Annotated in this window: 29 protein-coding genes and 2 pseudogenes; 19 read left to right on the top strand and 12 right to left on the bottom strand. The window is 38.4% G+C overall.

Features of this window, described 5'->3' with window-relative positions; all coding sequences use genetic code 11:
* Window positions 1-290 precede the first annotated feature (290 nt).
* Window positions 291-689: an HU family DNA-binding protein gene (locus tag IH598_12840; protein MBE0639397.1), complete on the top strand. Its 399-nt coding sequence runs from the start codon at window positions 291-293 to the stop codon at window positions 687-689.
* An 811-nt stretch (window positions 690-1,500) separates the two neighbouring features.
* Here IH598_12840 and IH598_12845 read toward each other — a convergent pair.
* The 10 genes from IH598_12845 to IH598_12890 form a co-directional block, all read right to left on the bottom strand.
* Window positions 1,501-5,772, bottom strand: coding sequence for a M4 family metallopeptidase (locus IH598_12845; GenBank protein ID MBE0639398.1), 4,272 nt, complete (start codon window positions 5,770-5,772; stop codon window positions 1,501-1,503).
* 138 nt (window positions 5,773-5,910) lie between these two features.
* On the bottom strand, window positions 5,911-7,944 hold the full coding sequence (locus tag IH598_12850) for a hypothetical protein (GenBank protein ID MBE0639399.1): 2,034 nt from the start codon (window positions 7,942-7,944) through the stop codon (window positions 5,911-5,913).
* Window positions 7,945-7,989: 45 nt separating this feature from the next.
* A complete protein-coding gene (locus IH598_12855; GenBank protein ID MBE0639400.1) occupies window positions 7,990-8,220 on the bottom strand; it encodes a hypothetical protein in 231 nt (76 codons plus the stop codon).
* Window positions 8,210-10,249: a hypothetical protein gene (locus IH598_12860; GenBank protein MBE0639401.1), complete on the bottom strand. Its 2,040-nt coding sequence runs from the start codon at window positions 10,247-10,249 to the stop codon at window positions 8,210-8,212. The genes IH598_12855 and IH598_12860 overlap by 11 nt, the downstream gene beginning before the upstream one ends.
* A gap of 42 nt (window positions 10,250-10,291) precedes the next feature.
* Window positions 10,292-12,484: a hypothetical protein gene (locus IH598_12865; protein MBE0639402.1), complete on the bottom strand. Its 2,193-nt coding sequence runs from the start codon at window positions 12,482-12,484 to the stop codon at window positions 10,292-10,294.
* Window positions 12,485-13,155: 671 nt separating this feature from the next.
* Window positions 13,156-14,361 carry a tyrosine--tRNA ligase gene (locus IH598_12870; protein MBE0639403.1) on the bottom strand — a complete coding sequence of 402 codons (1,206 nt, stop codon included), beginning with the start codon at window positions 14,359-14,361 and terminating at the stop codon, window positions 13,156-13,158.
* Window positions 14,362-14,422: 61 nt separating this feature from the next.
* The gene (locus tag IH598_12875) at window positions 14,423-15,139 is read right to left on the bottom strand and encodes a hypothetical protein (protein MBE0639404.1); all 717 of its coding nucleotides are present in this window, start codon (window positions 15,137-15,139) and stop codon (window positions 14,423-14,425) included.
* An 11-nt stretch (window positions 15,140-15,150) separates the two neighbouring features.
* Complete coding sequence (locus tag IH598_12880; protein MBE0639405.1) at window positions 15,151-19,380, bottom strand: hypothetical protein; 4,230 nt, start codon at window positions 19,378-19,380, stop codon at window positions 15,151-15,153.
* Window positions 19,381-19,891: 511 nt separating this feature from the next.
* A complete protein-coding gene (locus IH598_12885; GenBank protein MBE0639406.1) occupies window positions 19,892-20,749 on the bottom strand; it encodes a hypothetical protein in 858 nt (285 codons plus the stop codon).
* Window positions 20,750-20,768: 19 nt separating this feature from the next.
* Entirely contained in the window at window positions 20,769-21,785 is a 1,017-nt protein-coding gene (locus tag IH598_12890) for a hypothetical protein (GenBank protein ID MBE0639407.1), read from the bottom strand.
* A 1,687-nt stretch (window positions 21,786-23,472) separates the two neighbouring features.
* Between IH598_12890 and IH598_12895 the strand changes: the two genes are divergently transcribed.
* From IH598_12895 to IH598_12975, 17 genes and pseudogenes are all read left to right on the top strand, one after another.
* Window positions 23,473-23,988, top strand: a complete 516-nt coding sequence (locus IH598_12895; protein ID MBE0639408.1) for a tyrosine-type recombinase/integrase — start codon at window positions 23,473-23,475, stop codon at window positions 23,986-23,988.
* A 111-nt stretch (window positions 23,989-24,099) separates the two neighbouring features.
* Window positions 24,100-25,185, top strand: coding sequence for a restriction endonuclease (locus IH598_12900; protein MBE0639409.1), 1,086 nt, complete (start codon window positions 24,100-24,102; stop codon window positions 25,183-25,185).
* Between the two features lie 278 nt (window positions 25,186-25,463).
* Window positions 25,464-25,652, top strand: a complete 189-nt coding sequence (locus tag IH598_12905) for a hypothetical protein (GenBank protein MBE0639410.1) — start codon at window positions 25,464-25,466, stop codon at window positions 25,650-25,652.
* An 18-nt stretch (window positions 25,653-25,670) separates the two neighbouring features.
* Window positions 25,671-26,210 carry a hypothetical protein gene (locus tag IH598_12910; GenBank protein MBE0639411.1) on the top strand — a complete coding sequence of 180 codons (540 nt, stop codon included), beginning with the start codon at window positions 25,671-25,673 and terminating at the stop codon, window positions 26,208-26,210.
* 204 nt (window positions 26,211-26,414) lie between these two features.
* Window positions 26,415-30,080 carry an ATP-dependent DNA helicase RecQ gene (locus IH598_12915; protein MBE0639412.1) on the top strand — a complete coding sequence of 1,222 codons (3,666 nt, stop codon included), beginning with the start codon at window positions 26,415-26,417 and terminating at the stop codon, window positions 30,078-30,080.
* Window positions 30,081-30,234: 154 nt separating this feature from the next.
* On the top strand, window positions 30,235-32,616 hold the full coding sequence (locus tag IH598_12920; protein MBE0639413.1) for an SAM-dependent DNA methyltransferase: 2,382 nt from the start codon (window positions 30,235-30,237) through the stop codon (window positions 32,614-32,616).
* A gap of 1 nt (window position 32,617) precedes the next feature.
* Window positions 32,618-33,796, top strand: coding sequence for a DUF1016 family protein (locus IH598_12925; protein MBE0639414.1), 1,179 nt, complete (start codon window positions 32,618-32,620; stop codon window positions 33,794-33,796).
* Window positions 33,786-35,165: a restriction endonuclease subunit S gene (locus IH598_12930; GenBank protein MBE0639415.1), complete on the top strand. Its 1,380-nt coding sequence runs from the start codon at window positions 33,786-33,788 to the stop codon at window positions 35,163-35,165. Before IH598_12925 ends, IH598_12930 begins: the two co-directional genes overlap by 11 nt.
* Window positions 35,155-38,259: a type I restriction endonuclease subunit R gene (locus IH598_12935; protein MBE0639416.1), complete on the top strand. Its 3,105-nt coding sequence runs from the start codon at window positions 35,155-35,157 to the stop codon at window positions 38,257-38,259. The genes IH598_12930 and IH598_12935 overlap by 11 nt, the downstream gene beginning before the upstream one ends.
* Before the next feature lie 243 nt (window positions 38,260-38,502).
* Window positions 38,503-38,667, top strand: a complete 165-nt coding sequence (locus tag IH598_12940; protein ID MBE0639417.1) for a hypothetical protein — start codon at window positions 38,503-38,505, stop codon at window positions 38,665-38,667.
* A gap of 35 nt (window positions 38,668-38,702) precedes the next feature.
* A pseudogene (locus IH598_12945) lies at window positions 38,703-39,195 on the top strand (hypothetical protein).
* A gap of 69 nt (window positions 39,196-39,264) precedes the next feature.
* Window positions 39,265-39,534, top strand: a pseudogene (locus tag IH598_12950) (GIY-YIG nuclease family protein).
* A gap of 189 nt (window positions 39,535-39,723) precedes the next feature.
* Window positions 39,724-40,179, top strand: coding sequence for a DNA-binding protein (locus IH598_12955; GenBank protein ID MBE0639418.1), 456 nt, complete (start codon window positions 39,724-39,726; stop codon window positions 40,177-40,179).
* 315 nt (window positions 40,180-40,494) lie between these two features.
* Window positions 40,495-40,935, top strand: coding sequence for a hypothetical protein (locus IH598_12960; protein MBE0639419.1), 441 nt, complete (start codon window positions 40,495-40,497; stop codon window positions 40,933-40,935).
* A 338-nt stretch (window positions 40,936-41,273) separates the two neighbouring features.
* A complete protein-coding gene (locus IH598_12965) occupies window positions 41,274-42,515 on the top strand; it encodes a tetratricopeptide repeat protein (protein ID MBE0639420.1) in 1,242 nt (413 codons plus the stop codon).
* 117 nt (window positions 42,516-42,632) lie between these two features.
* Window positions 42,633-45,251: an EVE domain-containing protein gene (locus tag IH598_12970; GenBank protein ID MBE0639421.1), complete on the top strand. Its 2,619-nt coding sequence runs from the start codon at window positions 42,633-42,635 to the stop codon at window positions 45,249-45,251.
* An 11-nt stretch (window positions 45,252-45,262) separates the two neighbouring features.
* The gene (locus IH598_12975; GenBank protein MBE0639422.1) at window positions 45,263-46,546 is read left to right on the top strand and encodes a restriction endonuclease; all 1,284 of its coding nucleotides are present in this window, start codon (window positions 45,263-45,265) and stop codon (window positions 46,544-46,546) included.
* A gap of 396 nt (window positions 46,547-46,942) precedes the next feature.
* On the opposite strand, the gene IH598_12980 is transcribed toward IH598_12975, so the two are convergent.
* A complete protein-coding gene (locus tag IH598_12980) occupies window positions 46,943-47,956 on the bottom strand; it encodes a T9SS type A sorting domain-containing protein (GenBank protein ID MBE0639423.1) in 1,014 nt (337 codons plus the stop codon).
* 60 nt (window positions 47,957-48,016) lie between these two features.
* On the bottom strand, window positions 48,017-48,235 hold the full coding sequence (locus IH598_12985; GenBank protein MBE0639424.1) for a hypothetical protein: 219 nt from the start codon (window positions 48,233-48,235) through the stop codon (window positions 48,017-48,019).
* Between the two features lie 166 nt (window positions 48,236-48,401).
* Between IH598_12985 and IH598_12990 the strand changes: the two genes are divergently transcribed.
* Window positions 48,402-49,011: FAD:protein FMN transferase (locus IH598_12990; GenBank protein ID MBE0639425.1), on the top strand; the 610-nt coding region annotated here is incomplete at its 3' end.

Consider the following 49,011-nt stretch of genomic DNA (forward strand, 5'->3'; position numbering starts at 1 on the left):
CATTCCCTTAGATGGGTAATTTCTCTTTTGAATTCCAAACCTCTCATACACAGTCCGGTAATAATCCACTGTGCCAAAATCAAAATCCGAATATTAATTTTTCTTGACTTTTTCATTATCATGCTTTAAATCAGTCAAATAATGTTATTAACAAACGTTTTGTGGAAAAAAAATGGATCAGCTATTACTACAATTTCTGCATTCTCATACTATCTTTGCCGCAACCCTTTGGACTTAACATCCTCAGGGCCGATAATTCAATTTTTTATTATCTAAAAACTTATCAGATGATGGTAAAGTTTAAATTAATCGAACGGAAGAACCCGCGCCAACCTGGCGATCCGTCGCGTTATTACGCAATAGGGGTTAATCAGGGTAAAGTGGATATCCGTGAGCTGGCAGACCAGATCTCAGAAAAATCCACCGTGACATCTATCGACACCATTGCAGTGATTGAAGCGCTGCTGAAGGTGATTCCCCGCGAGCTTGCCAATGGCAGGATCGTTACACTGGGCGACCTCGGTACGCTCAGGTTGACTTTAAAAAGCGAAGGCTCTGATCAGCCGGAGAAGTTTAGCGCAACGATGATCAAGGGTACCAAACTCCATTTCCGTCCCGGGAAAGAGGTGAGAAAGGTGCTCAACAACATCAGTTACGCTAAAACAAAAGCAGAACAGAGCCTTCCGTAATTGCATTTAAATGCAATTAAAAATGCCGTACAAAATACGGCATTTTTTTTTACCCCTCCAAATCTGTAATTACCATCAGATGACTTGTAATTACACCTAAGCCTTTAAGAATCTTTAAGATAAAGCAATATTTAAATTTTGTTAAAATTTTATCCCGGCTGCCTTCACCACTAAATTGACCATTGGATAGCCACCTGAATTTTTTACCAATCTTCAGCTCAAATGAGTCCAAAAGCTGCTTGTGATTTGCTGCGGTTAATAACCTTGTATAGTTTTATACACCATGATGCAGCAAGCATGATGGCAGGCAGAAATGTTTAGTTCGGTAGAATGAGGCGAAAATTGTATCTATTACATCATTTCAATTTGTATTTATAGGCGAAAGTCCGGAATATGATCCAGAATTCAATGCACGTTGATGATCAGTTACCGTCCATTTACTTCGAAAATAGTTCGCTTTTGCCTCATCGTAAAATTTATCAAGTCATTTTAATCAAAACTAAAGACTTTTATTTCATTTTCTCAAACCATTTGAACTAAATGATAACAAAGGCTTTTTGAAAAAGTAAACATGCGTTTTGATCTGCAGTATTTATCTACCTTACCAATTATGTAAGATGTCAATTTTTAACACAATCGTGAAATTCAGCCCATTTAATCTCAATTATTACAGTTTCATTTCAAGAAAAATTTCTATTTATGTAGTACTGGTTTTCAATAGCAATTACTTAAACGCCCTGACTGAATTATCAGTCAAGGCGTTTTGAGGGTAGTGTAAACATTGGATTACAATGTTTTAATTTTCAGATTCCTATTGTTTAATTATCTTGAAAGTTTGGACGAAATTTGAGGATTTAATCGAAAAGAGGTAAACACCCAATGGTAGGTCCGAAACGTCAAACGTCATTTCCCTTCTATTATCTGATACGGTGAAGTACGTTTGCTTTATTAAATCTCCCATGACATTTAATATTGAAATATTATAAAATTCCTCTGTTAAGTCCTTAGCTTTAATCGTAATGAAATTGGTTGTTGGATTTGGAAATATTTCAAAAATTCTTTTTGTACCAACTTTTTCATCGGTATCATTAGGACATGTAACAGTAATGTAATCCTGAACCGACTTAATGTTTGATCCACATTCGTCTGTAACCTCAAGGCTGACCAAAAAACTTCCAGAATTTTCGAATAAGATTCCCGATGGATTTGTTTGAGTTGAAATGATAGGGGTTTCATCGCCAGTATAAATAGTCCAAAGCCACGATGCAGAGCCAGAGGTTTCTGAAAAATCAATGAAATCCACAACCAATGGACAAGTACCAGAAGTCTTTGATGCTGTAAAATTTGAAATTGGGTTCATGCATTCTGGACATAAACTAGAATCAGATAGAATTATGTTATCAATGCCGATTAAATAATCAGATGCTGTGCAATTCCAGGAAGATGATGATGATGCTGTTAAAGGATTTGAAGAAAATGAAGAACCACTAATATTAACGTTAAGAAGATCAGCATCAGCACAAGAAAAGTCATTGAAACTAACCTTATAAATACTTAACATATTCTCTGAGGCACCTTCTAAATCCAAAGAATTAAAACCAACAAGAACGAAACGATTATCAAAAGTCTGCTTAATCGAATAAGCGAAGATATCTTTAAAGGTTTTTTGCTCAGTGATATTAAATTCTGAGTCCATTGAAACAATATTAAAAAACTCTCCATCTTGCAAATAGGCATAAAACTCATTTACTTCTTGCCCAAAAATAATTGGTTCAAAACTTATTGGTAATTGCTTACAATCCGTCACAATTCCTAATGAATTAAGCTTCAAAATGTACCCATTTGAGAAATGACCAAGATTGTCATTGGTTGCTATACCCACAATAATGTCATCGTTATCGGTTATGACTAAACTTGTGATGTTATCAGAATTGTTGAGATTTCCTGAATATTTCCTACTCCAGTTTAAGTCTCCATTAGGACCTACCTTTATTATGAATCCATCAATACTATTATTTCCTGAATTGCCATCAAGAATATAACCATAAACAATCAAATTTCCTGAATTATCTACAATTAAATCTTTAATACCCAACAGAGTATTAGCATATGTAGAATAAGTGTAATATTTTTGCCAAACAGGGTTCCCGGAGAAATTAATTTTTAATAGCCCAATTCCATTACTTGTTTGACAAATACCAACATATCCTGTTGATGTTGTGCAAAATTTATTAAAAGTTAGGTTTAATCGCTTTGAAAACAATCTTTGTCCATTCTCATCAATTTCCATTATCATGGAGTAATTATCGTAATAGAAGCATAATAAATAGCCGTTTTGGGATCTTAAAATCTTTAACCAATTACTTGTCTCAAGATTTTCTATTGTTTTAGTCCAAACGACAGTTCCATTTTTGCTAATTTTAGAGTAAATAATTCCACCTGTATTTTGTGATGAGAAATTATAATTACCCAGGGTTACAAAACTACTATCGAAACTGGACTGGACAATATCATAGTAAATTCCTTGAAAATCAGCGTTATCATTTATAAAAAATGAAGTTGCAAATGTAGTAATTGTTGCTTCATTATAAATATTAATGAAGTTGTTCTTTACTTCTGAACTTGTCCCATATTGATTGGTAACGATCAGTCTAACAGTGAAATATCCTGGAGACAAATAGTTATGCTGTGGATTCTGAAGGGTACTTGATGAACCATCACCAAAATTCCACAACCATGACGTTGGACTCCCTGTGGATTGATTTGTAAAAATAACAGTCAATGGAGAATTTCCATTTGTTGGTGTACCTGTGAAGTCTGCTACCGGAGGTTGTCCTGCAGGAGACACATAGATATAGTTAGTCTTGGTTTCAGTATCACTACCGTACTGATTTGTTGCTATCATTGTAACAGTTTTGTACCCGGTGGTGGTATATGTGTGCTGTGGATTCTGAAGGGTACTTGATGAACCATCACCAAAATTCCACAACCATGACGTTGGACTCCCTGTGGATTGATTGGTAAAAGTAACTATTAATGGAGAATTTCCACTTGTTGGATTACCTGAAAAGTTTGCTACTGGTGGCAGCCCTGCTTCTGTAACGTGGATATAGTTATATTTAATTTCAGAATCAGTACCATACTGGTTTGTGACGGTTAATGTCACCGTGAAATACCCGGCAGATGCATAATTATGTGAAGGGTTTTGAAGAGTACTCGTTGAACCATCACCAAAATTCCAGTTACATGAAGTTGGACTATTGGTTGAAAGATTTGTAAAAGAAACGTTCAATGGAGAATTCCCTGAGGTCGGAGTACCTGAGAAATTTGCTACTGGTGGCTGGCCTCCTCCAGAACAACTATTTCCAACACCCACAGCACACCATGCATCTTCTACTGATTGATAATATGAAGAATTCCCTGGAAAAGCTTCGGATACAGCATCTAACCATGAAATTCGTGCATCAGCAAAATCTGAATAGGATGAAATGTAATCAACCAGAACCAAATATGCAATTTCACTTGCGTTTGAAATTCCTATTCCATTGACGGAATATGAATCTCCACAATCATTTTCACCATTGCCACCTTCGCACAAAAGATAGAACATAAAATTTTGCACACTGCTATTGTGATGCACACCACCAAAATCACTTGAGCCTGAATACCAATTTGGTCCTTGGTAGCAATTTGGCATTGGACCTCCATAATCTGATATTGAGCCTGGATCTGACAAGCTTCTTAAAGGTCCCATACCACTTAAATCATCTCCACACAACCAATCCGTATTACCTAAAACATATTCTTCACATATTTCGCCGAAAATGTCAGAGAAAGATTCATTTAATGCCCCTGATTCAGATTGATATTGAAGATTTGCTTCAGAGCTGTTTATGCCATGAGTAAATTCATGAGCTACTATATCCAAAGTAACAAAATCATCGGTAGGTGAAGATGTACTTGCTCCAAATCCAAAAGCTGCAAATCCATTTGAATTAAAAACTGCATTTTGGGAACTTCCATTTATTGAACAATTTGCAAATCCCAGCCAATCAGCATTTGAATCATCCCAACTATCGCGTGAATGCTCATTTCTTAAATATTGCTCATATTGATCCATGCACCAATGTAGGGTACCTCCAACGATTTCATTTGGCGACAGATTCCAATTATTGTCACTACTGCTGTAAATCTCTTGACCGGCACTCAAATAGTTTTGCTGTTGACAATCATAGGTATAATTGTCATAATTTTGCGTTGTTGAGCAATCATCAATTAAGTGGTACAACCCACCCGAATAATAGGTCCAAATTGTTTTTGTTCCATACCAGGCTGTTGATACAGATCCTGTATTACAATCAATATCTAAAAGCACCTTTTTAATTATTAACCCTGAGTTAGCATCAATGAAAATCTTATAATTGTCTGCTGCTGTAAAGTGCAAGCTAACTTCCCAAGAGAGAATAAATCCATTGGATTCCCCATCCCAGTAATACATTAGTTCTGGTTTTGGAATAAACTTTTCAACATTCATTTTATGCTCGTTTAAAAATTTATGGTCCTTATAAAAGAGCATTGAAGTATCAATTCCACTAAATGCAATTGACAGTACATCTGATTCTTTCAGATCAGTTTGGGTTGGTAAATCCAATGATTCAAACCATATTCCATTTAAGGATTTCAATCTGTTACTTTTATCAAAATGCAGAATAATTTCTGACCGGTCTATTTTGATCCCTTTATGCAACTGATGCAAACGAATGGTTTTGGTTTGATATTTATCATCAAATCGAATTCTTTTGGTATTAAATGAATCGAATTCTGAAAGATTCAATATGCCATTCAAATTGTTAAAGACAAAGGCAGAATCAAATTCAGCAGCACTAAATTTTGCAGAATTTGCTTTTCCGGAAAGGTTTTTTCTGATGTCTGAGATTGATAATGATGCTGAGGTTTGTCCAAATGACATTACGCAAATCATCATCAAGAGAATTAGAATTGTTAATTGCTTTTTCAAAAGTTGTCCATTAAGCAATGTTTTAAATTCAGAAGCAGTGAGGATTGCAAAGATGACCGTTTTCATAGCGATTTATTTTTATGTTTATGTTCGCTGCGAAAATAGTATCGGTAAAAATATCAAAAAATATCAAATTTTTCGGACTTACCTCCAACAGATAATACCGAAAATCTCAATTAGAAAAAAACACACCATAAAACTTTGCTATTTTAATAAGTTGAGAAATTCCACTTTTAAACCATCGGAAAGCAACTCAACATAATCCTTATAGAAATATTTTGTTTCTTCTCTATATTGTTTATTGAATTCAGGATTCATTTTCATCATAGCACCAATTTGCTTCAGACATTTTTTAATTTCGACTATGGTGAAGGTGAATTCATTATTGTTTTCTAATTTGTAATATAAGTTCTTGAATAAAGGAAAATCTATGATGTCTTCAATTTCGTCAAAAAACACCCTAATTATTGAAATGTCAGTATCCAAAATTTTTAGTCTGGATATAGTATCTTCATTTCTTTTCTTATTGGACATTAAAAACTCCTTTTCTTCATCAAGCATGCCATATTGAAAATAATAAAAAGGAATTTTACTTAATTCACGCTTCCTTAATGAAATTCCAAGAGAAGTAGTAAATATTGAACGTTTCATTTTGTGAGTGCGCTTAAAAATTGTAATCAAATCATCATAACTCATCTCTTCTAGAATAGAAAGTATCCAAAATATCCTTCGTGGCAATAGTATGTTTGTTCTAAATTTTTTAAGCAAATCATCAAGAGTTGAATGTTTTGACGAATATTTTAATGATATCTGATAATCAAAATCATCTAACAATTCACCATTTTTTAATGCATAATCAATGTTTTCAGTTGCTTTTAAATTAATGTTACGCTCAGCATTCTCAAAGTCCTGATATTCAATGTGATGTTTGTAATAAAAACACAATCCTGGTTCAATCCTGTTTTCTATCCCTGTTTTCCATACTTCAGTATCAGGCAATGAATGTTTTTTTAAAAATGCCTCTGATCCAACCTCATCTATTCGCTGGCAAAAAACATCAAATGAATGGTTTCCTCCAGAAGTAACATCAGTTTTGTTAAACCATAGAATTGGAAACTTTGATTGTTTTTTGATATGATGTTGAATTGTTCCCTTTTTACTCGTCAGCATAAAATAGGCATAATGAGATTTGAATTCCTGATGGGAATGAATTTGTTTTAATATCGTGTAGCCTTGCAAATCCTGCCATTTTCCAGTTTCGCTGTTGCCATCAACATAAAATCGGAAATCAGTAATAATTACTGAAATTTTTTTTACTCCATTTTCATCTTCCCTCAGTATTTCAAATGCTTTTTCAGCAGATTGGGCTGTATGGCATTGTATGCCGTTACGCTCAAAATGAACTTTGATGATGTTGCAATAATACTCCTGATCGTCAATGAACAAAACTTGCCAGCGTTTTGGAACCACACTCTTTTCAACATCTTCAACCAAGTGGGTGGGTAAAAAGCTGTAAAACAAATCCTTGTATGTTATCAACGGACTTCTTAGTTTTTCGGGTGTGAAATCAGGTTCATCAATTGTACTATCAATATTTGTTTGCAGCTCATTTCCAAGAAAATCAAACTCCTTAGTCTTTTCGGGAAGTATATAGGTTTTGAAAATCTTTAACTGGGTATCCAAATATGTATTTACCTCTGTTTTAATGCGATTTCTATCATATTCCCTTTCATCTCTTTCAATGTTATATACCAATCCAGGTAAACGATTCTCAACATTGTGCATTAGGGTATGAACTTTTTGATCCGGATCAAAAAGACTGAAATTGATGTCTTCAAGGGTGTCTTCATCAATCCCGGCATATTCTTGTAATAGAATTGGTTTGACCGGTAGCTGGTGCAGGTAATGACCCGGCATATCAAGAATTTCAGAATCAGGATACAAGGATTTATCGAAACATGGCATAAATGTACAAAATACAATTGGGCAGAGCACCGTTTTATCCTTGCGCAAATCTTTTGCAAGCTGAAAGCCATGAAATTTCGTTCGTAAGACATCTTGCCATTTCAACTCGACTAAAATATAAATGAGATCATATTTTGCGAAATTAGTTTTCTCAAATATTTTCTGATAAAAAATTGGATCTTGGCTTTTTCCAAAAATTGATTGAGGATAATTCTCATTATCCCAAATAATGCAGGAATTGTTTTTTGCAATTGTGTTTGTTTCTTTTTTCATTAATCCTTTATTTTTTAGCATTTTCAGCATAATAGTTTAACAAATTTACCCCGTAATTTTTAAAGTAAACCTTATCGAATCACCAACCATAAGATTTGACTTTTCAAATTGAGGATTATTATAATCAGGCTTTTTGTCTAAAATAATGTGAGTTCTTCCATCCAATAAATTTAAATTAGGATTTTTTAAGAAAAATCGATTTGAGTTATTGTTATCAAGTTTTCCTATTTCAGAAACATATTCTCCCTGAGTAAATGGATTACAACTATTTGCCATTGTTTAAAATAAGATGATAATCCACCAAGTATTCAAATAGCTGTGATGTAAATTCAGACATTTCCTTGAATGTACAATACTGGCCATGTGCAGCCTTATTCCGCATGTCCAGCAAAAATATCCTACGATTCAAAGCATAACCAAATTGATCTTTAATTTTTTCTGATAATGGTAACATATATGTCTTTCCATCTTTAATTTGATAAGGATTATCTGTCTGATGTATTTTTTCCAAAACAGATGCAAAACGGATAATAATCGCCGAAGGTAAGTAATTTCTAACAGAAACTTGTTGAGACTCTTGCAAACGTAACCTTAAATAATCTTCGAGTAAGATTATAGCTTGATGAAGAATTGATATTATGATGTGCCTTGATACGCTTTTTGTTTTCATATATGTATGAGTGCTTATTAACCAATCATTGCTTTCCCACCAATATTTTGAATCATTGTGTTTAAGTTTTTTTAAGCTTGTTTTACAGCGTTTTAGGAATTGAAACTCATCAGACAAGCAAAGGACAGAAACAAGGTCAATAAATCGCATATAATTCTCAATACTGTTTCTTAAATCCATATGCTCATCCAGACCTTCCTTAATCCAAAATGCTGATGCTCCCAAAGAAAAAGTCTCTTTGTACGACCATATTTTATTTGATGCAGTTGTTATCAAAACCGGACAAGTTATTCCATCGTTGGTAATTGATTTTAAAACCTGAACACCTGAAATATTTGTCACATCGGTTGTTGTTCCATGTTCTCCTTTTAGACGAAGATCAAGAATTATCAAATCCGGTTTGAATTCATTGACTCTTTCAAGAATCTTGTCAGTAATTTGTTCGATAGAATCGTCCTTACAGGGTTGAATAATTGTGAATGAGTCGTTCTCTTTGCCATAAATAATTCGCTGAAAAATGAATGACCATCCGTCATCAGCCTGATCATCAACAAACAGGATTCTTGGACTGACTTCTTGTAATCTATTCCTCGTATCAATAATATTGAAGCCATTGTTTGAGAACATCTTCTGTCTTTCTATGGCTCCAAGGATACCTAAAATTTTATTGTTAAAGATAATAATCTGTTCTTCAATTCTTTGCCGTTCTTCATTAATCAGGGCATCAAGTTCAATATACTCCTTTAGCAATTTTATATCATCTGTAGTCCTTTTTTGTGCTTCCTCTAATTGATTTACCTTGATTTTAATAGGATCATTTATCAATTTTAATTCCTCTAACTTTGATTGAAAAAGAGTCTTCGTGACTGAATTATAAAAGGATTCGTTAATAATTTCAAGTCTCCTTGCCCGGTCATCAAGTTCATTTGTTTTTTTGTTCAGAACACTTTTTATTGAATCAAGATTCCGCTCTTGGTCACCATATCTTTCAATTCGTAATTGCAGCAATCGTTTCAATTCTTCCTCGACGTCTTTTTCTTTTTCCCTATGAAGGTACATGGCAAGCAAACCCTGATAAGAGTCCATTTCCTTTAAAGAACCTGTAAACGCTTTTTTAATTTCTGTAGGCATTTGCGTGCCAGCAATACTATCAATCGCTTTTTGTACTTTCCACAACTGTAGTACCCCCCACCAATTTGCAAAAAAGTGCCTGTCGTCGGGCAATGTTGCCTCAGCTTTAAAAAAAGCAGACAAATTTTCAGGTGCTGTTTTATTTACTAATTCATCGAAATTTATCTTAGAGAGATCAGTGGGCAACCTGATAAATGTTACTCCCTCCGAAAAAATAATCAGATTACAAAGATCTTGAGTCATTAATTGCTCCCGGCTAAGAAATGAATACAATACGCAGTGTTGTTTGAGATTTAGCAAACGCAAGTATTTCAATAATTCAATTCCTGCATTTTGAGATCTTAATAGTTCATCAGGTTTATAATTGACATTTATGAGAAATAGTTGAGCATGAGAATGCTTTTGATGCAGTTCCTTTGCCAAAACTTCAGGTTCACTACAAAATTGCGTAAAGGGTAGTGAAGGATGATCAGTATCACTTACATGTATGATTGTATTATTCATTATCTGCGAGTATTAAAATTTGTAGATCGGTTTGTTATTAGTTTATTTTTGAATTATCGAAAAAATGCCATTTATTATCTTTTGTTTATCAATTAAGTATTCCCCTGTTTTTGAAATAAGTTGATCCTTCAATTTAGTTGTATTTTTAAACAAAGGATTTAATAATGGAATAATCCTTTCTTCCTTAATCTCCCGATGATGAAGGTAGGCAGAATAGAATAAGATATTTTCTCGGTCCGCTTCAGGAATTGATTGGTATAATTGTAGTGAAGATTCAATTTCGTCTTTATCCTTTTGGATGAACCTGTTTGAATTCAGGTCATGTTTCGACTTTAAATTCAGGTCGAGAATGTAAATATCCCATTTTTTCGTCAGCTCAATAATCGCATCATCAACGTTATTTACAAAAGAAATATCAAGGCATTTGCCTACTGCAAAATCCTGTAATAATTGTTTCCTGAGCGAATGGATATCATCATCATCCTCAACCCAAAGTACCTTTATCCGTTCACCTTCAAACTTATCATTAAGAATTTCAAGCATAATATCAGCCCTTATGTTTAGCCCTGCATTAACTGCCTCTTTAAAAAAATCCAAATAAAAATCAGCATGTAAAGCCTCGCTTAACGGGTTCATAAACACACTTGAAAGAATTGTAATTTTATCCTGTGTGTTGTCTGCATTTTCTTCATCAATTCCGCATGAAGTAAGCAGGGTGTTATTTGGAATATCCTGATAATCAAAGGCATCTTTAGCAATAATGAAATTCTGGGCCGGAATTATCGAATCTCCTTTAACCGAAAATATTTCATAAAGAAGATTATTAAGCTTGTTTAAAAATTTTGTTTTTCTAATAATATTTGGTGCTGAAACAACATACGACACAATATTTGTTTCCGGGATATAAAGTGGATTAACCTGAAATTCCATGTTTATCGTGACATCCTCATTAAATTTCTTAATGGAATTCCAAAATATATCGGCAGCATACATTGAATTTCTGATCAGTTGGCCATGCCCACTTTGGTTAAAAGGTAATACTAAATTAGACAGATAACATGCCGCTGCCGCCGCTCCGGGACGGCTTCCTTCCAATGTCCATTGTCCTAAAAAAGCGTTACCTAAATCTTTTGAATCTGTCGGTTTATTTAAATAGGAGGGTTCATAGGAAATAAAATCCTTCATACGCGTATCAGCAAACAGGATACTACCTGCCGGGTATGGGATGTAGCCCATTTTGTGCGGATCGATTGCTATAGAATCCGATTTGCTTATTGCCTTAATTTTTTCGCACCACTTATTATTAATGGTTGATTCATTATTACAATAAAAAAGGTTGTTTCTCTTTTCACGCAAATAATTTAAGATATCTTCATCGGTCGAGAATTCATCAGATTCAGCATTCTGTTTGAAAACTGCCGGGAAATATCCTCCATAGGCGCCATCTATATGAATTACAAAGGAATACCCTTCACTTTCTTTTTTACTTCTGAAATCAACAATTTCATCAATTGGGTCAATGCTGCCTTGTTTGCTTGAACCCAATATTCCGATCACCGCCAATGTAGGTGAACCTGATTCCCGGAATTTATTTTTCAGGTCTTCTATGTTCATCCTAAAACCATGATCAATATCAATTTTAATTAACTGATCACGCCCAAGGCCAATGATGTCAAGTGCTTTTTCCCAGGAATAATGATTTGATTTTGCAATATAGACTTTTGGCAAATCAATTTGCTCTTTATTCACCTCAAGGGTTTCAATTTTATGATGAATACCGTACACACCCATATTTGTAACAGCGTATTTATCAATCATTGTTTTCATTTCCAGAGCACTGATATTAACTTGTTGGCTGAGTTTATAAATTTCATCTTTTAAATCCAAAATTTCAGAAAAAGGTAAATTAAAAAGATCATTAAAACTCAATGACTTAATATCTTTATCTTTACCTGAGGAATTAATCCAAGCATCACCCAAAAAACCACATTCCGGTATTAAAATCGAGGCAAGTTTTACTGACAAAGGGTAGTATTTAATATTCCGTGCAACCCACATTGCTTCGATGTTTGCAGTTGTGCCACCTGAACACAGGTGACCCCATGAATATGTTCCCTTCAATTTGTCGCAGGATTTATAGCCAACCATTTTGCAAAGGGAGTTAATGTAGTCAAGCTCCATTTTTGTGGTGGCAGGTGATGCCTCCCCAACAACATTATTCGGGTTGTAAAGCATTGTGCCGAAATATGCTGCAATCCCTGAAATTAAAAGATCCCCGTGCATGTGCCCAAAATAGCGTGGATGATATAATGGAACCCCTTTCTTCAATTCGGAAAGAACGCCTTGAAGATGCTGTTTTAGCTGAGCAACGGTTTCGATAAATTCAGGTTCCAGTTTGTCTTTTTCCGTAACAATTGGATCATCCTGGGGATGGAAATTCTTACGAAGGAAACATGAGTCCCGAACAATTTCAAGGATTAATGATTCGTACAAATCCTGATTCTCGGCTTTTGGCCCTAAAAACAAAGCTTTAATGTCGGTCATATTTCAAATTATTTATCAGATGATCACCGGGTATCGGAAAAATTGAATTCTCTGTTTATTTAGTAAATTTATTTTTTCAGGATGAAGATGAGAAATATCTTCGATACTTAGCCATGAAAACACTTTAATTTCAAATTCATCTCCCTGGCGGAATTTAAGAAGATTGTTAACAATGTCCAGCCCGATTAAATCAGACATTTGTCCTCCAAAATGCGCATCTATAAAAAACACATCCCCTTTTATCGGCCTTATGCTCAGTATTTCTGACTCAGACTTTCGGATATGTCCATTCAATTTTTTTGCAATTGAACATGCATATTCCTCATTTCGAAACAGTATAAAATTTCGGGTTTCCATACTATTTACATTGTGAGTTTAACAATCCTTGATTTACCGGCTTTAACAATCATGCCCTCTTGTAACTTCAGGACTAAATCAGGATTCAATAATTTTTCACCTGAAACAGTGACCGCACCTTGCTTAATCAGCGTACGACTCTCGTTCTTTGAGTTTAACAAGAAGAGTTCTTTTATTAAGTCAACCAAAAAAATCGTTGCGGGTAATTTTGTAATACTAAATTCCGGCATCCCGGAAACCATTTGATTGCCATATCCCTGCAAAGAACGAATTGCCTGACTTTCGTCATGAAAAAACTTTACGATTTCAAAAGCAAGTCTTTTCTTGATATCCAAAATATAGCTGGTAAGTGGGTTTTTCTTTAAAGCTGCTTTCATCTCCTTGATTTCAGCTAACTTAATATCAGTGAGAAGAGTAAAGTATAAGGGGATATTCTTATCATTCATCCGCATTATTTTCTCGAACATGATGGGCGCCGGTTCATCAATTCCAATATAGTTCCCAAGGGATTTCGACATTTTCTGTTTGCCATCGGTGCCTGTCAGAATTGGCATTGTAATGCAAACCTGTGGCTCTTGCCCAAAGAATTTCTGTAAATCACGGCCAAATGTGAGGTTAAATGTCTGGTCGGTACCACCAAGTTCTACATCAGCTTTTAAAGCTACCGAATCATACCCCTGCATGAAAGGATACAGAAATTCGTTCATCCGAATGGACTCACCGCTCTCGAATCTTTGCCTGAAAGTATTGTGCTCGAGCAATTTTGCCATGGTGCTTTGTGCGGCCATTTTTACGACATCTTCAAAAGTCATGTTTTTAAGCCAATGACTGTTGTAAACCACAGTGGTTTTGTCCTTATCAAGAATTTTGGAAATCTGATTCAGATACGTTTGTGCGTTTTCAAGCACCTGTTCTTCGGTAAGCGGTGGCCGTGTTTTATCCCGCCCTGATGGATCTCCGATCCTGGCAGTGAAGTCGCCAATCAGGAAAAAGACATTGTGACCCAGATCCTGAAAATGGCGTAATTTGCGAAACACAACCGTGTGTCCCAGATGAATATCAGGTGCTGTTGGATCAACACCCAATTTAATGTTTAGGGGAATTCCTGATGCTGTCGCATTTTCGATTTTCTTAACCAACTCATGCCGGTTAATAAGGTGTGCGACTCCCCTGAGAATAAGATTAACCTGACCTTTTGTTTCATTTTTCATGATCATTTGTATTAGTTAGAGTACAAAGTACGGCAACCAATAATTATCAGAAATTATCAGATTATTGCCCAACTCCTGCCTTCTCTAAAACACCGTCACGAAATGCCTCAAAAGCATCAATGTCATCAAGTGGTTTCTGTTTCAAATTCTCCCATAACTTTTCAAGTTTTCGTCCTTTTGCTTTACCTGTTATGCAAACTGTTTCAGTATCAAAGCCTTTTAATTGATTAAGATCTGGCTTTTTAATTAAGCAATCATTCAAAAAATCAAGGGCGGCTTCGAGTTTAGGATTGCACGAAATATTATTATCTTTTAGAAACTGATCAAAGGTAAGATTCTCATTGTTTCCAATGAATAATACTAATCTATAATACAAAGTTTCCACTCCGGTTTTGTCAAATCTCTCTTCATTTTGGTGAATTGGTGAGGTGAAAAATATACTTTCCTTTAAAATGCTTAATCCCACTGGAGGTGTATTATGCCTTAGAATTTTAATACAGCTATTTGGGACATATTCAATTTTCATCTCATCCGGGATCATTAGTATTGATGAAGATACTGCTTTCACCTGATCAAATACATCAATTTCAGCTTTTCCATTTTTATCAATATAAATTATGGCACCAGAATTATTCGTATCAAAATACACTGGTTCTGGATTTCCGGTTTCTTTATTTAATTCCATTCGAGAGAACCGTGTTTTGAAGTCAGGATTTCTGCCATGATTTTCTAACAAATCGCTAAATGTTTCACGATCAAAAAAGACAATTAGTTGCATAATTTTAAATTTTATAATGATTTTCTACAATTAAAAAGAATTTGTATCAGACGATATTTATCGAAAGTAGTTTCAATGGCATTTTGCATCAGGGAGATTGGAACATAAGAAATATCCTGTTTCACATTATTTGCCTTTCCTCTTCCTGATGTAATTACAATTTTCCCCCTGTTCTTTTTCGTTTTGCCAATTATTTCTTCTAAGATATTATCAATTGCTGTATCACTTTTATCCTTTTTGTCAACAAGAAGTTTCTCCAGAATTCCCAAATGAATGACGACAAATGAGGATTTATCAATATGCCTTTCAATATAACTTTTAATTTTACCTTTCTCTTCCATTAGGTTGGTTTTATTAAGATCAGGGTCGCCATCTTCCAGCTTTGAAGGAATAAATACACCCAATTGATTAAAATATGTAGTAAATGGAATTTTGCCTGCGTATTTCTTTTTATTAACTACAATACTCTTCTGTATCCTTTCATCGATAATGATAACATTTGTAAAAACGCTTTCTATGTATTGTTCAGCATTTATAGATGTTTTAAAGCGGTCATGAGTCAAATATGCACCCAAATGCTTCTTTGTCCAGTGATGACCGCACATCATTTCGTGATAATTACCGTCCTCTAACTTCTTAATTGTTTCATCATCAGTTGATCCATAAAGACCTTCATGGTGATTAAATAAATGGACATTAAAATCAGCATTATCAATTGTGTTTTCAGGATAGATAAAAATTTCTTCATTCCTGGAACAACTAAATATATTAACAGACTTGTTATATTGTTGGAGCCACTCTCTCCAACACGCTTTTGTAAAATTATTAATATTTTCGAATGTATTTGTTTGGTCAATGTGCACCAGACGCTTGGGAAGTGAACTATTAAGTTTAGTGATTGAATCCTTAAATTTATTAAAATCATCTTTACTTCCATAAAATGCTAAAAATTTATGATTAAATGTTTCTTCCACTAATCTTTCCGGTTTAATAAACTTAATTCCATTTTTAGACAATACTAATTTGTCTGAATTACTTATTAATGTGCTGCTTAGTGCCTCGGGTTGATCACAAACAACAAGAATTTCCTTTGGCTTATGTAAATAAAATTTGTATCCTAAAGAGTATTGATTAATCTGTAAGCCGTCTTCAGATTGAGGCTGAGCATAAGCATACATTATCATTGGAGTGAAAGAACCGCTATCTTCTTTAAATGAACTTCCATTTTGATAACTTCCTTTATCAAATAATTTATATTTTGGATTATCAACCTCGGTAACAGCGAGTTTTCTCAAATAGGCAGCACAGGTAGCCATCTCAATCGTGCCTAAACTGTTATCGCGTAGTCTACCTTCCTGCCCTTCTTCATTATTCCAAATATCAGCATCAAAAGAAATGTTGCGTTTTAAAACCAAATCATCAACAAAATCCTTATTCCTAAATACATTGGGAAAAACACTTAGTTCATAGTAATCAGCATTATCATTGTTTTCGCAAATATTAACTGAAAAAACAAGGGATTCTTTCTCATTTTCATCTAATTCCCCATGTTTAACGGTATTTCTGATTACATTGCTCCAAATAATATACATTGCCTGACAACCCAGAATATCATTAGGAATAGCAACCGGCACTTTTTCTTTATTTTTAATTACAATATTGTTCCTTAATATTTCAAAGCGATAATGCAGATTAATATCAGAAATACCAGAAATACGATTGTTGAAAATCAGATTATTGTTAAATGGCATAAACACATCCTGATAAAAGTCCAATGTTGTAAGTGAATTAGGATCGGTAGTAGCAACATCAGCACGAAAATCCATTCGTGTTCTAAGGTATAGATTAAAATACCCCATCAGGTTGGGGTACAAGCTGAATTTATTATTGGATGGACTAATATAGGTGAATTTTTCTAAAAGTTCTTTCCCTTCCTGATGTAAGAGTTTGTCTTCTTTTTGAAGATTTGAATTTGCAACAAATCGATATTGTCCATCCGCCTCTTCAACATTAAAGTCTTTGAATGATTTATATGCGTCAAGCACGTGTCCTAAATCATGACTGTCCGTCCGTGCAAACAATTGACTTATCGCTGCACGGGAATTAGCCTTTATCATCTCAGCATTTTTTTTGTTGATATTTTTATAGTGTTGCCTTCTTATGAAATATAAAAATATTATTGAAACAACTATTGAAAGAATTACTATCCCATTTGCTATTTTTTTAGTTTGGCTTGTCACTTCTTCCGCAATTTCCTTTTGATTTATGGCATTGTCTTTATCTTTATTTAGTTTTTTGAGCACATTACTTGACCATGCAATGTCGTTAGTTAAATTGGCAATGTCATTTTTTAAACTATTGTTATCCCCCATTAATGACAGCTTCATTAAACTGTCATTAATCATTTGAGATTTTAATGTATCCAGATGTAGGTTTTGTGCATTAAGTAAATTCTTATTATTAACAATTTCACTCTCAAGTTTTTTCGATATTGCCTCTTTGGTTTTTATTTCGCTTTCAAAAGAGTCCAATTGATAGTCATATTCAGCTTTCATACTATAAAAATCACGTTTGCTATTTAAGTCGATGAAAAAATTTATGAAATTATTATCAATTTCCACCATCTGGTTGATTTCATCTAATGATTTTAATTGCTGGGTTTTTAATAAAATTGAATAATAATCCGCAGTTTCTTTATACTTAATTTTCCTTTGTTGTTCATAAAGTTTTGTGTAACAGTTTACCGCAGTTTCATATCCTAACGTAGCCACATAACCCTCAAGTAAGTTTTTTGAATTTGCAAAATCAAATCCGTTTTTTAAATATTCTTTAGCTTTTTGATAGTCATTACAATTCATTATATAATTTGCTCTGATGAACCAATAAGCGGCATAACTGCCTTCAAAATGATGCTTTTTCGCCAAACTGAATTCCCAATCACTATATTTGATACAATTGTTTGTATCACCGATTACACTATTGATCCAACTTAGCCAACTTAAAGCTTTATCTACCTGGTTAAAATCATAGGTAAAGAGATCATTCATGGCAAATATAAGTGCTGCCTGGAAATACTTCTTGGCGATTTCATAATCACCAGGAAAATTTGTTTGACCAAAATATATTCCAATTGCGGAATATAAATTAAAATTTTCCTCGTATGATAAATCCTGACCTACTACTTCAGAAAAAAAATCAACTAATGTGTTGATATTTGCACAATCTAAATAAGTCCTATCTTTTGAATGCAAACTTAGAACCCTAATTCGAGCGGATTCAAGTATTTTTAAGTTACTATTTTCTTCTTGCATATAACCTACATGATAAAACAGGGAATCTGCGGTGGCTTTATGTCTTATTGCATGCTTAGAGTATGATGCAGATACTCCTGACTCAAAGACTTTAGCGATTTTTGTTTCACATATACCTAATTCTAGTAATTCATTATTGAAAAATGCTATTGTATAAGCCTGGTAGTACATCACTAATGCTGCAACTCTCCCTCCTTTCTTTAAACTAACATCACCAATTCTTTTACAACATCTAATATATTTCATTGGTTCGGTGTCTGATTCATCTGCTGTTAGAAATTCGCCATATGGTGAAACTTGTTGATGTTGAATAGTTAGCCATGTATTGTCTTCAGTCATTTTCATAAGGTCTTGAACATACTGATCAATAGAAAACAATTCAGCAACAAAGCCAATTAACAAAGTATCATAATATGCTTTAGTCTCCAAACACCTTTCTTGCATATGAATGTAAGATTCTGTTTTTTTTTCGATATCGTTAAGTTGTCTATTGAGATAAATTAGGTTTTGAATCTTTTCATTACTCCATGTTTCGGAATTACGAGTTAAAGAATTAATACTATCAATCACCTGCTTGAATATAATGTCTGTTTGATTAAAAAAGTTGAAGCGGGAATTATTATCATCTTCAGTAGGCAAGGGATTAAATAATAACTCATTAAACCATTCATTAATTGGCGTTTCAGCTTCATTCAATTGTAGTGATTTGCCAGCGAATTTTATGCGAAAAGTTGAAATCCACTGTCTTAAATAATTTTCATTAATTGAGATTGATGAATCAGAAATTGTTCCGTCCTGATTTCTGATGTAAAGATTACTTTTATTTAAATGGTTATAAAAGATTTCCTGAGCGTTTGAAACTATAAAAACTCCACCAATTAAAAAGCACATTAGAGTTAGGCGAATAATTAGTGCATTAAACATTTTCATTTTAAAATTTTATAATGATTTTCTACAATTAAAAAAATTTTGTATCAGACGATATTTATCGAAAGTAGTATCAATAGCATTCTGCACCAGAGAGCTTAGAAGAATCACAATATCCGAAGTAACATTATTCGCTTCACCTCTTCCTGATATGTTATTTCTACTTCCGCTCCTTGAAAAATTTGGCAGCAAACTCATTCTTTGAGCCTTAAGAGTACTTGAAATCAAACTATAACTATTTAGCTGGATGTTAATAACTAACCCGCTTACTGAAGAATAAAAACTTTTCATGCTGCAAATTTAATTTGAACAAAATTAACAGAAATTATCAGAACTGAAAATAATTTCAAAGCGATGTGCCGGAGAGAAAATAGCAATTTGAATCTTTCATTACAAAAATGCTCCGCCAATTGAATTCTTGTAAAAATAGACCTTAGAAAATTCATCCCTTTTTGGTTTCAAAATAGCCCTCTTTACTGAATTTGACAGCATGATTTTCAAATTTTTAATTTGCTCAGTTGCGTGAAACTGCCATGAAATTACTGATCTCTTTTTTGCAGTCAAAAGAGTAGGCTTCCAACTCAGCATTGGAATCGGCAAAGTAGGTTTCCCAGAACATACGGACATTTTCGATCTGTTTGTTTGCCAGTGGAGCGCCTTTTTCGGAAGATGTTGCACCATAAATGAACACTTTGCAGCCACTCAGATCGGGGATTTTGTTGAGATTCCGAATGTCTTCAAGTTTTTGATAAACCTGTTTTTTGCTCATTCTGCCCATTTGTGAGAATTCCAGCGCCTGGTCACGATTTTCCTGTACCATATCGCTAAAAATGATCAACACGTTTTCGTATTCATAATTGTCAGCTCCTTTTGCGGAGTTTTGTAATTTATCCAGCACTGAAAGGTAGCTTCTTTCGCGTGTGATTAAAGTTGTTGCACTGATTAATGCATTTATTATGTCTGTGTAATTTCCACATTCTTTGCGCTGATCACGCTTTATCATTATTTGGTCAGTGACTGAACGACTGATGGTATCAACCAAAAACCGGTGAAGCCTTGCTTTGACGGAATTTTCAATATTGTTCATGCCATCTTTAGCGTTGGAGAAATTGATTTTATCCAGATCAACCGAAAACACGCGTTCCGCTTTTGTCAGGGCACATTCGTCAATAAACTGAATAGTCAGGCGGTCGTATCTGCCTAAATTGGGAACAATCGAATTTACAATGATGTCCAGGTAACGATTCAACAATTGCTCACTGATACTTCTTGAGTTGTCGAGCAAAATAATGTAGTTGTGTCTTTTTTCAGAATTGCATGATGTTGCAATAACCAGTGTACAGATCAAAATCAGAATGATGAACTTTTTCATAACCTATTGATTATCATTATTAATTGAACACCTCTTTAAAGCGAACATCCAATTCCTGGTTCTCCATGGATGGAACAAGGATAGTCGGATTGACAGGTTCAGGAAGGATAGCGTCTTTATTGTACCTCTTGATGGCTTCACTGATAAAGCGTTCCTGATTTTCAGCAAAATGTCCAGATAGACTTTCTTGAGGAAAGCCATGCTTTGTGTTATAGTTCTCCTTGTAAGTTTTAAATTCGTTGAAAATGGCCCAAAGTTCCTGACCTCTTTGTTTAAAGTGATTTTCCATTCGCTGAAGGTTCATGCGAATCCGATTTCCCATCCTGGCTATCAAATTGCGAAGATTATTAATCTTTAGCGTGTTAATGTAAGGGCTGTAATACCTCCTGCGTTCGTAGGCAAAATAGCCGGCAATTACCGGCAAAAGCATGCCCACTGTAATCATAAGTGTAGTAATGAATCCGGAATTGCCCCCTTCGATTTGCTCACCCCGGAGTTTGCAAAGGCTAAACATCCCGGCTTCATAGATTATCGCTCCTGGGATCAGGAAGAAGAAAAGTTTCTTCCAGTTGCGTGGTTCAACATCTTCCCTCTTGTATCCGTTTTCATTGATAATCTGTAGGTACAGGTTTCTGAAAAGTGGGATCGAGACCCACGTGATTACCAATGAAAAAATGACCTGGGCAATAATTGCAAGCCAACCGGAAAAGTTGAAAATCGCTTTCGCTGCAAAGAAGTTAAAGAATCCCTCTGCAATGATGACACACCTTTCAATTAAGGTATAATTACGGATTTCTTTCTGTAAGGTTGCAAAATCATCCGCATCAATTACCTGATATTGCAATCTGGTGTTGAGTTCTTTTGTCAGTTGTGTAATCTTACCGGAAAGTTGCTCGTTACGCTTTTTCAAGCGCCTTGCTAAACGCAGGGTACTGCGCATTATCCAGTTCATACATTGTTGAGCGAAAGCTTTTAAACCCTCCTGGTTGCGAAACCATTGATTGAATCTTAAACGGAAGTACTGATGTCTTAGCATAATGTGTAATTTTTAAAGGTTAGTATTTCTATTTCGTTTCAAAACTATATGTTAACTTATTATCAGAAATTATCAATTTTTGCGCTACTGGCCAACAAGCTTTAACATGATCCAGGAAAATTCTTAATACGGCAAATTTATGTGTGATCAAATTATCAGAAATTATCAGAAAGAAACTAATTTCAAAGTTTTATCAGGAGCATCTTTTACTTTTACCAAGTTCCAATCTAGTTAGGCTCAGATTCCAGTTAACTTCGGGACCACCCGGAACTGGCTTGGGTTAAACTCCTCAAATTTGCGGTGTTGTATCGAATCAAATACGATTTCATCACGGGTCGGTTAGCAGCAGGAAGACTTGAAAGCTAAACTAGCCCATGCTCCATTTTCGGATTTCGTAATACCACATCTGAAAATACACGTAATTCAATCGTTGTTGCCCAAACAGACACTTTCGCTTCCATGCTTAATACTCCCATTTCTCACTGCTGAGAAATCACCTATTTTCGCCATGATAATTTCATCAGGACATTTTGATCAAAACATCAAGACATTTTTTTATTTTCTCAAGACATGTTGATCAAAACATCAAGACATTTTTAACTAATTGATTAACAGTGCTGACGGAAGCCATTTTCTAAAACATATTTTTTAATGACTTTTGCCGCTCTCCTGTTTTGTGCATCGGGGCGCCCAACAGAACAAATGCTACAAAAAGAATAAAGTTGGCTTGCCTGATTTTTCTTTTGGTTTACAAATGTTTCGTAAGCTTCTGGTAAATGTGCCGGCACCGTCACCATGCTTCTTTTTACTTTCTTTTGGATTAAGCCAAAAGAAAGTAAAAAGTACTGGTATATCTATCCTGGACCCAGCAAGCTGTTTTAGGAAAAATGCAAAAGAAACCTCTCAGCAAGGCTTAGGGCTGCCATCCCGCTCCCTTCGGTCGGGGCTGGCATCCCATCGCCAGGGAAGCACGCTCTTCAGGGATGCACGCCCCGAAGCGCTTGTCCGACTCGAAAGCATTGAGAGTCGGAGATTGTTCCTTAGGAACGCCTTTGATGCAACCCTAAGTGGTTGTCTCCGGCATCTTTCCAAAAAACTTCCTCTTCTGTATCCGTGAAAGAAAACACCATTTTCCATTCCAATGGAGACCAGCTCAGAACCCGTTGAAAAAATCACCCTGACAACTTAAATTTTCTCAAGTCATGCCGGTAAAAACATCAGGACATTTTATGATTTACTCAAGATATTTTGGCTAAAATCTCAAGACATTTTTAACCTGTTGATTACCAGTGCATGGCGATAACCTAAAAATAGCCAGTTGGTTTTCATGATGGCAGAGATTTTATCAGTCATTCAGGCAAAAAACCGAACTTTACTGCTGGTAATGCAACTTTTGACCAGACACACTCAACATCTAGCAACCACATACTTATTTTTAATTGATACAAATTAGACTTGATTGAAAGTAAATGGCAACAATTTCAAAACTTCCTGCTATTTTCGCTCACTGAAAAAATGACTAAAAGGTCATAACGTGCCGGCACAGATTTACGTAATGTTTATTTTCGATCAAATGTGCCCTGAAGCCTTGTTAGCAAAGGCTTTGCGTTGGATCACCGGATGTGACTGACGGAGCGGTGCTGTGCCGGAAAGGATTGTTTTTGTTGTAAAATGAGTCTCAAAAAAGATGGACATTTTTTCAATCAAACTGATGAAAAACCGAAATTTCCGGGCACTGCAACCGGATGAAATCCGGCAGGATGACACATTCAGAACCCGACCCGAGCTCTGGTTGGTGAATTTGGTATCTCGCCATAACTCCGGCAGCAAGGCAACCATCTGCGCCCAATTAACCACTGAGGCTAAAGAAAGAGTCATCAGCCCGCCGGCCCAAACCGCCGGTAAACCGAAGACAAAAACACTGGAAAGTGACAGGTTTATGAGGATATTTTGCTCGTTTCCGGAAAAAGTATTGGGCGATAGTGGAACGATGACCAGACGAAAAACCAGGACAGAGATCATTACCTTAAAAAAGATGGTTCATCACAGTACTGCCAGGCATCATTCCGAAAGCGGCGCTGAACTGAGGTACATCCGGGAACGGTTAGGGCACAAGAGCAGTAAAATCACTGAAATTTACACCCATGTAACCATGAAAAGTTTAAGTAACATCAAAAATCCCACGGATGATTTTGACATTTGAAATAAAAACAACAAAAGGTACACATAGCCAACCCAATTCAGAAATAATGTTGAACGGAGGTTGGTTTATAAACGAGTTAGTTGCAATGAGGAAATTCAATGTTGAAAAGTTATGATTTGTAGCTATAGTAGAGCAAAGTATATCAGTAGTAAGGGTGAAGATCCATATGGAATTGAAATGATGGAAGAAGAATATGTTAGACTAGTAACATTCGAAAAAGATAGAGAGTATACAAATGATGAGAAAGAATTAATACAAATGTTTGATTATTTATCTCAATCGGATATTGATTCTATCTTACATGAATTTAAATTTAAATGTTTAGCCTCAATTATTCATCAACAAATAGAAATGTATAAAACATGCTTTTATTGCAATTCTTTATTACATAAAGAGACACTAGTTAGCAAGGGGGAACAAGTCGGAATTCTCTACGAAAGTTGGAAAGGTGATTCAATAACAGATATTGTTTATTCATGCAATAATTGTGGCTGGTGGGTTATACACCGCAAATACTGTCATGAGGGTGGAATATTTACACTTGACAATGACAAAAGCCTCTATATTGTTGGTTCTGTGATGGATTACAATATCCATGATATCAATATACCAATAAAACTAGCAAGAAACTACTTAAAAAAAAATCCAAAAGATTTAGCAAATATTAACCCATTCCGATTTGAATTATTGATAAAGGATTGCTTTGAGGACCTTTATGGAAATTGTGAAATTGTACATATGGGGTATAGAAAAGACAGAGGAATTGATTTGAAAATAATACGAAATAATAAGAAAACAGTTTTAGTACAAGTGAAGAGACGAGCAGATTATTCAAAAAATGAGGGTGTTGATGTTGTTCGAAGTTTGAATGGGGTTTTGTTTAGAGAAGGACTATCTGAAGGAATAATAGTTACTACAGCTAAAGGATTCACTAAGGATGCTATTTCGGAAACACAAGTTATGCCAAAATATGAGACATACTCAATGAAGTTGTTTTCTTTTGACAACATAATAGACTTACTTAATCTATCAGAAATAAACCCGTATCTCCCATGGGAGAAATTTTATAATAGAAAGGCATTTAGTAATATGGATGTTGGAAATCTAATCTGTACTTTTCAGAACGACTCTACTGACTATAAAACAATCCTTGTTGAAGATGTAGATATGCCAATTGTTCGCTCTAAGTATCTATAAATAAATTGTTAATGAAACACTTGCAACTAACAAATAGGACTTAAACGCAGCCGCAAATAACGGACTGTCCGGTCGGTTTTGGTGAATCTGCGGCTGAAGTTTGATCAAAAAAATCATGCTTTGTCCTAAATTCGCACACATGATTTTACAAGGATTAATTGCTGCCCGAAACCCGTTCTCTTTACCGGCGCCAACCTGGGATAAAAAAGAGAATTTTCACTAAAGGCATTGCCATCAGAAATGTTTCCATAAATTTGCAACCAATAAAAAAATGGATAATGGTTATCACGGCACAACAACGAAGCAGTAACCACTTACCCGCACCTGATGAAGACAGCAGGATGCCGGGCTTTGTAGCTTTGTCCTGTGCCGCCGGCAACCAGCACCACCCCACACCGGCTGCCCCTGCAAAAACAGGGGCAACCTGGATAGACAGAGCCGTGCGTGCTAAATGTCTTAACCTTTAGTAATTTTTTTATCAAAATATGAAACCAACGAAGAACAGAGTCTTTTGTAAGGATAGTAGAAGATCAAAAATGCTTTTTGAAACTGAAAAAAAAGCAGATACTTTTATTAAGTTTAATAGTGAGACTATAGAACAAGAGTCTGGCTATAAACCAGAAAGAAGTTATTTCTGTGTATATTGCGGTGGTTGGCATGTAACTAGCCATAAAGAATGTTCAACGACACTGTCAAGAACAGAGAAAGTCTTGAATGAATACAAACAAGAAATAGAAAAGAAAGCAAAATTACTAGAAACCAAAGCCATTTTGCGTTCAGAAAAACAAGAGAAGTTAAAAAAAAGCTTAGAAACACTTGAAAAATCTATTTCTATGATGGAGTTTTCAAAATTAGATTTAAAATGCACCATTGAATTACTTACTAAAGCTAATGAAGAATTGAGAAATATTAAAAGTATCGGAGCCACATTTAAAGGTAGTAGTAAAAGAAAAAAAGATGCACAAGAAAAACTTAATATATTGAATGAAAGAATTAAAATTATTGAAATAAAGACCATCCATTAATAATTTAAACATTTGAAATACAATAGTAATTAGCAAATATGTGCTTTAAAATCGATATGAGATATTTATGCAAATTTTCAATAGTAAGCCGCTTATACTTTTTTACATTCGGTCTGTAAAGTGCCTGCATTAATTTCCGGCATATTACACTCTATCGATATTTATAATTATAGGCAAACCAATACATAAAATAAAAATTAATACATGACAGCTAAAGAACTATACTCGAGCAAAATTATTTCAATTATAGACAATTACAAGGCCGTTAGCCAAAATCAAATTTTCGTGATTTTAGGTCAAACAACTTTGTTGAATATTGATAATCAAAAGAACAATTTTGCAGATCCTGAGACATTCAAGCTTGACAGAAATGAAAATACATTTAATCGTGAATGGTTTACAAAAACGTTTACTACGCTTAATCTCAAAAAGAGTTATCATATTCTGTCATTTGCACAGTTCAGCTACCTCATTTATTATATTGATCCTTCATTTTTCAATGATAGAGTAGTCATTATCAAAGACAATCTGAGACAACTCTACCCTATTAGAAAGGATGAATATATTGAGAAAGAAGAGAAAGAAAACATTGAACTCCGACCGGATGAGCTGCCTATTTATCAAGCTGAACAGATTACAATAAACGGTAAGCACTATTATTCAGTAAAAACACCTATAAACTCATTTAGCACTGTTGATATGTTTACTGAAACTTCTGAATTGGGATTTTCAAACAACCAAGTATACGATACTATTGACATTAGCTCTGACCCATACTCAATAGATGTTTTTGTCAATGAATGCTTTAGACAAGATGATTTTAATAAAACAGCGATAGTTAAATTTTATAACAAACAACCTTTAAATGTTGCAATAATTCTGATTTTAAAGCAACTCAATTCACTCTTAAATCAATTTGGTGGAAAACTATTTATTCTTGAAGATGCTCCAATCGCAGCGGAATATCAAGTAGCAGATAAGACAAATGAGCTATTAATAAAATTTTGGGGTGAAACAGCGAATTTTAGGAATATGGCGGTTTATAAAAACCCAAACATAGGCAGTGAAATTGCAGAGATTTCACAAGGCTTAGTCGTTGATACCATTGTTAAAGAATATGAAAACTCAATTGTTAATGAACCTTGTCGAGATTTATTCCTAACAGCACCCACGGGTGCGGGAAAATCACTACTTTTCCAACTTCCGGCATTTTATATTTCAGAAAAAGGAGATGTGACAATTGTTGTATCACCACTTATTGCATTGATGAAAGACCAAGTTAATGCAATTATCAAAGATAGAAATTTTGATAAAGTAGCATACATAAATAGTGAGTTAAGTCTAATTGATCGTGAGAGAATTATTGAAGGCTGTAAAAGTGGTGAAATCGACATTTTATATATGTCTCCTGAACTTTTACTCTCTTATGATATTACGCATTTTATTGGATTCAGAAGGTTAGGGCTTATAGTAATTGATGAAGCTCACCTAATTACAACTTGGGGACGAGATTTTCGCGTTGACTATTGGTTCTTAGGTAATCATATTAGGAAAATTAGAAAATATCATAATCTCCACTTCCCAATGGTTGCCGTTACTGCAACGGCAATTTATGGTGGGGCTAACGATATGGTGTTTGACAGCATTGATAGCCTTGTAATGCACAATCCGCATATTTTCATTGGGCAAGTCAAACGTAATGACATTGAATTCATAGTAAATAATTATGAAAGATTTACAGTTAATTATGAATCAAATAAGATAACACAAACCGTTGATTTCATAAAGAAAATTAATGAAATCGGATTAAAAACATTGGTTTATACACCATACACAAGACACATCCAACAAATTTTAGAACAGCTTAGCGCAGAACAATTAAATATTGCAACCGGATATTATGGCTCATTGGACTCATTGAATAAAGAATTCTCTTATCGTCAGTTTAAATGTGGAGAGAGAAAAATTATGATTTCAACAAAAGCTTTTGGAATGGGTGTTGACATTTCAGATATTCAAGTAGTTTATCATCACGCTCCATCAGGGTTGTTACCAGATTATGTTCAAGAAATTGGAAGGGTAGCAAGAAAACCCGAAATTAAAGGATTTGCTACATTAAACTACTCTTCTCAAGATCAAAGATATACCAAAGCACTTCATGGAATGTCTGCTTTAAAGCAGTACCAAATAAAAGAAGTACTCAAAAAAATCCATAAAGCATACTTAAAGAATGACAAGAACAGAAATCTTCTTTTATCGGTTGATGATTTTGGGCACATTTTCGAAAATGCATTAGATTTAGATCAGAAGGTTTTAACTGCATTGATGATGATCGAGAAAGATTATTTAGCAAAGAATAGATTCAACGTAATTATTGCAAGACCTAAAAAGCTATTTGTGAAAGTTTATGCACGAATTTCTGACCTGCATTTGCCAACACTAAATAACAAATATGCTAATACATATAAACTCTTGTCTAAATCTGGAAATGGCAACTCAGTTATTGAAATGGATTTAGATAGGTTATGGCATGACTTCTTCAATAACAAAAGTTTCCCAATCCTCAAAAGGGATTTTTATACAGGCTATTTGTTCAAAGAGGACAATATTAACCTTGTTCCACAATTAAAAATTTCTTTTGAAAGGCTTGATAGTTTTAATTCTGTGTTCAACAAACTACAATCGCTATTAAATACAGTTCAAGATATTTTTGCAAATTCAGATGGTTACTTCAAACAAGACATTTTTCAATTAAAACTCAACAATGTTTTACAAGATTTAGAAAAGGCAGAAAAGCTCAGTAAGTTTATTTTATCATCGTATTCAGGTAAGCAGATCCAACCAGGTGTGATTGAAGGTGATGCATTTCTTCAACAAAGAAGAAGTATAGACGGATTTGAATATAGAGTATTTAACACAAAACACCTGCAAAGTTTCAATGCACTCTTAACTAGACTGAACAACCTTTTTAGCAACACAGAAAGCACGAAAGTAGAACGATTTGTGACAAATAAAGAGTCTAATGCTATAAACTATGTTAGACTTGGGTACTTTTTAGAAATTTTGGAATTGGGTACTTTTGAAATTAAAGGTGGAGAGAATCCAATGATATTCATACGTATCAACGATCCAAACAGAATTGAAAGAGATTCAAATTATTTAGGCTATACTAATAGTTTGCTTAGTAAAACACTTGAAAGACATTACTTAAGCAATGAGATATTTGACCACTTCTTTTTAAGAAGCTTTACAAATCTCGAACGCTGGAACTTTATCGAAGACTTTTTCCTCGGCTCGGATGTTGATCTCTTATTAGAAAAATTTAAGGGTGGTGAAGCAAATAACATTGATATATTAGATACGCTCAAAAAAAAAGATTTTTTATTAGTGGAAACTCAAACGAAACACAATGATGACTCAAATGTTCATATTTTTCATCCTTCCGCTGATCGTTTCTATTTTTTAAAAGATTTAATAACAATTCATAATGACAATGGAATAAAAACAATGCGAATTTCTGAATGGCTAAGAGAAGACCCAATCGCGTTTGACATAGTTAGAAGAGAAAATACGTTAAAAGTCAACAAGGAAGTTTTTGAAATTTTAATTTCAAAGCTAAAGGCTTACCATCCCCAGTATTTTATTGACGCACTTGGTTTAAAAGCAAGAATTTCTTTTAAAGGTTACGATCGTATTGTTCAGGCAATTGTTCCATATTCAGACAGACCTGTTGAATTTTACAAATGGTGGATTGACAATCCTGACAGCGTCAATTTAACATTAGAAGAAAAAGTAAAGTTGTTTGACAAGGTCTATATGCTAAAACCAACTGCATTGAAAAGAGAACATAGAAGACTATTAAAGAAATAATAACTGTGCACAACATCAAGGCTTTATTTAATAGGGCTTTCAGCGGCAACTCAACCACTTCACCCCCATCAATCATCGGTGCAAATTGCTGTAAAATCAACCGCAATCCCCTACAGACCACCCACACCCCCCACCACCACCAAACCAAACGAATATGAATCAGGCAGTACATAACAAATTAATTGCTTTTATCTGGACGATAGCAGACGATTGTTTGCGCGATGTGTATGTGAGAGGTAAGTACCGCGATGTGATTTTGCCCATGGTGGTGCTTCGCAGGCTCGATGCTTTGCTGGAACCCACCAAAGCTGCGGTGCTGGAGGAACTGGTGTTTCAGAAGGAGGAAGCCGGGTTTACAGAGTGGGACGAAAACGGACTGCGGCAGGCCAGCGGTTATGTGTTTTACAACACCAGCAAATGGACGCTGCAACGCCTGCACGACACCGCCACCAACAACCAGCAAATCCTTCAGGCCAATTTTGAAGATTACCTGAACGGCTTCAGCGTAAACGTAAAGGAGATCGTCGAGAAGTTCAAGCTCAAAAGCCAGGTGCGTCACATGGCGGCGAAGGATGTTTTGCTGAACGTGCTGGAGAAGTTCACTTCGCCCTACATCAACCTGACCCCTTTTGAAAAGAACGATCCCGACGGGCGCAAACTTCCGCCGTTGACCAACCTGGGCATGGGCTATGTGTTTGAGGAGCTGATCCGGAAATTCAACGAAGAAAACAACGAAGAGGCCGGAGAGCACTTTACCCCCCGCGAGGTGATTGACCTGATGACGCACATCATCTTTATGCCCGTAAAAGACAAGCTCCCGCCCGTAATGACCATCTACGATCCTGCGTGCGGCAGCGGCGGGATGCTCACCGAATCGCAGAATTTTGTGAAGGATGAGGAGGGCGAAATTAAAGCCAAAGGCGATGTGTATCTGTACGGAAAGGAGATCAACGATGAAACCTATGCCATTTGCAAATCGGATATGATGATTAAGGGCAACAATCCTGAGAATATCCGCGTGGGTTCTACCCTTTCGACCGATGAATTTGCAGGGACGAAGTTCGATTTTATGCTATCCAATCCGCCGTACGGGAAGTCGTGGGCCAGCGAACTGAAGTTCATAAAGGACGGCAAAGAGATCATTGACCCCCGCTTCACCATTACACTGAAAAACTATTGGGGCGTGGAGGAGGATGCCGACGCCACCCCGCGTTCGTCGGACGGGCAATTGCTTTTCCTGATGGAGATGGTGAACAAAATGAAGCCGCTAACGCAAAATCCGCTGGGCTCGCGCATTGCCTCGGTGCACAACGGCAGCAGCCTGTTTACGGGCGATGCCGGCGGCGGCGAAAGCAACATCCGCCGCTACATCATCGAAAACGACTGGCTGGAAGCCATTGTGCAATTGCCCAACAATTTGTTTTACAATACCGGAATTACCACCTACATCTGGATTTTGAGCAACAACAAGGCGGCCCGCCGCAAAGGCAAAGTGCAACTGATTGACGCCGGTTTGTTGTTTCGCAAGCTGCGCAAGAACTTAGGCAATAAAAACTGCGAGTTTGCGCCCGAACACATTCGCGAAATTGTGTCGGTGTATGAGAAAATGGAAGCCGTTGACCGCGTTGTCAATCCTGAAACCAATGAGGAACAGGGCATTGCCGCTCAGATTTTCGACAACACCGATTTTGGGTATTACAAAGTAACCATCGAACGGCCAAAACGACTGAAAGCGCAGTTTACCCCCGAACGCATTGCCGAACTGAGGTTTGACCGGACTCTGCGTGAACCCATGGCGTGGGCGTACGAAACCTTTGGAGAGCGCGTATATACCGACCTGAGCAAACACGAAAAGGAGATTGCCGAATGGTGCGAAAAGAATGAACTGAACCTCAGCGCCAAACAAAGCAAAGCGTTGGTGAGCGAAGCCCTCTGGACAAAGCAACTCGAATTGCTCAACGCCGCCACTGAGCTGATGCAGGCCATCGGCGGCGGCGAATACAACGATTTCAATCTCTTTCGCGATAGGGTGGATGCGTGCTGTAGAGACAAGGCATGCTGTAGAGACAAGGCGTGCCTTGTCTCTTCAGCCGAAAAAAACACCATCCTGAATGCGGTTTCCTGGTACGATGCCGCCGCCGAAAAGGTAATAAAAGGCGCCGTAAGACTGACCGGCGACAAACTGGAGCAACTGCTCAGGCATTTGGATTGCAAAGAAATGGAATTGGCTGACTACGGATATTTTGCTACTGCCAAAAAGGGTGAGTATATAGAATATGAAACCGAAAGCGATTTGCGCGACACCGAAAATGTTCCGCTCAAAGAAAACATTTACAATTACTTTTTACGAGAAGTAAAACCACATGTTGCTGAAGCCTGGATAAACTTAAATGCCACCAAAATTGGCTATGAAATAAGTTTCAATAAATACTTCTACCGCCACAAACCATTGCGCAGCATCGAAGAGGTGAGCAGCGATATTTTGAAACTGGAAGCACTGAGCGATGGGTTGATTAAAGAAATATTGAGTCTGTAAGATGAGAAGCGACAAAAAAATAACAACCGACAAGGCCTACGCTGAGGCGCTGCAATCCATTGCAAAAACAATAGAGCGTGCTCAGGTTAAAATGGTGATGGCTGCTAATTCCCAGCTTCTCTGGGCTTACTGGAGCATCGGAAACGAACTGTCGGCCCGCACAAAAGCTAATGCATGGGGAGCAAAGGTGATTGACACGTTTTCGAAAGATTTGCGAAAAAAATTTCCTGCCATCAAAGGCTTTTCTGCACGCAACTTATTGTACATGCGGCAGTTTGCTGAGGCTTATTCCCCCGGCAACATTCTTCAGTTAAACAACCTTTGGGAGCAGGTAAAATCAAATGCGCAACCGCTGGTTGCGTTATTAAAAAGCGGCGAAGGTTTTGAATCTGCAATTACGCAACCAGTGGTTGCGCAATTTACCGAAACCGATTTTACCAATTCGCTAATAGGCAAAATTGGCTGGTCGCATCACCTGGTGTTGATGGATAAGTGCCCGCAGATGGTCAGCCGTTTCTGGTATATGCTTAACACATTAGAGCATGGCATAAGTAAAAACATATTACTGATGCAGATAGAAGCGGGCTTGTTCGAAAGGCAAATGGCACTTAAAAAAGTATGCAATTTTAATTCTATCTTGCCGGCGCCGCAATCCGATTTTGCCAATTACCTGCTGAAAGACCCCTACATTTTTGATTTTGTGCAGGCCAAAGAAAAAGCCGATGAACGCAATATCGAGGAACAACTTACGCAGCATATTACCCAATTTTTGCTGGAACTTAGGCAGGGCTTTGCTTTTGTTGGCAGGCAATATCCCTTGCGGGTAGGCGGTAAAGAGTATTATGCCGACCTGCTTTTTTACCATACCAAATTACACTGCTATGTGGTGGTGGAATTGAAAGCCCGTGCCTTTGAACCCGGAGACCCTGCACAACTCAATTTCTATATCAATGTAATCAACGATACCCTGAAAACAGGGCAGGACAATGATTCCATAGGTATTTTGCTGTGCAAGGGAAAGAATGAAATTATTGCCGAATATGCGCTCAGAGGATATAACCAACCCATTGGCGTAGCCGACTATGTGTTGAGTAAGGCAATACCCGAAAATTTACAATCTACCTTGCCCCAAATTGAAGATTTGGAACAAGAACTAAAAGATCTCGACCATGAAAATTAACTTGGAAACATACCCTACCTACAAACCCTCTGGTGTGGAGTGGCTGGGGGAGATTCCTGAACATTGGGAGGTTAGTAGACTTAAGAATCATATTGATCTGATTACTGGGTATCCTTTCAAAAGTGAAAAATACACGACAGAAGGTATTAAATTGGCTCGGGGCATCAATGTAAAGGAGGGAGTATTTAATTGGGATGAAACAAGATATTGGCCAGCTTTAGAAAAACATCTGGAAGATTTTTTACTTGAGACAAATGATATATTAATTGGCATGGACGGATCGAAAGTTGGAAAAAATTTCTGTAAAGTTAAAGAAAGTGACCTGCCCATTTTGTTGCTTCAACGTGTTGCAAGATTGAGAGCAAATGGTTCCTTGAAATCTGATTTTTTATTCTATAATTTCTTAAATAAGAACTTCTTAATATGGGTGGAAATGTCCAAGACAGACCCAATGGTTCCTCATATTGCTCCAACGGATATTCACGATTTTATCATTCCTATTCCCCCTCTATCCGAGCAAACCGCCATTGCCGCCTTTCTCGACCGCAAAACAGCCCTGATAGAGCAGGCCATTGGCATCAAACAAAAACAAATCGAACTGCTCAAAGAACGCCGGCAAATCCTCATTCACAAAGCCGTTACCCGTGGCATTGGGTCGTTGAGCGGAGTCGAAACGCCCAATGTTAAACTAAAAGAGAGCGGCGTGGAATGGATTGGGGAGATACCGGAGGGGTGGGAGGTGAAGAGGTTGAAAACGTTACTGCAAGAAGGACGGGATGGTATTAGAATTGGCCCATTTGGCAGTTCAATTAAATCTGAAATTTTAAAACCAAAAGGATTTAAAATTTATGGACAAGAACATGTAATTGCAGATGATTTTAGCATTGGAGAAAAGTATATTGATGAAAATGATTTTATGAGATTGTCAAACTATGAATTATTTGCTGGAGATATTGTGATAACTATGATGGGAACAACTGGAAAAAGTAAAGTTGTGCCTAATAGCATTGAACGAGGAATCATGGATAGTCATTTAATCAGAGTTCGAACAAAAAATAATCAAGCAAAACCCGAATTTGTTTCGTTTTTAATTAATGACTCCGAATATATTTTTGACCAAATTAAATTAAGAGGTAAGGGTTCAATAATGGAAGGATTAAACTCTTCTATAGTAAAATCGCTTCATTTATTGCTTCCGCCTTTAAATGAGCAAAAATCAATCCTATTATACATCGATGAAATAAATTCAAAATTTAAAATCACAATTTCCCTCAAAGAGCAGGAAATAGAGAAGCTAAAGGAGTACAAAGCGACGTTGATAAACAGTGCGGTAACGGGGAAAATAAAAGTAGATAACGATGACAAGTAAAACCAACGAACAGGCGCTCGAGGCCACCATCGAAAAACGATTGACGGGCGTTTGCCTCGAAGAGCTGAAGGAGCAACCTATTGCTGCACATGCGGTGTACGAAAGAGCAGCCTTGTACCGCGCCGGCAATGGCTATTACATCGGGGCGCCGGAGGATTTCAATGCCAGGTTTGCCATTGACGAACTGCGCTTCTGGGATTTTTTGCAAACCACCCAATCAGAGGAGCTGGCCAGGCTGCAAAAGCAAAGCAACTGGAAACTGAAAATTCTCGAACGCCTCGATCGTATGATTAAAAAATACGGCATCCTGCGTTTGTTTCGCAAAGGGCTGGATGTTGACGATGCGCACTTTACCCTGCTCTATCCTTTGCCGTTGGCCAGCAGCAGCGATAAGGTAAAAGCCGGTTTCGAAAGCAACCAGTTCAGCGTAACCCGTCAGTTGCGCTATTCGTTAACCAATCCCGGCGAAGAGATTGACATGGTGCTGTTTGTGAATGGGTTGCCATTTGCCACCATGGAGCTGAAAAACCCCTGGACAGGGCAGAATGCCAGGGTGCACGGCCAAAATCAATACAAATTCAAAAGAGATATTACGCAGCCTTTGCTCAACTTCGGTCGTTGCATTGTGCACTTTGCCGTGGATACCGACGAAGCCTATATGACCACCAAACTCAATGGCGCCGGCACTTACTTCTTGCCGTTCAATCTGGGGCAGCGCGAGCCCATATTTGGAAAAGGGAATCCGCCCAATCCGTTCGGGCACAAAACTGCCTATCTGTGGGAAGAGATATTTACCCGAACCAGCGTGGCCAACATCATTCAGCATTTTGTCCGTTTTGATGGCAAAGAGACCGACCCGCTCAACAAAAAGACGTTGTTTTTCCCGCGCTATCATCAGTTGGATGTGGTGCGGAAAATCGTGGCTGATGCGGCTAAAAAAGGGGTGGGGCAAACCTATTTAATTCAACATTCGGCCGGTTCGGGCAAATCCAATTCCATTACCTGGGCAGCCTATCAGCTCATCGAGACTTATCCTGAAAGCGATACCATTCCCGGCAGCAAGGGCATTTCCAATCCTCTGTTCGATTCGGTGATTGTGGTAACCGACAGGAGATTGCTCGACAAACAGCTTCGCGAAAACATCAAGGAATTTTCGGAGGTAAAAAACATTGTTGCCCCCGCCTATTCATCGGCTGATTTGAAATCGGCGCTGGAGAGCGGTAAGAAAATCATCATCACCACCATTCAAAAGTTCCCCTTCATTGTGGATGGCATTGCCGATTTAAGTGATAAGCGGTTTGCGGTGATTATTGATGAAGCCCATTCGAGCCAGAGCGGAACCGCCGCCGGAAAAATGAACCAGGCCATGGGCAATACTTCCGGCGAAAACGAAGAGGAAGAAGACCACGACCCGCAGGACAGAATCCTCGAAGCCATGCGTTCGCGCAAGATGCGGGGCAACGCCTCCTATATGGCTTTTACGGCTACTCCCAAAAACAATACGCTGGAACGTTTCGGCGTGAAACAGGAGGACGGGAAATTCAAGCCGTTCCACCTGTATTCGATGAAGCAAGCCATTGAGGAGGGATTTATTCTGGATGTGCTGGCCAATTACACCACCTACAAGAGCTATTACGAAATCGAGAAGTCAATCCGGGAAAACCCGCTGTTCGACTCCGTGAAGGCGCAAAAGAAATTGCGGAATTATGTGGAGCAGGACAAGCAAACCATTGCCACCAAAGCGGATATCATGCTCGAGCACTTTGTAACGCAACTGGTAAATACCAAGAAACTGAAAGGAAAAGCCAAAGCCATCGTTGCCGCACAAAGCATCGAATCGGCCATCAGCTATTATTTTGCATTGAAAAAATTGCTTTTCGAAAGAGGCAACCCGTTCAAGATTGCGATTGCTTTCTCGGGGATGAAAAAACTAAATGGCATCGAATATACCGAAGAGAGCATGAACGACTTCCCTGCCCGTCTGGATACCGCCAAACCAACCGACCCCGGTTATATCAGCGACAAAATTGCCCGCTACTTTGACATGGACGAATACCGTATGCTGGTGGTAGCCAATAAATACCTGACGGGTTACGACCAACCCAAATTGACCGCCATGTATGTTGACAAGAAATTGCAGGGGGTAATTGCGGTGCAGGCCTTATCGCGGTTAAATCGTTCGTCGGATAAACTCGGGAAGAAAACCGAAGATTTGTTCATCCTCGATTTTTACAACACCACCGAGGATATAAAGAAATCCTTCGACCCGTTTTATACGGCCACCTCGCTGAGCAAAGCCACCGACATCAATGTGCTGCACGAACTCAAGTCCAGTCTCGACGATGCAGGGGTGTATGAATGGAGCGAAGTGGAGGATTTCGTCGAAAAATATTTCAGGGAGGTAAATGCTCAGGAGTTAAGCCCGATCATTGATATTGCTGCCGAAAGATTTAATACCACGTTGGAGTTAGAAGACACGGCAAAAGCGGATTACAAAATAAAGGCAAAGCATTTTGTGAAGATTTATGGCCAGATGGCTTCCATCATGCCCTATGAAGTTGTTGCCTGGGAAAAGCTCTTCTGGTTTTTGAAATTCCTGATTCCCAAGCTCATTATTCTTGACAAGGAAAAAGATGCCCTGGATGGATTATTGAATTCCGTTGACCTCTCCACGTATGGGTTGGAAAGGGTTAAGCTCAATACGAGTATTGGTCTTGATGCCGCAGCAACCGAGGTTGATCCGCAAAACCCAAATCCACGCGGCGCACACGGCAGCGAATCTGAAAAGGACGAACTCGATTTAATCATCAAGAGTTTCAACGAACGCTGGTTTCAGGGTTGGGAAGCCACACCCGATGAGCAGCGGGCGAAATTTGTGAATCTTGCACAGCGGATGAAGGAGCACACCGACTTCAAAGAAAAGTATGCTGAAAATACTGATATTCAGAACAGAGAGATCGCATTCGGTAAAATCTTTGATGACGTGATGGGAAAGCAACGCAGAACCGAACTTGAACTCTATCGTTTAGTTTCGCAGGACGAAGGCTTCAAAATAGCCATGCAGGATACCATCAAACGCATGTTGAGGGTGTAGGTCTTCTTATGGTGGCTCAAAAAGAGTGTTTATTTTCACTATTCGAGAGCTGGCATTTGGGGGGGGATCCTGGAAAATAAAATTTTAAACTATAAAACTTTCATGTCAGAAATTCCACGAAATAACACGGGTTTAGCCGGCGAGTACTTTGTAGCTGCTGAGCTTTATCGCAGAGGATGGTCAGTAGGTATGACAATTGGTAATGCCAAAGCCATTGATCTGTAATGCTTTTATAATTTTGTTGTGCTCAACGGTGATAAAATAGAACCGCCCGAATATTTTATCGGGCGTTCGGAAGAGATACAACCCCTGATAAAACAGTATGTCACCAGGGGAATTCTCGACAGGTCATCAGTCAACAATCCGGAGTTCAAAGACCGCTGGGATAAACTTAGCCAAAATAGTTAAACCAATAGCCTGCGAAAAATGAAAATAGAAAAGAAATCAATCACCAAAGGAAAAATTTTCAAGCTCACGATCTTTTCAGCGAACAGTCGCAACTGATTGAGCAAAGCCGCACGGAGGTTGCCGTGTATGCCAACAGCACGTTAACTCTGCTCTTCTGGCAGGTTGGCCGGCGGATAAACGAGCACATTTTGCAAAACAAACGTGCAGATTATGGGAAACAAATTGTCGTGACACTGGCCCGACAATTAACCGAAAAATACGGTCGGAACTTTGAGGAAAAAAATTTGCGCCGGATGCTCCAGTTTGCTGAACAGTTCTCCGATGAGCAAATTGTCGTACCACTTGGCCCGACAATTAAGCTGGTCGCATATACTCATTCTTTTACCGATAAAAAGAATGGAAGCCAAACTTTATTATGCAAAATCCTGCGCAGAACAGGCATGGGGTAAGCGAGATCTTCGCGAACAAATCAATCGCAAAGCCTTTGAGCGATCCTTAGTGGAGTCAGGAACAGGCAATGTCCTGTAGTGTAGCCAGGCACAGGCAGCGCCAGGTGGTTGAGCCTGCCGAAACCACCGTTGAAAATTAGTTTAAAGTATGAAAGGATACACGTACATATTACAATGCTCAGATGGTAGTTATTATGTGGGTAGCACAAACAATCTTGAGCTTCGTCTGGCACAGCATCAAGCGGGCGAAGGAGCTAATCATACAAAAAAGAGACTACCTGTGGAATTGGTTTATTATGAAGAATATGCCCGAATAGACGAGGCTTTTTACAGGGAAAAGCAAATACAGGGATGGCGCAGGGCGAAAAAAGAAGCATTAATAAACGGAGAATATGATAAGCTACCTGAGTTGGCAAAAGCTTATGGCACAAGACTGCCTTCGACGAGGCTGCCTTCCACGATCTCAGGCAGCGGGTTTGGTGATGGGGAGAAGCTGCTTTCGACAAGCTCAGGCAGCGGGTTTGGTGGTGGAGAGTCAGTTACAGGCAGCGCCCGGTGGTTGAGCCTGTCGAAACCACAGTTAACAAGTGATAAAACCACCAGTATAATAGATACCCTGGGAAATACTAATCTTTTAACGATTCCCAAAACCGCCTTCCTCTGCAGTCGCAACATTTCGGCATCGGCGGTGCTGAAATGCTACGACTGGGCTATCGCGCAGCGTGAAGCGGGCAACTGCGTCATCAGCGGTTTTCACAGCCAGATTGAAAAAGATGTGCTGCACTATTTGCTCAAAGGCAGTCAGCCGATTATCGTGGCGATGGCCAGAGGGTTGAAAAAGATCATAGAACCGGAATTCCTACAACCACTTCAGGAAAACAGGCTACTGATCATCACTCCATTCGATACCAATACCCGCCGGATATCTCAACGCACAGCAGAAATCCGCAACCAACTGATGATCCAACTGGCCGACACCATTGCTGTTGGCCACATCAGCCCTGGAGGCAACCTGGAAAAACTCCTTCAAACCACCAATAAGGAAATTGTTAGGATTGGTTGAATTAAATCCAATTGTAGTGCAAAGCGAAAACACACATTCGGAAGCAGTGCAGTACCCAGGGATGCACGCTCCGAAGGGGATGCAGCCCTGCAGAAAGCAAGAAAAAAGGTAACGAAAGATGAAAAGGGAGAAAACCTGACAGGTTTTGGAAACCTGTCAGGTTTGGAACGGGGAGCAGTGCGCCGGATTTTTGGGAGGGGGAGCGGGATTATAAGAAGTTACACTTGCAGAAGGCGACTGGTGGCATAGAAAAACAAAAACACCAGAGAGCACACAAAGAAAATAGACTATTTTTAACCCATAAAAAATAAAGCAATGAACGAGTTGATCCAACAAACTGGCGCCATCCTGACACAGGCTCAGGAGTTATTGAAAATGCCCGGCGTAAAAGAGACCGTTACCGGCTTTTTGGGCTGGATGGGCAAAAAAATCTTTTCAAAAAGCAAAACAGCCCAGGAGCGGCTGATCCTCATCGAACAGCGACAAGCCGACGCCCAAACCATCGCCACACTCATGGGCAACCTCGAATCGGCGCTGGAAAATAATGAGGAACTGCAAAAAGAGCTGAACGAAAAAGTTGCTGCCGTGCAATCGGAGCTAAAGCAGGCGGGGGTGGTGATTACAAAAACCAATACTGGAACGGTCACCGGGAATGATAACCAGTTTTTTCAGGATATTACAGGCAATGTAACAACAACCAAAATAGGTCGGCAGATCAATCAGGGCAGCAGCAGTACCTACAACGAAAACAATTAGTAATCATGGAAATCGGCAGGCAGATCAACCAGGGCGCGGGCAGCACTTACAACGAAAATACAATTTCCAATCATCTCTATTATTCAGCCGATTATCAGAAGCTAGTTAGCGAAATTGCTGACACCAGGGAAATCCTCGATAGCCTGCCCGAAAGCAAGACTGAATTACGGCTAAAACATTCAGGCAAGCTCAATGATCTGGAAAAACAACTGACCGATTTCAAGCAAAACGTATTCAGCCTTTACGAGACCTTTACAAAAATTCCGATCAACACCGCCCGGTTGCAATTGGCCAAAGCGCATTTCGACAAAGGCGAATTCCGCGAAGCCGATGCCATTTTGAAAACCGAAGAAATCAGCAATGAGGTCAATCAACTCAAAATCGCCAAAGAAAAAAAGGAAAGTGAGCTTGTGGAAATTGAAGGTCATTTAGAAAACAAAGCCAATGAATTTCTGATTAAAGCCCAACTATGGAAAACCTTTTACAGCGAACCCGATTGGTTTGATCGCACGGTTGATTGCTACGAGAAAGCCCTTGAAGCTTCCCGGACTGTTGAGGTTATTTTTCAATACGCCTTATTCCTTCAAAATCACAATAAATTTTACCAGGCACAACCGCTTTACGAAGAAGCCTTGAAGCTAAGAAGAGAACTTGCCCGGGAGAACCCGCATACGTACTTACCTGATGTAGCCAAAACCCTTAACAATTTGGCTATTATACAAAAGGTAAAAAATGAATTTGACGATTCAAAAAATAATTACCGGGAAGCCTTGCAGATTTACAGATCGCTTGCCAAAGAAGATCCAGGAAAATATCTACCCAGAGTGGCTGCAACTTTGAACAATTTGGCTGAATTACATTCGAAAAAGAGTGAATTTGGCGAGGCAATGGAAAAATACCAGGAAGCCCTGCAAATACAAAAATCTTTTGACAGAGAAAACCCGGGCACGTATTTGTCTGATGTAGCAGCGACTATGAATAATTTGGCTAATTTACACAAGGCTAAAAATGAATTTGATGTAGCCTTGGGAAAATACGTAGAAGCCTTGCAGATAAGAAGAGAACTTGCCAAAAAGAACCCAAAAACCTATTTGCCCGATTTAGCAATGACTTTGAACAATTTAGCCAATCTTTATGCGGATAAAAATGAATTTGGAGAGGCTTATGAAAAATATGAAGAAGCCTTGCAGATAAGAAGAGAGCTTGCCAGGGAGAACCCAAGAACCTCTTTGCCCGATTTAGCAATGACTTTGAACAATTTAGCCAATCTACATGCAGCTAAAAATGAATATGACGAAGCTTTGGTAAAATATGATGAAGCCCTGCAGATATACAGATCGCTGGACAAAGAGAACCCGGGAGCGTTTTTACCCTATGTGGCAACAACAGTTATCAATTTGAGCATTTTCTATTTTAAATCTCTTCCTGATAAGGAAAAATCAATCACTTTGGCAATGGAAACACTGGAAATTGCAAAACAATTCCCAGATCATTACCAATTGCAGCAAAATGCTCAAAAAGCCATTCAGGTTTTACAGGCACATGGAGTAGATACAGATAAACTGATGAAGAATGTATGATTTGGCTGGCATAGTGCCTTTGGTTGGTGTTTTGGGAGGGGCGGTTTTGCTGCGCCGGAGGATGGGATGGGGGGTGCTGAAACTGAAGTATAAAATCATGAATAAATAACTGGTCTTATGAATATTGAGAAAAAGGAACTTTGGGATGCCTTCTTGCAGGAGTGGCCATTGGAAAGGCTGCAAAGCATGTTGCTCGAAGAATACACCAACCTAAACCGTGAAGATTCGTTCTGTTTTTGGTTGGAATCCAAAACAACAGGGCTTGGCAGTATTTGGGGCGGTTCATCCTACAAATTTGGCATTTATCACCGCAGAAAATCAGCAAAAGAGGATCCGAGATCTGAATACACAACAAAGGGTAATTATTCCTGGGTATTAAAATACGGCCAAACGAAAGAAGCTGCATTTAGCGCAGTAAGAGAAAATATTGTTGCTGTTGCCAGCTTTGCGTTGGACAATGATTTGGAAAAAATAGAGGGTGTAGATTTAGGCCACACCGTTAAATGGAAGATAGCAGCTTTGTACAACCGGCAAATTCCGCTTGTTTACAGCAAAGATGCCATTGTTTTTTTATGCGATAATTTTACCATAGATAAAAAACTTCCGTATTCGGATAAGCTCCGAAAATTGGCAGCACTGAATAGTGGTAAAGATATTCTTTCACACAGCGAAGCTTTATGGACACTATGGGATGAACATAGAAAGGGAGGTTTTCCACCAAAAACCAACAATGGCGATACCAATTACTGGTTATTCCAGGGCAACCCCAAAATTTACAATATAGTAGGTTCCTTGAAGGATAATGCATTGAAATCATGGAGTGTGTCAGCTCACAAGGATAAAATCAAAATAGGGGACAAAATAATACTTTGGCTAACCGGTGAAAAATCAGGATGCTATGCCTTAGCCAGGGTTACCTCCGGAATAGCTAACAGATTAGACGATGATATAGAGCAAAAATATTATACGGATTTGAGCAAACTGCAAAGTACCGACAGAGTCAAAATAGCAATAGAATACAATTTGTGGAATAATCCTGTTCTCAAAGAAGTTTTGATTGATTTACCGGAATTTCAAGGTTTCAACGGAGGAAATAAAGGAACCAACTTTGCAGCATCGCAACTTCATTATGAAACTATCTTAAAGCATGTCAATATGATTGGATCAAATCATTTCCCCCTCAACCAAATCTTTTTCGGCCCTCCGGGAACCGGAAAAACTTACAATACATCAGGCGAAGCCATCCGCATTGCCGACCCTGATTTTTATGTAGCAAATATAAATGACAGAGGAAAACTAAAAGAGAGGTTCCGGGAGTTGCTGATTAATGACTGGAAGAACCCGCAAAAAGGCCAGATCAGCTTTTGCACCTTTCATCAGAGTTTCTCTTACGAAGACTTTATCGAAGGCATCAAGCCGGTTGTTGAACAGCAGGAAGAAATCAATGAAGAGGACAACTACCTGAAATATGATATTGAGGACGGCATTTTCAAGAAATTGGCCGACAGGGCAAGGTATTTTGCCAGTAGCGAAGCGAAAAAGGATAAGCAGCGGATCAGCCTGACAGATGAAGATTTCAAATCTGCGCAGTTTTATAAAGTTTCGCTGGGCAACATAAGTATCCCGGAAGATCAGGCCATTTATGATTACTGTATCGAAAACGATCTGATCTCAGTAGGTTTTATGGACAATTGGGATCTTACCGGAAAAACTGAATCAGAATTGTATAAACTGATTGAAGGAACCAAACTGAGCAATTACGAGCCTCAGGCTATGAATTGTTTTATCCATTATCTGAAAAAGGGCAATTTTGTTATTATTTCGAAGGGTAAAGACAAAGTTAGAGCGATTGGAAAAGTCACTGGCGATTATTTCCATAAACCTGATGCACCAATCAATTACACTCAATTTCGCAAAGTGGAGTGGATCATTAAAAACGCTGATATTCCGGTTGAAGAAATTTATCAGAAGTCATTAATGCAGAAAACAATCTACAAACTTAACAAGGATTGGGTGAACAAAGAGTTTTTTGTCCAAGCCCCTGCTGCTCCCATCAAAGAAGAGCAGCACAACTTCGTCCTGATCATTGATGAGATCAACCGCGGGAATATCTCTCAGATTTTTGGAGAATTGATCACCCTCATCGAGGACGATAAGCGCGAAGGAAAACCCGAACAACTGGAAGTAACGTTGCCTTATTCCAAGGAAAAGTTCAGTGTGCCGGCCAATTTGCACATCATCGGCACCATGAACACCGCCGATCGCAGCATTGAGGCGCTCGATACTGCACTGCGCCGGAGGTTTACGTTTGTGGAGATGGCGCCCAAACCTGAACTGATCAGCGAAGTGGGCAGATCAAAGGGGATGATTGAGGATATTGACCTTGTGAAGTTGCTCACGACCATCAATGAGCGCATTGAAAAACTGATTGACAAAGACCACCAGATTGGCCATTCCTACTTCTTGGATATTGCCAGCTTTGATGAATTGAAACTGGCTTTTAAAAACAAGATGATTCCGCTGCTGGAAGAGTATTTCTACGGCGACTTTGGCAAAATCGGCCTGGTGCTGGGCAGCGGCTTCGTAATCCCAAAAAAAATGAATGATTTTAGCTTCGCTGACTTCAAAGGATTTGATGATGATATTATTACAGACCTGAAAGAGCGAAAGGTTTATGAAATTACCGGTTCGGAAGCATGGGGTGTTGAGGATTTTAAAAATATTTACCAGAAATAAAGCATCAGGCTATGCCGGTTATCAGAGTTTTTGAGCACGAGCGGTTAACGACTCATCCAGATGATCATGGGCGAGCGCTGACTACAGTTCAGTTTGAAAAGCTGTGTCAGTTCAACGATAAGAACGATAACAAATACTTCACGGTGATTCGCAACGGCATCAAATTCTGTCAATACGTTGGCGTTATTCAAATCGGCAACCTCACCATCGAAATTCTGCCCAAAGCCGACAAGCAAACAATTACTAAACACGAATTTGACTCTCAGACCCGGCGATGGCAAAAGGTTTTGTTGAAGATGCTGGCCATCAGCGGCGAAATTGAACTTGAAACCGTTTCGGAGGCCAGCTTGAGGAAGCGGTTTACCCTTCTCGATCTGTATTTTGAGGTTTATCTTCAGGAGGTTGATACATTGCTCCGCCGCGGCCTCGCCAAAAAATACCGGCAAAACGAGGGCAACGTGAAAGCGCTGAAGGGGCGTTTGAATTTTTCCAGGGACATAGAGCGCAACTGCATTCACCGTGAGCGGTTTTACACCTGCCATCAGTCCTACGACCACGAACATCTTATCAACCAGATTTTGCTGAAAGGCCTCAAAATTCTTGATGTACTCTCATCCGGCAGCATATTGAATGATAGAATCAGGAAGCTCCTGTTTTACTTTCCTGAGATCAGCGAAATAACCATTAACAAAGATTCCTTCAACAAAATCCGCCTCACCCGTAAAACAAGGGACTACACAAAAGCACTGGCCATTGCCAAAATGTTGATCCTGAATTATTCACCTGATATTTCAATGGGCGATGAAAACATGCTGGCGCTGCTGTTTGACATGAACAAGCTGTGGGAGAAATACATCTATAAACAGCTCAAGGCCAGGGAAAACCAGTATCTGCGTGTCAAGTACCAGGCGCAGGATCTCTTTTGGGAGTCAAAAAGTATATACGCCGACATTGTAATTGAAAGAAAAAAGGCCTCGGTTATGCATGAAAGCGCCGATAATGATAAATGGGAGCCCTTCATCATTGATACCAAATGGAAGCTGATAGATGTGAACAAACCCTCCGACGATGACCTGAAGCAGATGTATGTTTACAATATGTACTGGAACAGCCCCAAAAGTATGCTATTATACCCAAAGCTTGCCGGTGTAAAGGACAGCGGTTTTGGTAAATTCCACAAAGGCCGGCTGGGCGATAATCATTGCAAAATTGGCTTTGTGAGTGTGCTGGACGAGAGTGGAGGATTAAATCAGGAAGTTGCAGGTGAGATACTGAAAAAAATTAAACCGGAGTAAGATAGCTAGAAAACCTGACAGGTTTCCGAAACCTGTCAGGTTTGGATGGTTTAGCCAGGTATATCAGAAGTCTAGAAGTTGAATAATCCGCGACAAGTACGATTTCAAATCAAAGATTTAAATTATGCCAGAAATACCCAGAAACAATACAGGCCTATCCGGTGAGTACTTTGTGGCAGCCGAACTTTACCGCATGGGTTGGTCGGTGGGCATGACCGTTGGCAACGCCAAAGCCATTGATCTGTAATGCTTTTATAATTTTGTTGTGCTCAACGGTGATAAAATAGAACCGAGGCTGTCTCAAAAGTCTATAAAAAGATTTTCAACGCTTTCAGCCCTTGTTAATCAGAGGGAAAGCGTTGAAAATCAAATCTGAAGTTTTTTTGGTTGAGCGAATTATTCTTTCAGTAACGTGATTTTTGAAGTTGAAACTCCGGTTCCGGAGTTGACCCGGATCAGGTAGATACCGGCCGGAACGTTCGATAAATTAAGCTTCACAGGTTCTGAGTGAGCCGCCTCAAAAGATTGCTCAAAAACCTTCATCCCAATAAGATCAAACAGTTCAATAGTCAATTCTCCTGAACCGGTTGAACTGACAAACACTTCACCGGATGATGGGTTGGGATAAACGGCTGTTTTGAGTTCATCTCCCTCAACCAGCCCGGTGCAAATCTCCACCATGAGCATCTGTTCGGCGAGTCCGGCGCAACCGTTTACATCAACATATTCGTAGCTGATGATGTGTTCGCCAACGCCTGCCAGTTGCGGATTGAAAATGCCATTTTCTACCCCGGTTCCCGAATATACGCCGCCTTCAGGAGAGCCGCCTGATAAAGCAAAAGGAGCTGTGTAATCACAAACCGGCTCAAAGGGCGTCAGGGTAACTTCCGGATTAGCATAAATTTCCATGAAGGCGGTCTCCGTTTTTGTATCAGAAAACACATCATTGGAAACGGTGAGGGTAACATTCCAGAAGCCCGGTTCAGGGTAATAAACCATTGGGTTGATCTCGCCGGAAGTGGCAGGAATTCCACCTTCGAACACCCATTCCCAGGTCGTTATGTTGCCATTTGATGCGTCTTCAAACTGCACATAGCTGCCCTGACACACGTTTTTATTTTCCACATCAAAACCTGCAATCAACCCGCTGTTGCAATTTACGATAAAATCATCAAGACAGGGTATCGTAGGTGGATTACAGATGCCGAAGTGCATTTTATAGTCAGGACAAACTACAACGTAGGTGGGTGTTCCATAAAAAATCTGGCCGTCAATCAGCACATCAATGGCATTTCCACCATTTCCTTCGCTGCCTGCACAAGGGTGAGTCACACCAAACAGAAACTTAAACTCATTGATCATAAAGTTATCGTCGTAGCGTGCGATTCCCCAAACATCCAGATTGCTCATGCCAGAGCCATATTTGACGTACACCTCTTCAATCAGTGGGGCGTGCGCCGTACATGAACTTCACGTGGCCGAAAAAATGTCAATCAGTATCGTGCGTCCTTTATCCAGCTCATCATAAAGTGTCCAGGATTGGCCATCAGAATCGATGATGGTAAAATTCCCAACTGCCTTTTGCGAAGTGGCGCCATCTGCCGAGGTTACATCGAACATCTTCGTTTGTGCGAAGAAAGGCAATGTAAAAGCGAATAATAAAGCGGTCAGTACAATTTTCTTCTTCATATTTGTTTACTTTTTAAATGTTAATCATCTGTTAGTATCAATAATCTAACAAACCTGACAGCAAAACTATTGAAAAGATGCCTCACTTTAACACGAATTAACGTTTTGTGATTTCAGCTATCTTTGGCCGCTCGATTTTTGAGCGCATGTAAAAAAACCTTTTATGATGAAAAAATATGGTCTATTTGTTCTGATCTGCTGTATGGCGGCCTTTTCCTGCACAACAGAAAAAGCGGAAATTAAAGTTCAGTTTGGTGGTGAAGCGCAGGGAACGTATTACGTGGTCACCTACTTTGCCGATGATTCGCTGGTTACCCAGCACCAGATTGACTCTTTGCTCATGAATTTTGATCAGATTGCTTCCATCTGGCAACCCAATTCACTGATTTCCCGAATCAACCGTAACGAAACTGACCTGGTGAATGACCGCTATTTCAGCGATATTTTTAAACTTTCGCAGCAAATATCCGAACAAACCGGCGGCGCTTTCGATGTCACCGTCGGCCCACTGGTAAACGCCTGGGGATTTGGGTTTAAGAACAAAATGGATATGACCTCCGAAAAAGTTGACAGTATCATGACGTTCGTCGGATTTCACGGGATCAGGCTGGAAAACAACCAATTAATTAAAAATCATCCCAACATGCAGATCGACTTTAACGCCATCGCCAAAGGGTATTCCATAGATGTCATCGGAGGATTCCTTGAATCATTTGGAATCAGGAATTACCTTGTGGATATCGGCGGCGAGGTGTTGGCCAGGGGGTCGAAACCAG

The sequence above is a fragment of the Bacteroidales bacterium genome (assembly GCA_014860585.1).
GTDB lineage: Bacteria > Bacteroidota > Bacteroidia > Bacteroidales > 4484-276 > RZYY01.

Bases quoted from the DNA above. Each gene is read 5' to 3' on its own strand.
- IH598_12840 (MBE0639397.1), top strand. From the start codon at position 291: ATGGTAAAGTTTAAATTAATCGAACGGAAGAACCCGCGCCAACCTGGC.
- IH598_12845 (MBE0639398.1), bottom strand. From the start codon at position 5,772: ATGAAAACGGTCATCTTTGCAATCCTCACTGCTTCTGAATTTAAAACA.
- IH598_12850 (MBE0639399.1), bottom strand. From the start codon at position 7,944: ATGAAAAAAGAAACAAACACAATTGCAAAAAACAATTCCTGCATTATT.
- IH598_12855 (MBE0639400.1), bottom strand. From the start codon at position 8,220: ATGGCAAATAGTTGTAATCCATTTACTCAGGGAGAATATGTTTCTGAA.
- IH598_12860 (MBE0639401.1), bottom strand. From the start codon at position 10,249: ATGAATAATACAATCATACATGTAAGTGATACTGATCATCCTTCACTA.
- IH598_12865 (MBE0639402.1), bottom strand. From the start codon at position 12,484: ATGCTTTACAACCCGAATAATGTTGTTGGGGAGGCATCACCTGCCACC.
- IH598_12870 (MBE0639403.1), bottom strand. From the start codon at position 14,361: ATGAAAAATGAAACAAAAGGTCAGGTTAATCTTATTCTCAGGGGAGTC.
- IH598_12875 (MBE0639404.1), bottom strand. From the start codon at position 15,139: ATGCAACTAATTGTCTTTTTTGATCGTGAAACATTTAGCGATTTGTTA.
- IH598_12880 (MBE0639405.1), bottom strand. From the start codon at position 19,380: ATGAAAATGTTTAATGCACTAATTATTCGCCTAACTCTAATGTGCTTT.
- IH598_12885 (MBE0639406.1), bottom strand. From the start codon at position 20,749: ATGAAAAAGTTCATCATTCTGATTTTGATCTGTACACTGGTTATTGCA.
- IH598_12890 (MBE0639407.1), bottom strand. From the start codon at position 21,785: ATGCTAAGACATCAGTACTTCCGTTTAAGATTCAATCAATGGTTTCGC.
- IH598_12895 (MBE0639408.1), top strand. From the start codon at position 23,473: ATGGACATTTTTTCAATCAAACTGATGAAAAACCGAAATTTCCGGGCA.
- IH598_12900 (MBE0639409.1), top strand. From the start codon at position 24,100: ATGATTTGTAGCTATAGTAGAGCAAAGTATATCAGTAGTAAGGGTGAA.
- IH598_12905 (MBE0639410.1), top strand. From the start codon at position 25,464: ATGGTTATCACGGCACAACAACGAAGCAGTAACCACTTACCCGCACCT.
- IH598_12910 (MBE0639411.1), top strand. From the start codon at position 25,671: ATGAAACCAACGAAGAACAGAGTCTTTTGTAAGGATAGTAGAAGATCA.
- IH598_12915 (MBE0639412.1), top strand. From the start codon at position 26,415: ATGACAGCTAAAGAACTATACTCGAGCAAAATTATTTCAATTATAGAC.
- IH598_12920 (MBE0639413.1), top strand. From the start codon at position 30,235: ATGAATCAGGCAGTACATAACAAATTAATTGCTTTTATCTGGACGATA.
- IH598_12925 (MBE0639414.1), top strand. From the start codon at position 32,618: ATGAGAAGCGACAAAAAAATAACAACCGACAAGGCCTACGCTGAGGCG.
- IH598_12930 (MBE0639415.1), top strand. From the start codon at position 33,786: ATGAAAATTAACTTGGAAACATACCCTACCTACAAACCCTCTGGTGTG.
- IH598_12935 (MBE0639416.1), top strand. From the start codon at position 35,155: ATGACAAGTAAAACCAACGAACAGGCGCTCGAGGCCACCATCGAAAAA.
- IH598_12960 (MBE0639419.1), top strand. From the start codon at position 40,495: ATGAACGAGTTGATCCAACAAACTGGCGCCATCCTGACACAGGCTCAG.
- IH598_12970 (MBE0639421.1), top strand. From the start codon at position 42,633: ATGAATATTGAGAAAAAGGAACTTTGGGATGCCTTCTTGCAGGAGTGG.
- IH598_12975 (MBE0639422.1), top strand. From the start codon at position 45,263: ATGCCGGTTATCAGAGTTTTTGAGCACGAGCGGTTAACGACTCATCCA.
- IH598_12980 (MBE0639423.1), bottom strand. From the start codon at position 47,956: ATGAGCAATCTGGATGTTTGGGGAATCGCACGCTACGACGATAACTTT.
- IH598_12985 (MBE0639424.1), bottom strand. From the start codon at position 48,235: ATGAAGAAGAAAATTGTACTGACCGCTTTATTATTCGCTTTTACATTG.